The 57,671-nt window shown below is 41.3% G+C and carries 50 protein-coding genes, 1 pseudogene and 1 CRISPR repeat array; of the genes and pseudogenes, 42 read left to right on the top strand and 9 right to left on the bottom strand.

Features of this window, described 5'->3' with window-relative positions; all coding sequences use genetic code 11:
* The first annotated feature begins 125 nt into the window (after window positions 1-125).
* The 19 genes and pseudogenes from NT010_16185 to yihA all read left to right on the top strand — a co-directional run bounded on the left by NT010_16185 (window position 126) and on the right by yihA (window position 21,735).
* Window positions 126-1,943, top strand: a complete 1,818-nt coding sequence (locus NT010_16185) for an ABC transporter ATP-binding protein (GenBank protein MCX5807579.1) — start codon at window positions 126-128, stop codon at window positions 1,941-1,943.
* Between the two features lie 72 nt (window positions 1,944-2,015).
* A complete protein-coding gene (locus NT010_16180; protein MCX5807578.1) occupies window positions 2,016-3,743 on the top strand; it encodes an aldolase catalytic domain-containing protein in 1,728 nt (575 codons plus the stop codon).
* 10 nt (window positions 3,744-3,753) lie between these two features.
* Window positions 3,754-4,758 carry a 4Fe-4S ferredoxin gene (locus tag NT010_16175; protein MCX5807577.1) on the top strand — a complete coding sequence of 335 codons (1,005 nt, stop codon included), beginning with the start codon at window positions 3,754-3,756 and terminating at the stop codon, window positions 4,756-4,758.
* Complete coding sequence (locus tag NT010_16170) at window positions 4,751-5,527, top strand: HAD family hydrolase (protein ID MCX5807576.1); 777 nt, start codon at window positions 4,751-4,753, stop codon at window positions 5,525-5,527. The genes NT010_16175 and NT010_16170 overlap by 8 nt, the downstream gene beginning before the upstream one ends.
* Complete coding sequence (locus NT010_16165; protein MCX5807575.1) at window positions 5,524-6,303, top strand: aldolase/citrate lyase family protein; 780 nt, start codon at window positions 5,524-5,526, stop codon at window positions 6,301-6,303. Before NT010_16170 ends, NT010_16165 begins: the two co-directional genes overlap by 4 nt.
* A 14-nt stretch (window positions 6,304-6,317) precedes the next feature.
* Complete coding sequence (locus NT010_16160; protein ID MCX5807574.1) at window positions 6,318-7,859, top strand: radical SAM protein; 1,542 nt, start codon at window positions 6,318-6,320, stop codon at window positions 7,857-7,859.
* 14 nt (window positions 7,860-7,873) lie between these two features.
* Window positions 7,874-8,611, top strand: coding sequence for a 3-deoxy-manno-octulosonate cytidylyltransferase (gene kdsB / locus NT010_16155; GenBank protein MCX5807573.1), 738 nt, complete (start codon window positions 7,874-7,876; stop codon window positions 8,609-8,611).
* A gap of 11 nt (window positions 8,612-8,622) precedes the next feature.
* A complete protein-coding gene (locus tag NT010_16150) occupies window positions 8,623-10,446 on the top strand; it encodes a hypothetical protein (protein MCX5807572.1) in 1,824 nt (607 codons plus the stop codon).
* A gap of 48 nt (window positions 10,447-10,494) precedes the next feature.
* The gene (locus NT010_16145; GenBank protein MCX5807571.1) at window positions 10,495-11,607 is read left to right on the top strand and encodes a DegT/DnrJ/EryC1/StrS family aminotransferase; all 1,113 of its coding nucleotides are present in this window, start codon (window positions 10,495-10,497) and stop codon (window positions 11,605-11,607) included.
* A gap of 9 nt (window positions 11,608-11,616) precedes the next feature.
* Window positions 11,617-12,546 (top strand): glycosyltransferase family A protein, encoded by a 930-nt coding sequence (locus tag NT010_16140; GenBank protein ID MCX5807570.1) that lies wholly within the window; start codon window positions 11,617-11,619, stop codon window positions 12,544-12,546.
* 43 nt (window positions 12,547-12,589) lie between these two features.
* Window positions 12,590-13,798: a glycosyltransferase family 4 protein gene (locus NT010_16135; GenBank protein MCX5807569.1), complete on the top strand. Its 1,209-nt coding sequence runs from the start codon at window positions 12,590-12,592 to the stop codon at window positions 13,796-13,798.
* Window positions 13,731-14,381 carry a sugar transferase gene (locus NT010_16130; GenBank protein MCX5807568.1) on the top strand — a complete coding sequence of 217 codons (651 nt, stop codon included), beginning with the start codon at window positions 13,731-13,733 and terminating at the stop codon, window positions 14,379-14,381. Before NT010_16135 ends, NT010_16130 begins: the two co-directional genes overlap by 68 nt.
* 5 nt (window positions 14,382-14,386) lie before the next feature.
* Complete coding sequence (locus tag NT010_16125) at window positions 14,387-15,955, top strand: glycosyltransferase family 39 protein (GenBank protein MCX5807567.1); 1,569 nt, start codon at window positions 14,387-14,389, stop codon at window positions 15,953-15,955.
* Window positions 15,952-16,917: an NAD-dependent epimerase/dehydratase family protein gene (locus NT010_16120; protein ID MCX5807566.1), complete on the top strand. Its 966-nt coding sequence runs from the start codon at window positions 15,952-15,954 to the stop codon at window positions 16,915-16,917. The genes NT010_16125 and NT010_16120 overlap by 4 nt, the downstream gene beginning before the upstream one ends.
* Before the next feature lie 286 nt (window positions 16,918-17,203).
* Window positions 17,204-17,746 (top strand): annotated as a pseudogene (locus NT010_16115) (hypothetical protein).
* 27 nt (window positions 17,747-17,773) lie between these two features.
* Window positions 17,774-18,931, top strand: coding sequence for a DegT/DnrJ/EryC1/StrS family aminotransferase (locus tag NT010_16110; GenBank protein MCX5807565.1), 1,158 nt, complete (start codon window positions 17,774-17,776; stop codon window positions 18,929-18,931).
* A 113-nt stretch (window positions 18,932-19,044) separates the two neighbouring features.
* Entirely contained in the window at window positions 19,045-20,025 is a 981-nt protein-coding gene (locus tag NT010_16105) for a polysaccharide deacetylase family protein (GenBank protein MCX5807564.1), read from the top strand.
* On the top strand, window positions 20,026-21,075 hold the full coding sequence (locus NT010_16100; GenBank protein ID MCX5807563.1) for a GNAT family N-acetyltransferase: 1,050 nt from the start codon (window positions 20,026-20,028) through the stop codon (window positions 21,073-21,075).
* A 60-nt stretch (window positions 21,076-21,135) separates the two neighbouring features.
* Window positions 21,136-21,735 carry a ribosome biogenesis GTP-binding protein YihA/YsxC gene (gene yihA, locus NT010_16095; GenBank protein ID MCX5807562.1) on the top strand — a complete coding sequence of 200 codons (600 nt, stop codon included), beginning with the start codon at window positions 21,136-21,138 and terminating at the stop codon, window positions 21,733-21,735.
* Window positions 21,736-21,857: 122 nt separating this feature from the next.
* On the opposite strand, the gene pyrE is transcribed toward yihA, so the two are convergent.
* From pyrE to NT010_16080, 3 genes are all read right to left on the bottom strand, one after another.
* A complete protein-coding gene (pyrE, locus tag NT010_16090) occupies window positions 21,858-22,403 on the bottom strand; it encodes an orotate phosphoribosyltransferase (GenBank protein MCX5807561.1) in 546 nt (181 codons plus the stop codon).
* Window positions 22,404-22,468: 65 nt separating this feature from the next.
* Window positions 22,469-23,866 (bottom strand): amidophosphoribosyltransferase, encoded by a 1,398-nt coding sequence (gene purF / locus NT010_16085; protein ID MCX5807560.1) that lies wholly within the window; start codon window positions 23,864-23,866, stop codon window positions 22,469-22,471.
* Between the two features lie 5 nt (window positions 23,867-23,871).
* On the bottom strand, window positions 23,872-24,417 hold the full coding sequence (locus NT010_16080; protein ID MCX5807559.1) for a macro domain-containing protein: 546 nt from the start codon (window positions 24,415-24,417) through the stop codon (window positions 23,872-23,874).
* Window positions 24,418-24,496: 79 nt separating this feature from the next.
* Between NT010_16080 and recG the strand changes: the two genes are divergently transcribed.
* Window positions 24,497-26,677: an ATP-dependent DNA helicase RecG gene (gene recG / locus NT010_16075; GenBank protein ID MCX5807558.1), complete on the top strand. Its 2,181-nt coding sequence runs from the start codon at window positions 24,497-24,499 to the stop codon at window positions 26,675-26,677.
* 9 nt (window positions 26,678-26,686) lie between these two features.
* On the opposite strand, the gene tsaA is transcribed toward recG, so the two are convergent.
* Window positions 26,687-27,148, bottom strand: a complete 462-nt coding sequence (gene tsaA, locus NT010_16070) for a tRNA (N6-threonylcarbamoyladenosine(37)-N6)-methyltransferase TrmO (protein MCX5807557.1) — start codon at window positions 27,146-27,148, stop codon at window positions 26,687-26,689.
* Window positions 27,149-27,523: 375 nt separating this feature from the next.
* Here tsaA and NT010_16065 point away from each other — a divergent pair, with 375 nt between their 5' ends.
* From NT010_16065 to NT010_16020, 10 genes are all read left to right on the top strand, one after another.
* Window positions 27,524-28,450 (top strand): ParB/RepB/Spo0J family partition protein, encoded by a 927-nt coding sequence (locus NT010_16065; GenBank protein ID MCX5807556.1) that lies wholly within the window; start codon window positions 27,524-27,526, stop codon window positions 28,448-28,450.
* Between the two features lie 517 nt (window positions 28,451-28,967).
* Window positions 28,968-29,624 carry a hypothetical protein gene (locus tag NT010_16060; GenBank protein ID MCX5807555.1) on the top strand — a complete coding sequence of 219 codons (657 nt, stop codon included), beginning with the start codon at window positions 28,968-28,970 and terminating at the stop codon, window positions 29,622-29,624.
* Window positions 29,625-29,845: 221 nt separating this feature from the next.
* Window positions 29,846-30,733, top strand: coding sequence for a NotI family restriction endonuclease (locus tag NT010_16055; protein MCX5807554.1), 888 nt, complete (start codon window positions 29,846-29,848; stop codon window positions 30,731-30,733).
* Between the two features lie 7 nt (window positions 30,734-30,740).
* On the top strand, window positions 30,741-31,718 hold the full coding sequence (locus NT010_16050; GenBank protein ID MCX5807553.1) for a DNA adenine methylase: 978 nt from the start codon (window positions 30,741-30,743) through the stop codon (window positions 31,716-31,718).
* 211 nt (window positions 31,719-31,929) lie between these two features.
* Window positions 31,930-32,211 (top strand): antitoxin, encoded by a 282-nt coding sequence (locus tag NT010_16045; GenBank protein MCX5807552.1) that lies wholly within the window; start codon window positions 31,930-31,932, stop codon window positions 32,209-32,211.
* A gap of 75 nt (window positions 32,212-32,286) precedes the next feature.
* A complete protein-coding gene (locus NT010_16040) occupies window positions 32,287-33,060 on the top strand; it encodes a class I SAM-dependent methyltransferase (GenBank protein MCX5807551.1) in 774 nt (257 codons plus the stop codon).
* Window positions 33,061-33,091: 31 nt separating this feature from the next.
* Window positions 33,092-33,472 (top strand): hypothetical protein, encoded by a 381-nt coding sequence (locus NT010_16035; protein ID MCX5807550.1) that lies wholly within the window; start codon window positions 33,092-33,094, stop codon window positions 33,470-33,472.
* Window positions 33,473-33,546: 74 nt separating this feature from the next.
* Complete coding sequence (locus tag NT010_16030; GenBank protein MCX5807549.1) at window positions 33,547-33,870, top strand: hypothetical protein; 324 nt, start codon at window positions 33,547-33,549, stop codon at window positions 33,868-33,870.
* A complete protein-coding gene (gene pyk, locus NT010_16025; GenBank protein MCX5807548.1) occupies window positions 33,857-35,284 on the top strand; it encodes a pyruvate kinase in 1,428 nt (475 codons plus the stop codon). Before NT010_16030 ends, pyk begins: the two co-directional genes overlap by 14 nt.
* 170 nt (window positions 35,285-35,454) lie before the next feature.
* A complete protein-coding gene (locus NT010_16020) occupies window positions 35,455-36,672 on the top strand; it encodes an IS110 family transposase (protein ID MCX5807547.1) in 1,218 nt (405 codons plus the stop codon).
* A 366-nt stretch (window positions 36,673-37,038) separates the two neighbouring features.
* On the opposite strand, the gene NT010_16015 is transcribed toward NT010_16020, so the two are convergent.
* Window positions 37,039-38,421: a UDPGP type 1 family protein gene (locus tag NT010_16015; GenBank protein MCX5807546.1), complete on the bottom strand. Its 1,383-nt coding sequence runs from the start codon at window positions 38,419-38,421 to the stop codon at window positions 37,039-37,041.
* 230 nt (window positions 38,422-38,651) lie between these two features.
* Here NT010_16015 and NT010_16010 point away from each other — a divergent pair, with 230 nt between their 5' ends.
* Window positions 38,652-39,290, top strand: a complete 639-nt coding sequence (locus NT010_16010) for a thermonuclease family protein (GenBank protein ID MCX5807545.1) — start codon at window positions 38,652-38,654, stop codon at window positions 39,288-39,290.
* 6 nt (window positions 39,291-39,296) lie between these two features.
* Here the strand turns inward: NT010_16010 and NT010_16005 are convergent, their stop codons facing one another.
* The gene (locus NT010_16005; GenBank protein ID MCX5807544.1) at window positions 39,297-40,613 is read right to left on the bottom strand and encodes a replication-associated recombination protein A; all 1,317 of its coding nucleotides are present in this window, start codon (window positions 40,611-40,613) and stop codon (window positions 39,297-39,299) included.
* A 345-nt stretch (window positions 40,614-40,958) separates the two neighbouring features.
* Here NT010_16005 and NT010_16000 point away from each other — a divergent pair, with 345 nt between their 5' ends.
* The 8 genes from NT010_16000 to NT010_15965 all read left to right on the top strand — a co-directional run bounded on the left by NT010_16000 (window position 40,959) and on the right by NT010_15965 (window position 52,156).
* Window positions 40,959-43,592 carry a hypothetical protein gene (locus tag NT010_16000; protein ID MCX5807543.1) on the top strand — a complete coding sequence of 878 codons (2,634 nt, stop codon included), beginning with the start codon at window positions 40,959-40,961 and terminating at the stop codon, window positions 43,590-43,592.
* A gap of 52 nt (window positions 43,593-43,644) precedes the next feature.
* Window positions 43,645-44,238 carry a DUF1318 domain-containing protein gene (locus NT010_15995; protein MCX5807542.1) on the top strand — a complete coding sequence of 198 codons (594 nt, stop codon included), beginning with the start codon at window positions 43,645-43,647 and terminating at the stop codon, window positions 44,236-44,238.
* A gap of 321 nt (window positions 44,239-44,559) precedes the next feature.
* Window positions 44,560-45,762, top strand: a complete 1,203-nt coding sequence (locus NT010_15990) for a Xaa-Pro peptidase family protein (protein MCX5807541.1) — start codon at window positions 44,560-44,562, stop codon at window positions 45,760-45,762.
* Between the two features lie 526 nt (window positions 45,763-46,288).
* Complete coding sequence (locus NT010_15985; GenBank protein MCX5807540.1) at window positions 46,289-47,605, top strand: 2-hydroxyacyl-CoA dehydratase family protein; 1,317 nt, start codon at window positions 46,289-46,291, stop codon at window positions 47,603-47,605.
* Window positions 47,606-47,608: 3 nt separating this feature from the next.
* Entirely contained in the window at window positions 47,609-48,775 is a 1,167-nt protein-coding gene (locus tag NT010_15980) for a 2-hydroxyacyl-CoA dehydratase family protein (protein MCX5807539.1), read from the top strand.
* Entirely contained in the window at window positions 48,772-49,566 is a 795-nt protein-coding gene (locus NT010_15975; protein MCX5807538.1) for an acyl-CoA dehydratase activase, read from the top strand. The genes NT010_15980 and NT010_15975 overlap by 4 nt, the downstream gene beginning before the upstream one ends.
* The gene (locus tag NT010_15970; protein MCX5807537.1) at window positions 49,563-50,444 is read left to right on the top strand and encodes an acyl-CoA dehydratase activase; all 882 of its coding nucleotides are present in this window, start codon (window positions 49,563-49,565) and stop codon (window positions 50,442-50,444) included. Before NT010_15975 ends, NT010_15970 begins: the two co-directional genes overlap by 4 nt.
* Before the next feature lie 83 nt (window positions 50,445-50,527).
* Window positions 50,528-52,156, top strand: coding sequence for a class I adenylate-forming enzyme family protein (locus NT010_15965; GenBank protein MCX5807536.1), 1,629 nt, complete (start codon window positions 50,528-50,530; stop codon window positions 52,154-52,156).
* 52 nt (window positions 52,157-52,208) lie between these two features.
* Here the strand turns inward: NT010_15965 and NT010_15960 are convergent, their stop codons facing one another.
* A complete protein-coding gene (locus NT010_15960) occupies window positions 52,209-52,565 on the bottom strand; it encodes a hypothetical protein (GenBank protein MCX5807535.1) in 357 nt (118 codons plus the stop codon).
* On the opposite strand from NT010_15960, the gene NT010_15955 reads away from it, so the two are divergent.
* From NT010_15955 to NT010_15945, 3 genes are all read left to right on the top strand, one after another.
* Window positions 52,458-54,233, top strand: coding sequence for a PEP-utilizing enzyme (locus NT010_15955; GenBank protein MCX5807534.1), 1,776 nt, complete (start codon window positions 52,458-52,460; stop codon window positions 54,231-54,233). The genes NT010_15960 and NT010_15955 overlap by 108 nt on opposite strands.
* Before the next feature lie 89 nt (window positions 54,234-54,322).
* Window positions 54,323-55,450 carry a PEP/pyruvate-binding domain-containing protein gene (locus tag NT010_15950; GenBank protein MCX5807533.1) on the top strand — a complete coding sequence of 376 codons (1,128 nt, stop codon included), beginning with the start codon at window positions 54,323-54,325 and terminating at the stop codon, window positions 55,448-55,450.
* 173 nt (window positions 55,451-55,623) lie between these two features.
* A complete protein-coding gene (locus NT010_15945) occupies window positions 55,624-56,238 on the top strand; it encodes a TetR/AcrR family transcriptional regulator (protein MCX5807532.1) in 615 nt (204 codons plus the stop codon).
* A gap of 43 nt (window positions 56,239-56,281) precedes the next feature.
* On the opposite strand, the gene NT010_15940 is transcribed toward NT010_15945, so the two are convergent.
* Window positions 56,282-56,848, bottom strand: a complete 567-nt coding sequence (locus tag NT010_15940) for a DUF4126 domain-containing protein (protein MCX5807531.1) — start codon at window positions 56,846-56,848, stop codon at window positions 56,282-56,284.
* Between the two features lie 32 nt (window positions 56,849-56,880).
* A complete protein-coding gene (locus NT010_15935) occupies window positions 56,881-57,336 on the bottom strand; it encodes a ferritin family protein (GenBank protein ID MCX5807530.1) in 456 nt (151 codons plus the stop codon).
* Between the two features lie 171 nt (window positions 57,337-57,507).
* A CRISPR array of direct repeats spans window positions 57,508-57,670; the repeat unit is 32 nt; unit sequence GTTTCAATCCACGCCCCCGCGCGGGGGGCGAC.
* Window position 57,671 lies beyond the last annotated feature (1 nt).

Below are 57,671 nucleotides of genomic sequence, written 5' to 3'. Positions count from 1 at the left end.
AATTACAATAGTGATGTTTGAAAGATGTGCTGGTTTAATAAAATCTCATTGATTCAATATTTTTTTTAATATTTTTTAAGAATATTTATAAAAAATTCCAGAAACAATTATCACTAAAGATTGCAATGCAGATAAATAATATTAGCGATTTAAGAATAATGGTGTGGTTTCTAAGACCTTACTGGCTCCAGGCTCTCTTTGTGTTTTCCTTGCTTTTTGCGTATGCATTTCTGGAAATGCTCAGTGTCGGTGCGTTATACCCATTTGTCAGCAGAATTCTTTCAAAAACGGAAACTACAGCTCAATACGGTGGTAAAATACTTGAATATCTTGATTTAGTATCGGCGCTGTTGCCCGTGGATGATAAGCTTGTTTCAGCAAGCTTGCTGCTTCTTATATTGATTATTATTAGCCGGATTCTCGGAATTATATCTGAAAGCACTTCTCTTCGGTATCATTTAAGACTTCACTCAGATCTGCAAAACAGGATATTCCAAAAAATACTTCTTAATCAATATGGTTATTTCCATACCAGGAAACACGGTGAAATTATGTATGTGGGCAGAGAGGCATCACAGTCCGTAGGAGAAATGTTCTTTTACTTCCCTAAGGCAGGTGTCGAATTTTTCAGAATTTTGATTATAACAGTTCTTTTACTCACTATTTCAATAAAATTTACTTTTTTTATGTACTTAGTCATCGCCGGATTCAGCATTATTGTTTATGTGCTTTCAAATAAAATAATCAATCCGGCTGCAAAAAGAGCGCAGGTAGCATATACGAATATTACAGCACTTTTCTCGGAATCTATTTCCGGTATAAGACAGATAAAGCTTTTCGATAATTATAAATACTGGTTTGAAAAACTTAAAAAAGAGACTGTTGTTGCACGGAAAGAACAATTCAAATATACAGCGCCATCCTATTTTTCTTCACATTTGATTTTATCAGTCGGTTCTTTAAGCACTGTCCTTGCTATTATCTATGCAAAACTTTATATGCCGGATAGTTTCAATATTATTTTCCCTATAATCATTGTTTATTTAGGTGCATTAATGAGACTCATGCCTTCTGTTAAGGAAATAGCTCATCAATGGATGGGGCTTAAAGGATTGGCGCCTCGTATTCGTATCACCTATGAAACTCTAGCCGATAGCCGGTACGAGATGGACGATAGTGGTGAGGATTTCCCAGGTCTGACAAGCGAAATAAGGTTGAGTAATACTTCCTTTTCCTATCCCACAAGAAATGATGTTCTGAAAAATATCAATATTACTATACCGAGAAACAATACGGTTGCTATTGTCGGGGAATCAGGATCAGGGAAATCAACTCTGGCTGATATTCTGCTTCGTCTTTATGTACCAACTGAAGGTAAGATTTTTATTGACGGAATCGATTACTTGGATTATTCACGCTCTTCATGTTTAAGACATTTAGGGGTGGTCAGCCAGGACCCTTTTATATTCCACGCCTCTGTTAAAGACAATATAAAGATAGGAAAACTTGATGCTACTGAAGATGAGATTATGGATGCGGCAAAAATTGCCAATGCTCATCAGTTTATTATGGAACTGCCTGAAAGATACGATACGATTGTGGGTGACCGCGGTATGACATTATCAGGGGGGCAGTGTCAAAGAGTAGCCATTGCAAGGGCTTTAATTAAAAATCCGGAAATACTCATCCTTGATGAAGCCACAAGTTCTCTGGATAATATTTCTGAAAAAACGATACAGGATGCTCTCAGGGAGGTAGCAAGGACAAGAACAACGGTTGTCATAGCTCATAGACTTTCAACGATTGAACATGCCGATAAAATATTTGTAATGAGGCAGGGTGAAATTGTCGAAGAAGGGACGCATGAAGAGTTGATTGAAAAACATAGTTATTATCACTCTCTTTATCAAAGAGAAAAAGAAGGGAAATCAGAGACTTTTTAATATGGATGCTTTCATAATTACTCAGGCATAGTGGTCTGCCTATTTGTCATTAAAAAATAAAGAGGATTAAAAATGGATTCCGATAAACTCCCGCATTTTCATATTTTAGATTGTACAATAAGGGATGGTGGTTATCTCAACAACTGGCGATTTGATAAAAAACTAGTGAGAGAAGTTTACCGTGCTCTCTCAAAGGCCGGTGTTGATATTGTAGAAATAGGTTTCAGGGGTACGGATAAATATTTTCAAAGAAATGAATTCGGCCCCTGGAGGTTTACGGATATAAAAGATTTGAGAGAAGCAGTAGGAGGAATCAAGGGCGCCAGACTTGCAATTATGGGGGACTATGGAAAGCTCGATGTTGAAGATTTTACCGATGATTACAGGGAATTTGTTGATTTTATAAGGATTGCTGTTCATAAAGACGGGACACCAGGCGCGATAATGCAGCTTGAAGAGATTAAAAAGAAAGGATTTGAGGTTTCTTTGAATGCAATGGGTATTACGAGCTATACAGAAGAAGAAACAAAGGAACTGGTCAAAATGCTAGCAGATTCCGATATCGATTATATGTATATTGCAGACAGTTATGGTTCAATCCTGCCGGATCAGATGCGACAACTCATCGAGCCTTTTTTGGGGCTCAAACATATAAAGATCGGTTTTCATCCCCACAACAGTTTACAGATGGCTTTTGCGAATACTCTTGAAGCAATAAAATGCGGTGTCGATATAATTGACGGCACAATATACGGTATGGGCCGGGGTGCTGGAAACCTTCCCACAGAAGTAATGCTTTCGTATCTACAGCTTTCGACAACGGATAAGTACAATGTAATCCCAATACTGCACTGTATTGACAGGTTTTTTACAAACATTCAAACAGATGAGCCCTGGGGATATCAGCTTCCGTATATGCTCTCAGGCATATTTCAGTGTCATCCTTATTATCCTAAAACACTTGTAGATTACCGAGAATTTTCCATGGAAGATATCTGGAATGCTCTTGAGGTTTTGCGCAAAATAAACCCCGTTGGTTTTTCAAAGGATATTCTTGATGATATTATAAAAAGCGGAATGATAGGGGGTCTTAAAAAGGGCAGGGTGGTTGAAGGGAAATCTGTTGACACAAATAAGCTGAAGGGGAGGGGCATTGATGTCCCCTATAAAGATTTATATAAAGGAAGGGATTTTCTCATACTGGCGAACGGACCTACTCTTAAGGAATATGAACCGAAGATAGTGGAATTCATTAAAAAGTATGACCCCATGATTCTCGGTGCCAATTATCTTTCCGGTTTATTCAAGCCCCATTATCACGCCTTCAATAACAAAAATAGATTTGTCGATTATGTTGATACTGTTGACAATAATGCGGTTTTATTACTTGGTGAAAATTTTCCGGAAGATATGATCAGAGAATATACGTCCCGGAATTACGAAACCCTTTATTTTAATGATGAACTGAATGATTTTGATATAATCGACGGAGTAATCCAGTCCAATTGCAGAACAATAGCAGTTTTGCTTATGGGTGTAGCCATTGTTATGGGCGCGAACAGAATTTTTGCCGTAGGAATGGATGGTTATGCAGGCACAGAAGTAAAGAAGGATTTCCATTTTTATAATGAAAAGGTTGAACCTGAAGAAAAAGATCTTGTTATTGAGCGTCACCGATATAACCAGCATTTTATTGAACAGATAGATGAATATCTGAACGGCATAGGCAAGGAGGGTATACATATACTTACTCCTACAAGTTATAAAGCATTTTATAAAGGAATAGAAAATTACCTCTGAGAACCGGACTATGAATCGTTACCAGCAATTGAGAAAACTTTTTCAGGAACGGAAACTCTTTAAACTCGTCTGTGGTGCAGGTAATGAAGATCTACTTGAGGTGAGAAGGCTTGCAACAATATATACTCTTGCCGGTGCGGCCATGCACGATCTTTCGGCTAATGTGAATGTTGTTGAGGCGGCAAAGGAAGGGATAAAAATTGCTTACGAACTTGCGCCTGCAATAAACAGAAAAATTAATATTAGGCCTTTCCTCAATGTAAGTATCGGTATAAAAGGAGACCCCCATGTAAGGAAGGTGCAGATTGACAAGAAAACCTGTGCATGCTGCGGTAAGTGTATCGATGTCTGCAGACAGGAGGCGATAGAAGAAGACTTTGTAATTCATGAGTTTCGATGTATTGGTTGCGGAGACTGTGAAAAAGTATGTGCTTTTGAGGCAATTAACTTTATCCATAGAAAAGCTGATTTCGAGAAAATACTGCCTGAATGTGCCGGAGCAGGAGTTGAAACTATGGAACTCCATGCCGTAACAGAAGATGATGATGCAGCAATGAGGGATTGGGGGCTTCTTAATGGGATTATAAATAATAATTTTGTCAGCGTATGTCTTGACAGATCATTATTGTCAAACAAACATATTATAGAACGAATTAAAATGATGTATGAAATTACCGGCGAGCGCATGATAGTGCAGGCAGATGGAGTTCCCATGAGCGGCGAAGGAGATGATTTCAATACCACTTTGCAGGCAGTGGCCTGTGCGGATGTTGTATTGAAGAGCAAAGTCCCTGTTATGGTTCTGCTTTCTGGTGGAACAAACAGCAAAACAGGTGTCCTTGCCAGGCAATGCGGAGTTTTTGCACATGGTGTGGCTGTTGGAAGCTTTGCCAGAAAGATTGTAAGACCTCTTTTGATGCATGATAATTTTGATGTTGATTTCGATATTATAAATGAGGCTGTTTCTTTAGCGGAAAACCTCGTCCAATCAAACATAGAAGGTCTTCATGGTTAATCTGCGCGTAGGAGAAACCATCATTGAGAATATCCGTGCCATGATTTTTGATAAGGACGGTACACTCATAGAGCTTTATCATTACTGGTCCAGGATGGTGGGGCTCAGGGCGAAGATGATTTGTGAAAGGTTATCCCTCAATGATTTGCATATAAAAAATATTTCCTATGAAATGGGCGTAGATAATGATACCGGCAGGCTCAGGCCCAATGGTCCGGTAGGTCTTAAAAAACGTGAGATAGTTATGCAGGCTGCCATAGATTATCTTGCAAGCCTGGGACTTAAAGAAACGTACAGCCTCTGTTTTGATGTTTTTAAAGAGGTGGACGAACTAACTTCCATCAATTTGCATGGATTCATAAAGCCGATAACCGGTGCTGCAGAGCTTGCGAGGAAAGCCTCTTTAAATGGATGTAAAATAGCTGTTGCTACAACCGATAGAAAGGAAAGAGCCGGCCTGGCATTGGATTTTATCGGAATCGGTAATGTTGTCGATATGATTGTTGGCGCAGATGATGTGTCAAGGCAGAAACCTGATCCTGAACAGATATATATAATACTTAATACCCTCGGGATAGACCGGACGCATGCTGTCATGGTTGGTGATGCCTTAACTGATGTTGAAATGGGGATAAATGCCGGCCTGAAAGCCTCAATAGGTCTTCTGACAGGCTTTGCAACATATGGTCAACTTATAAAAATCACACCCTATGTTGCTGACGATATTTCAAAAATTGAAATTATTGCACGGGATGGTGAAAAAACATGAATAACAGACTCAAAATATCATTGAAAGAAGGTAAGGTAGTATATGGCCCCTGGTGTACGATTCCTTCTGCAGCGGTTATTAATGTTATTGCTGCCACAGGTGTTGATTTTGTTATTATTGATATGGAACACGGCCCACTTTCCTTTGAAACCGTTGAGGATATGATACGTGCTGCTGAAGTCGAGGGCTGTTCTGCTGTTGTGAGGGTGGCCAAAAATGATGAGGCTTTGATATTAAGTGCCCTTGATGCCGGCGCCTGTGGAGTAATCGTACCGCATATTGAGACCAGAGATGATGTTGAGCTGGCAATTTCTTTTACAAAATATTACCCTCTGGGAACAAGAGGGTTCTCGCCCTTTACAAGAGCAGGCGGATATTCGTTGTACAATGCGAAAGATCATGCAAAAAAGCAAAATGAGAAAACGTTGCTGATACTTCTTCTTGAAGGAAAGGCCGGTATCGAAAACCTCGAAGAAATCCTTTCCATCGACAATATGGAAACAAAAGTAGATGCCATATACATTGGTGCATATGATCTTTCACAGGCACTTGGTTCCCCCGGGCAGGTAGACCATCCTGATGTGAGGAGCACTATGGAGAGCTGTATAGCAAGAATCAATAAAAGTGGAATTGCCGCAGGCGGATATGTGGCAAAGGATGAGAATGATATAAAATGGATGCGCGATATGGGTATGCAGTTTATTACCCTAATGCCTGACTGTACGATGCTGTTTCATGCCTTTGAAAATACGTATCACAATTTCTTAAAAAAATAACAGACTAATTAAAGATGTCAAGAGACCGCAATATAATAGTTCTGATAAATTATCCTCCTGCTAAGGATTTCTCTTATTCTCATAAAGGTTTTACTTATCCGAGTACTTCCATATTATTGATAGGAACTTATCTGAAGCAAAACGGTTATGAAGTAAGGATTCTGGATGGAGCCTATCACAGTGATTATATTGAAAGAATAAAAGTTTTATTAAATAAAGAAGCAGATCATATTCTGTATATCGGAATGTCTGTTATGGTTACCCAGATACCTTTTGCCCTGGAAGCTTCAAAAGCTATAAAAAGCATTCAAAAAGAAGTTCCCATTGTTTGGGGTGGTCCTCATGCAACGCTCTATCCGGAGCAGACACTAAAGGATAGGAACGTAGATATTGTAGTGATAAATGAGGGAATGCAAACTGCTTTAAATATTGCCGGGTGCCTTAAATCAGGAACGGGATTGGAAGCAGTCAGGGGAATCGGTTTTAAAGATAATGAAAACCAATTATATTTTACAGAGCCCGGCGATCCGGATGATATAAAAGCTTTACCGTTTTTCGATTTCACGCTTATTGACGTGGAAAATTATCTGAATCCGCCCAATAATTCGGTATATAAGAGAGAGTTTCCCTATTTTGCCAGCCCGCTCCGTATTATGCCCATACTTACCGGCCTTGGCTGTCCATATAGATGCCAGTTTTGTATAAATGTTATTTTGAAAAGACACTACAGACACCGTTCGGCAAGATCTATTGTTGATGAAATAAAACATATGCAGAAAAAATACGGTGCAAATACATTTTTATTTCTCGATGAAGATTTTTTTATAAATAAAAATAGAGTTCTTGAATTGATATCGATTTGTGAAGATGAAAATGTCCATTTTAATTTTAGAACATGGTGCAGAGTAGACCATTTTAAAGATAATTATATGAATGAAGATCTGATGAAAAGGTTATGCAATATCGGACATGTTTCGATTGCTATGGGCGGTGAAAGTGCAAACCTTGAGATGCTCAAAAGCATGAAAAAAGGGATTACTCCTGAACAAATAATGCATTCATTGAGAGTTATCACCGATACAAGCAAAACAATCTTCCCGCGTTATTCATTCATGGTTGGGCTTGAAAATGAGAGTTTTGAGCAGATAAAAAATACATATAAATTTTGCATGGAAATGAAGAAGGTAAATCCACTGGTTGATATTGCGGGACCTTTTATATTCAGACTCTACCCCGGTTCACCAATTTTTAACAGATTGGTCGATAAATATGCAATTAAAATTCCTGATTCACTTGAAGAGTGGTCAAAACAGATGACTTATTCAGGCAGTTCTGATGAAATGCCCTGGACACCTGAAAAATTCCGTACAAAAAAGGATATTATTTCCTTCTATTCCATGTATGCCTTGAGTTTTCAAAGTAAAAAAATACAAAACCTGAAACAAGCATTGCGATTGCTGATATCAATATTTTGTCGGGTCAGACTTAGATTTTTCTTTTTTTATATGCCCTTCGAATATCAGATTTATTCTTTTATTAAAATGAAATTAAAATAGGGAGGGATCAATTTATGCGGATAGTTGGTATGGTCCCTGCAAGGCTCCAATCAAGCAGGTTGCCTGAGAAAGCTCTTGTTGATATTGAAGGGCTGCCCATGGTTATACATACATGTAAAAGAGCCGAGCTTGCAGGGAAACTTGACGAAGTTTATCTTGTAACGGATAGCGATAAGATAAAGGAAGCAGGGAAGTCTCGCGGCATTAAGGTTATTATGACAGGAACACATCACAGGAGTGGTTCGGACAGGCTTGCTGAGGCATGTACTTATGTCGACTGTGATATTGTGGTAAATATCCAGGGCGATGAACCCCTTGTTGATCCTGAACATATTGATGCTATCGTTGATCCTTTGATTACTAACCCTGATATTCTGATTGCTGTCGGGGTTACACCTTATAAAAAAAGAAACAGTACCTCGGATATTAAGGCAGTTTTGGACCTCGAAGGCAATATAATGTATTGCTCCCGCAACGATCTGCCAAGTGATGCCCGAAGTGTTGTAAATGAAATGCTTAAAATGTGTTTTATAGTTCCTTTCAGGAAAAATTTTCTTCTTAAATACACCTTGTGGGAGCCTACACCTCTTGAAGCCATTGAGTTCAATGAATATCTCAGAGTATTGGAACATGGTGTGAAAATGCGGGCAGTTATGATAGATAATGCCAAAATCAGTGTTGATACCCCAGAAGACCTTGCCATAGTATGCGAGATAATGAAACATGACACAATCAAGCATAAATATATGTGATATTCTTTTAGATGAATAAACTTGCAATTGTTCATAGCAGTCTGTCCAATGAAAAAATCAGCTCTTTTTTAAGTGCTTCAGGTTTTACTAAGTTTTTGCTGCTGGTGAGTGATTATGAGAGGGTACGAGAGCTGGGAGAGGTTCTTAAAGATACAGGAGAAATTTATGATATAAGCAGTGATATCCAAAACACGGCAGACTTGCTTAGAAGGCCTTTCTATGAAGTAACGGCACAACTTGGAGTCAAATATAACTCTCGTGAGTGGTGGGCCGGCAACATATCAGAGCGAAATACCATGATTTGCAATCTTTTTCTACATTGCTGCTATTGTTATATTTTTTCACGCAAAATGAAGGAGGAGGATAATTTCTGTGTTATATCGGACAGCAGTGCTGTTATAAAAAACATCACAGGTATTGCTGGAAAAAACAGGATAGATGTAGTAAGTAAAACCCTTTTTGTAATTAAGGACGGGTGTTCGGGGGTTTTTTTTGAAGGTTTTTACAAACTGATTCTCCACCTTGGAATTTTTACTTTAACAAGACTTAACAGGCTATATCACAGGTTAACAGCCGGAAAATGGAAGCCTTTGAAAAATCCTGATGTAGTGCTCCATACATGGGTAGATGAGAAATGCTTCGGTCCGAATGGGCAGTTCAAGGACCGCTATTTTACAGTCCTGCCGGATTATTATCGTAAAAAAGGTGTGAGCAAGGCGACATTTGTTACCTTTTCTTACCGCAATATTACCCGTTCCCTCTGGAGCGCAGTATCTTTTCTTCGTGTCAATCAGGAGGATTTTATTATTCCTGAGGATTATTATCATATCGGGGATTATATCTTTCCTTTCCTGTTACGTTTTAAGATGGGTCGGTTTGTTTTCACACAGATTATACTAAAAGATCTGGACTGTTCTATACTTTTTAACGAATATCACAGGAACGAACCTGTCCGTTTTGAGGCAATGTACTACCTGCTTTTTAAAAGGCTGTTGAATAAAGGAATAAAGCCAAAATTGCTCATAGAAGGATTTGAAAATATGGCAACCGATAAGATGATCCTGCTCGGGATAAGGGATTTTATGCCTGGGACAGCGGTATACGGTTTTTTTCATGTTGCTCAATCCCCCCATGTGCTTTGCTTTTTTACGGATGTTATCGAAGGCGATGTTGCTCCTCTACCGGACAGGATTATATGCAATGGACTTAAATATATGGAGATTCTTATAAAGGAACATTATCCGAAGGAACGGATTGTTGTTGGCGCAGCGCTTCGATACCTTTATCTCCATAACATTAAAAAGGCTTCCAGTGACAGGCATGATGACTTCAGGATTCTTCTTGTGCTGCCCATTGAAAAAGAGACTGTTGTAGAACTTTTTTATAAGCTTAAGACTGCAATCGATGGGATAAACCATTACCGCATGATCCTTAAACCGCATCCTATGGAGACTAAAATAATTGAAAAAATCAAAGGCGATTTCCTACCCGGAACAGAAGTTTTTACCGGAGGGATGGAAGATGCCCTTAATATGTGTGATATTGTGGTCAGCGCTGCTACAGGTGCAGTTCTTGACTGTATTATGGCGGATAAGGAAGTAATCAGGATTGGCAGAGGCACTCAGATTGATTTTGATCCTCTGGCGTGGTTTGAAGAATTGGGCAGACCATGCAGCAGCATAGAGGAATTAAGAAAAAGACTTGTTGATACTGAGAAAAAAATAAGGAGTCAATCCTATGAAAAGCCACAATACTCTGCAATGCTGCCTGAGCTCTTTTCTCCGATGACAGAAGAAACTATGAAGCCCTTTCTTCCACCTGACAGAGGCCGGTAAGTTGTTAAGAAATTTTATTTTAGGACAAATTTTTTTGGAGGTTTAAAGATGTTGCAAGCACACAGACCCTCTATTGGTAGCGAAGAGCTTGAAGAAGTCAGAAAAGTATTCGAGACAGGATGGCTTGGTATGGGCTCGCAGGTAATGGAGTTTGAAAATATGATAAAGGACTATCTGGGTGCACGCAATGTAGTAGCTGTCAGCACAGGTACTACAGCGCTCCATATTACGCTTGATGCCTACGGCATTGGCCCTGGAGATGAGGTTGTAACGCCTTCATTGACTTTTTGTGCAGCAATACAGAGTATTATTTCTCTTGGGGCAACTCCTGTGTTTTGTGATATTGATCCGAAAACGCTTAACCTTGATCCGGTTGATGTGGAAAAACGGATAACGCCGAGAACAAAGGCAATTATGCCTGTCCATTATTGTGGTTATGCCTGCGATATGGACAGGATCCTTGATATTGCCGGAAGCAGAAAAATTGTTGTGATTGAAGATGCTGCTCATGCATTCGGTTCATCATATAAGGGGAAAAAGATCGGAAGCATCGGTGATGCAGCATGTTTTAGCTTTGATCCGATAAAAAATATTACATGCGGTGAGGGAGGAGCAATAGCTGTAAATGATGACGGCATTGCAGAAAAGATACGGAAAAAAAGGGTTCTTGGAATATCGAAGGACTCCTGGCAAAGACAGGAAAATACACAAAGCTGGTTCTATGAAGTGGTGACACCTGGATACCGCTATCACATGAGTAATATCAATGCCGCTATAGGGATCGTTCAACTGCAAAAGATTCAAAAATTCATCGAGCGCAGGAGATTTATAGTAGAAAAATATAACGCTGCCTTTAAAAATGTTAATCATCTCAAAATGTTCAAATGGGATTTAAGTGAAATGGCTCCTTTTATGTACATACTTCGTGTTGCCGAGGGCAGAAGGGACGAGATGATGAATTTCCTCGCAACAAAAGGGGTGGCAAGCGGTGTTCATTACATACCCAATCATATACAGCCGTTATTTAAGAATTACGCGACAGAACTTCCTGTTACAGAAATGATATGGAAGGAGATTATTACGCTTCCTCTCTTTTATGACATGACAGAAGAGGATGTGAATCTTGTAATAAGTTCTGTAATAGAATTTTGCAGTCAGTGACCGTTTTTTATGCCTCCAAAAGTTAGTATAAATCTATGTTGCTATAACTCCGAAAAATATCTGGCCGAGACGCTGCAAAGCATTGAAAACCAGACATTCAGAGACTGGGAGCTTATTGTTATCAATGACGGCTCCTCTGATTCTACGGAGTCGATGATAATGGAATTTAAAGACCGTGGATTTCCTGTAACATATCATTACCAGGAAAACAGAGGGCTTGGTTATTCGCGTAACCGGGCCCTAGAATTTTCTCAGGGCGAATATATTACCTTTATTGACCATGATGATTTGTGGCTCCCCGAAAAACTTGCAATGCAGGTGGCAGCATTTGAAAAGAGAAACGATATTGATTTCATATATACAAACTATTTTGTGCTGAAGGATGGACAAAAAAAATTGGCATTTAGAAAACCCAACCCTGATGGCGATGTTTTTGGCCGCTTCCTGAGACAATATTCTGCAGGTTATGTGACTGTTGCAATCAGAATGAGCGCAATTCGCAGGCTGGGCGAATATTTTGACACTAATTTCAGGCTTTGCGAGGAATATGATTTTTTTATGCGGATTCTGTTTCAATCTAAAGCAATTTATATCAGGGACCCTCTGGCTGTTTACAGGATTCACTCAGAAAGAGCCAGCACAAGATATATAGATGAATGGCCCCGTGAGATGGAAGACATTATGGAAAAATACAAAAAAACTCTAAAAGGATTTAAGGAAAAATATGCTGCAACATTAAGATACGTTTATGGAAAGATTGGTTATTACCGTGCGCGTGCAGAAATGTCGAAACAAAATTGCGAAAAGGCAAGGGAATACTTGCGGCCTTATCTTGGGATAGATTTTCGTTTCCTTTTACTTTATCTGATGACTTTTTTGCCTGCCTTTGTTTGGCGCCGAGCTGTCTCTATGGAAAGCAAGGGTTACTTCGATACATAATGCGGAGTCTGTTCATAGAAACTATATTTTCAGAGATTTCGGAATGATTGCATCGGATAGTGCAAGCATAAATGAGAAAGGCAGAAATATTTGTTTTATTGCTGCGATAGAACTTACTATTCGTGCTTTTATGGTTGAGCACATAAGAAAACTCAGTAAAGAAAATAGGGTAACAGTGATAGTGAATACTGATAATGTTGATTTTCTTAAAACCTATGGACTTGATGTGAATGTTATTCCTGCAAAAATAAAAAGAAGGCCATCACCGTTTTCCGACTTAGTAGCATTGTTCAGACTTTATATAATTTTCTGTAAAAACGGTTTTTACTCAGTCCATTCAATTACACCAAAGGCAGGTCTCATATCAATGCTCGCGGCATTTTTGGCCAATGTTCCGGTAAGGATACATACCTTTACCGGCCAGGTTTGGGCCAGCAAAAAAGGTATAAAACGGGAAGTTTTGAAGAATATAGACAGATTGCTTGCCTTATGCGCTACACATATCCTTACAGACAGTAAGTCTCAACAAGACTTTATCGTGAAAGAAGGCATTGTTCTGCCTGGAAAATCCTTTGTCATCGGGAATGGTTCTATTTGCGGAGTGGACAGCATTCGCTTCCGACCTGATCAAAAGGCAAGGAGGGTGTTGAGAGAACAATTACTTATACCTGAAAGTGATGTTCTCTTTCTATTTCTTGGCAGGCTTACTTTTGACAAAGGTCTCCTTGATCTTGCCCTGTCTTTTTCGAAGCTCAGCGATTCTGCAAAAAATACAAGCCTTCTTATTGTGGGACCGGATGAAGAGGGAATTAAAGACAGGGTTATTACAGTATGCAGTAACTGTATTGATAAAGTACACTTTTATGATTTTACCGATACACCGGAAAAATTTATGGCTGCAGCGGATGTCTTCTGTCTTCCGAGTTATCGTGAAGGATTCGGTATCGTTGTCATTGAAGCAGGGTCTGGAGGCATTCCTTCAATTGGGACAAGAATATATGGAGTTACTGATTCAATCGAAGAAAATGTGACCGGATACCTTTACAATGCCGGAAATGTTGAAGAGCTTACCGGAAAGATGCGGAAAATGATTGATGAGCCCGAAATAAGGGTGAAGATGGGCATAAGAGCGCGTGATAGGGCAATACAGCTTTTTTCACGGGAATATGTTACAGATGCTTTTTATGCTTTTTACAAATCTATTTTTACTAAAAATAAAGATAAAAGAGATATCTGTGAAACGTGCATTTGATTTTTTCCTTTCAATAACTCTTATTATATTTTTATCTCCTGTTGTTTTTTTGATCGGCATAACGATTTTTGCAACAATGGGAAGTCCGGTCTTATTTGCACAAATCCGGCCGGGATATAAGGGAAGACCTTTCAGGATATATAAATTCAGAACTATGAATAATCTTGTCGATGAATCAGGGAATATGTTTCCTGACGCGATGCGTCTTACCAGGATTGGACGTTTTATGAGACGGTTAAGCCTTGATGAATTGCCGCAGCTTTTTAACGTGATCAAGGGCGATCTTAGTTTTGTGGGACCACGGCCTCTCCTGATGGAATATCTGCCGTTGTATAACCCTGAACAGGCGCGACGCCACGATGTCAGACCGGGGATTACAGGGTGGGCACAAATAAACGGACGAAATGCTATTACCTGGGAAGAGCGTTTTGAACTGGATATATGGTATGTAGACCACAGGAGTCTGTGGTTGGATATGGAGATACTTCTTCGTACTGTTCTTAGGGTTATAAAAGGTACAGACATCAGTGCCGAAGGCTATGTGACTATGCCAAAGTTTACCGGTACCAGGATGGAAGGATAGAATTTATGACTATACGGCAAACAATAACGTCCGGGAAAAATATCTGGCTGCTTCCAATCCTTGTTTTTACAGGCGCCTTTGCTGTGAGATTTTATCTGGCATTTTTCTCAAACATTATAACTCCTGACGGGATTTTATATATAAGAACAGCAAAACTGATAGAACTTGGGGAATCCAAAAAGCTTATGGAATTTACTTTTATCCATTTGTATCCTTTTCTTGTTATACTTGCACACAAAATTATCCCTGATTGGGAACTTGCGGGAAGAATGACCTCAGTACTGATGGGGTCGCTGGCGGTGATCCCATTCTTTCTTTTGATAAAAGGGATGTTTAATATACGTATAGCATTAGTATCATCGCTCTTTTATGTTATAAGCCCCAGACTTGCAGATTATTCATCGGATGTACTCAGGGAGCCCACCTTTTGGTTTTTTTCTATGATGGCATTGTGGCTTGCCTGGGAAGGACTGTCTCGCGGCAGCCTTTTGTGTATGGCCTTTGCCGGTATATTTTCCGGGCTGTCTTCTTTTGCACGCATTGAGGGAATCGCCGTATTTGTGATCATTTCTCTTTGGATCATATGGTATTTCTGGAAAATAAAACCTGATTTAAGAAAGCTTTTTTTATGTCTTTTTGTTTTTATTTTTACTCTGCCCATTGTTCTTTTGCCTTTTACGTTTCTTTTCAGAGAAAGACTGGGTAAATGGGACTTCGGATTTACTCTGTTGAAGATATGGCTTCTTATAATAAGCAAAAGCAAAGAATCGCTTGAGCTGACGACCGATCTTATCCAGGCAATGCCGCCGGAACTTCCTACATTCATTGAACTTGCAAAAGACCATAAATATGTAATCTTTTTTTCTGATATTATTCTTAAGCTAATAAAATCAATCAACATTGTCTTTGCTGTTTTTGCAATTGCAGGCATATTCAGAAGAAAAAATACATTATACAATAAAAAAGAAGCATTAATTATTATCTGGTTTGGTGTTTTTTTTCTTACTGTATTTTTATATATTTCGAAAGTTTATTACTTCAGCACACGTCATGGTCTTTTGATGGGGATTCCCGTAATTATTTGGGCAGGAATCGGCTTTTTTGAGCTGAAGGAATGGATTTATTTATGGTTGAAAAAAGTATGTTCTCATAGTTTTCTTGCTAAAAATATTACAGCTATTTTCATTCTGGTAATTCTTATAGCTATTCTGCCAAAAACATTGTCTCCAGGGGGTTATGAAAAAAGGGAATTGAAGAAGGCAGGCATATATCTCAAAGGTATGGGATATTCCGGCATCAGATTTGCCGGCGAGCCATCTCTTTACAGGGTTGCCTTTTATGCTGATTCTGAATATGACACCATCCTTTCCGGAAAAACAAATGATGAACTGGTTGGCTTTATGAAAGAAAACAAAACGAACCTGCTTATTTTTGATGAAAAATCAAATAATATCTTTTATATGAATCTTCAGAACAACATTGATTTTTCAGTATTTGAGAAGATAAACCTGCCTGAATTTGAAAAATATCGTGAATATAAAATATCGGTGTACCGGTTAAAAAATATATTATGAAAAAGGAAGCTGTCCTTGTTACCGGGGCAACCGGATTTATAGGTAAATACGTTGTAGAGAATCTGCTTGATGAAGATTTTATAGTTTACGCATTGACAAGAACCAACAATCCTGTTTTAAACAAAAATGTAGAAATTATAAAAGGTGATATTACAGAAAGTTTTATAGTTCCTGATGAAGTTGGTAAAATCTACCATTGTGCCGGTGTTATTTCTGAAAAAATGAGAATGTGGCCTGTTAATGTTCAGGGAACCAAAAATATTGTTGATGCTGCAATTGAGCATAATTGCAAATTGATTCATCTTTCCAGTGCAGGTGTAATAGGAAAAGCTTCAAATAAGAATATTAATGAAGAAACCCCCTGTAATCCGCGCAGTCTTTATGAGAAGACAAAATTTGAGGCAGAAGAAGTTGTAAGAGAAGGGATTAAGAGAGGATTAAGGGCTCAGATGCTACGCCCGACAATTGTTTTCGGGGAAGGCCGGGAGCCTGAAAAAGACAGTTTACTTCAGCTCTTACGAACTATTGTTTCAGGAAGATACAGACATATCAGCAAGGGACGTGGTGTTTATAATATTGTCTATGCTGGTGAAGTTGCCCGTGCAATGCATGTGCTTGGTAATGACAGTATAACAAACGGCAGAGTGTTCTTTATTAATACTCCGCTGAGTTTCTCTGAATTTGCATCAATTGTGTACAGATCAGTAAAAAAGAACGAAAAGAATATAGGCAACATACCATATGTTTTAGCATTTGGAGCTGCATTTGCATTTTCTTTTTTGCAATTAATTACAGGGAAGAAAAGAGGATTAACGTTTTCACGTCTGAAAGCATTGACAGATGCGAGTATAATTTCCCAGGAACGCATGCTTAACGAAACTGGCTACAAGCCGTTATACGGGGTTGATGAGTACCTGAAACAACTATGTGCTGAATATCTGAAAAAAGGTTTTTTGGCTTAATTTTTTATTTAAGAAACAATATGATTTTGAATGCCGCTGCAGTTTTGTATTAAATTTTTTAAAAATGCTATATTTTAATTGATTCCATAAATTTGAGGTGAAAATGACTTGCTGGTACATGATGATCGCAGATGCGCTTTTAACGCTGACTTCAATTGTATTCAGTCTTATGCTCCGTTTAGAGATTTCCAATCCCGGTTATTTGTTCAGCCGCTATTTTCAGTCAATCTGGCCGTTTACAATCCTTGCTGTTTTTATAAGACCTGCTATGTTTTATGCAACAGGTATGTACCGGCGCATATGGAGATATGCAACGCCCAGGGATTTTATGATTTTAGTTGGTGCTGTTTTCGCCGGATCCATGATCCTTTTCATTGCAACGATCTTTGTTTTTACTCCAAATCTGATTGTTGTTTTTCCTAAATCAATATTTGTCCTTGAAGCAATTCTCAGTATTTTGCTTCTTGGCGGTATCAGAGTGCTCATAAAGGTATCAGAACGTTACTCCGATGATATTGATTGGAAAAAAAGTGATATTGTGAACCATAAGAGGGTTCTGATAGTCGGTGCAGGGAGCGATGGCATCAATACGGTAAGAGAGTTGAGAGGAAACCCGCAGATGGGCATGACACCTTGTGCTTTCATCGATGACGATCCAAAAAAAATCGGTATGAAAACTCAGAGTATTCCTGTGTTCGGACCTCTAATAAAGCTGTCGGATGTTGTTAAAAAGCAGAATGTTGATGAGGTCATAATTGCTATTCCGAATGCGCCGGAACAGACTATCAAGAATGTTCAGTATATGTGCCAGAGTATCCCCATTGCCTTTATGACTATGCCTTCTTTAAGCAGTTTTATGGAAAACGCCGATGAATGGGGGGATATACCTTCTTCTTCACTAAAAATTCCTATGTCAATGCCTGATATTACCGCAGAGGAAATAAAGGCTGTTGTTCGTGTAATGCAATCAAGGAATCTCAGTATAGGTTCCCAAACTGTTGAATTTGAACGGCTGGTCGCGTTGCAGGCAAACGCTAAGTACGCTGTGGCAGTGACTAATGGTACCTCTGCCCTTCATATGTGCACGATAGCTGCCAATATAAAACAAGATGATGAAGTAATAACATCGCCATTCAGCTTCATTTCATCTGCAAACTGCATACTCTATGAAAAAGCTAAACCGGTATTTGTCGATATTGATCCTGTAAGTTACAACATAAATCCGAAACTGATTGAAGCTGCAATTACCAGTCGAACAAAGGCCATTCTTGTAGTCCATATTTTTGGTCAGCCTGCAGACATGGATGCCATTCTTGAAATAGCCGACAGACATAGCCTTGTTGTTATTGAAGACGCCTGTGAGGCAGTCGGAGCAGAATATATGGGTAAACGAACAGGAGCTATAGCAAAAGCCGGCGCTTTTGCTTTTTACCCGAACAAACAAATGACAACCGGAGAAGGAGCCTGTCTCGTCACTAATGATGAGGAATGGGCTGCATTATTCAGGAGCCTCAGAAACCAGGGCAGGGATAAATTCGACGGTTGGCTCAACCATTCGAGACTTGGTTATAATTACCGTATGTCAGAGATGAATGCAACACTTGGAGTTGTTCAACTAAAAAGACTTGATGAATTTCTCAGGAAAAGAGATGCTGTGGCAAGAGAGTACGACAAGGCGCTTTCTTCGTTTGTAAATTTGAGTCCGCTAAAAGTAGTTCCAACGACAACAAGGATGAGCTGGTTTGTCTATGTTGTACGTTTTTCGCCTGGTATTGACAGGAACTATGTTATCAAAGAAATGGAAAAAAACGGTATTCCCACAAGGCCTTATTTTACCCCTATTCATCTTCAGCCCTTTTATATGGATATGTTTGGTTTTAAGGAAGGAGATTTCCCCGAAGCTGAGGCAGCGGGAAAATCGATCATTGCTTTGCCTTTTCACACAAACATGAAAACAGAAGAAATAAATGTTGTTTGCCATGCACTGGAAGATGTTTTGTCAGGGTTAAAATAAAAAATTCAGATTTCCGGGTTCATTTTTTAACGTATTGTCTTTAATCAACAATTACAAATAATTACTGAGCATTATATGAGTTTGTACAAAATAAGTATGATGGGATAAATCAGTTGTTCGGAAAATTTGTTATTTCACTTGATTACGAGCTCGCCTGGGGGTTTCACGGGACAAACCTGAAAGATAAACCTTATTTGGAAAATGTTAAAGGTGAAAACAAAGCAGTAATTGAAACGCTTAAACTTTTTGAAAAATATGGTATACACGCAACGTGGGCAATAGTCGGAGCATTATTTTGTAAAAATAAAAAAGAATTAAAAGATATTATAAATATTGAGCTTGAGTATACTAAAAATGGTTATACGATAGAACAATATCTTGACCGGGAAGTCGGGGAAAATGATGATGCCGATTCATTGCATTATGCCGGCAGGATAATTGAAATCATAAAAAAATATCCCTACCAGGAAATAGCAAGTCATACTTTCAGTCATCTTTACTGTTTTCATGAAGTCAACGATCACAATGCTTTTGAAAAAGAACTGACAGCATTCAATAAAGTTGCAAAGGACACAAAATCGCTCGTATTCCCTTCAAATCAATTAAATGAGGATGCATTGAACCTGCTGAAAAAATATAACTATAAAGCATACAGGGGAGTTCAGAAGAATGGTTCTTCTTTTGCATTATATCCGCAAATGGCTGATAAAGAGGATTTTATAGTATACAAGTTATTAAGAATGATTGATACATATTGCAATATTTTAGGTGAATACAGTTATTCCCAGGAAAATATAATTGAAGACAATATATGTAACATACGTGCTTCTGCTTTTTTCAGAGGATACAACGATAGATTGTCATTTCTTGAGAGTCTTAAAATTGGAAGAATAAAAAAAGGTCTGAGATGGGCTGCGCAGAAGAATGAAATATATCACCTTTGGTGGCACCCCCACAATTTTGGGATTAATATACAGAAAAATATGGAACAGCTTGAAGAAATACTTCGTTATTTTAAAAACCTGGAATCAGAATACGGCATGGAAACCAGGAATATGGGCGAGATAGCCGATGAAGTTTTACCGGAGAAGTAAATGTATGTATACAGGGAAATATACAATAATGATGAAGATTTAATAAAACAGATTACGGATCTTTATAACAGGGTGTATGGCGGAGAATACCATGTCAGCACTCAAATGCTTATCGATAAACACCTGAAGAATCCCTTTGGTGAAAAAGTCTGTGGTGCAGTTGCAGTTGATGGAAAAAAAGTCATTGCTGCAACTTTTTTTTTAAGCGGTCAATATTTATACAACCGAATGAAGTATAAAGCTGCTTTAGGCTGTGATTATCTTGTTGACCCTGATTATCAGAGAAAAGGTTTGGGCACCGGCCTGACATCTTTTATGGAGAGTTATTTCATTAGTGCGAATTATGATTTTTTGTGCACATTTCCAAATATTAAATCAAAAGCAAGTTTTTTACGCAATGCCTGGAAGGAGGTCTTCGTTTTTGATTATTTTATAATGCCGTGCATGGGGCCTGCTTTCATGAATGATTTGTTTTTATGGCAGAAGATAAAAGGTTTTTCAAATAAATTGAGATCTTTGTCGGATATTAAGATAGAGAAAGGTGATATTAATATCATAACGCCTGATGATTATGCCCTTATCAACAACATGACTGATAAAGTTACCCGCATGAGATCAAAGGATGTTTATAATTACAAGTTTAATGATAATTATTATAAGCACTACTATATAAAAATAACTAAAAAAAATGAAACGAAATTTATTTGTACAATTCGTATTGATATAAGAAAAATTAAGGGAATTAACCTTAGATTTCTCGATATTGTAGACTGGCATAGTCTTTGTGATAACAAAGAAGATAGCGCAAAATATTTTGCCAGGGTGTTATGCGAAGCGAGAAACTTAGGAGATGCAATAGTTCTCTGGCAGTCAACTGATAGGGTAGAACAGGAAATAATTTCAAATGATTTTGGTTTTTTTAATATGAGCAGTTTAAAGGTCAATAAATCAGAGCACTACTTTTTAACAAAAAAGTTGAATGCATCAATGTCTGATAATATTGAAAAAGCTGAAAACTGGAAACTTAGGTGGATTGAAACCGATTTATAAGTTTTGTTTATGTTATACTGAGTTTTCAAAATAAATTATGGTGATGGTGAAATTATAAATATGAGAATATTAAGTGCACAATATATTAAAAGTGTTAACGGATTTGAGGATAGAGCACAATTGGAGCATCCGGAAATATGTTTTATCGGAAGGTCCAATGTTGGCAAATCCTCCATGATAAATAAACTCCTTATGCAAAAGATTGCCAGGACAAGCTCCACTCCTGGTGCGACTAAATTGATAAACATTTATAAAATACACTGTGAGTTAGATAAAAAAAGGATATTATTAATTTTTTCTGATTTCCCCGGCTTTGGTTATTCAAAGGTATCAAAAAAAACATACCAGGGATGGCAGAGTATGATAGATGGGTATATCAGTAAGAACAGATTCATAAAGAGATTGATATGGGTTTACGATGTAAGAAGGGACCTGGATGAAACAGACAGCAATGTAATAGAGTGGATTAGCCGGACAGGCTTGGATTTCACTATGGTAATCACCAAGATTGATAAAGTGAGTAAAAATGATGTGCTGATAAAAAAGAGGTTATTTGAACAGAATTTTGGTAATGACAAAGTTTTTGTATTCTCATCTAAGGATGGATACGGACGGAATGAATTGCTGCACCATATCTCAGATGTTGTGGAAAATATATAAAATGTTTTGCGGTTTTAGCTTTTAGAGTAAACTGCTTTCTGTTAGTTGTGAAGACGATTTTCTTTAATACCCTGTCAGTTGCGGCAGGGTATTTTATTATTATAACCTTAATTTACAAGATGTTATCTTAGATCGTTAAGGTTATATATTGAATTAAACATATAACCTTTTGATTCTATAACATCTTTTCCACCTTCCAATCTGTCAAGGAGTGCTATTATACCCTTTACGTTATAGCCCTCACTTTCGGTTATTTCTACTGCCTTCAAAGAAGACCCGCCCGTAGTTACTACATCTTCAAGAATAATTACGTCCATTCCCTTTTTCAGGTTTTTTGCGCCTTCGATCCATAGATTTTTCCCGTGGCCTTTAGGCTCTTTTCTTATGAAAAATCCGGCGAGGTTGTCTTTCAAGCTGTAAGAGGCCAGTACTACAGCGCATACCAGCGGATCAGCTCCGACGCTTACACCACCTACTGCACCTATTCCCGGTATGTTACGTACCATTCCATGCATTATCCTGCCAATGAGGTACATGCCTTCAGGGTTCAGGGCGGTTTCTCTCGCATCAATGTAATAGGTGCTTTTTTTACCGCTTTTTAGAATAAATTCTCCTTCTTCATAAGACAGTTTCTTTAAAATTTCCAGTAACCTCTGTTTTTCATCCATAATCGCTTGTCTCCCTTATTATATTCAAAATCTGTAAACAGGCAAAATGCTTGCCATGAAATCGTTTAAACGCTTTTTTGAAACAGTTCCATTTGTTCCAATCCCATCCCCCATGGGAACCTTGACGGATAGGAGCCTGAAAAGCAGGCATCACAAAAATCATAATCAAATTCGTCTTCTTTATCTCCGATTGCTTTCTTGATACCGTCAATACTCAGATAACCGAGGCTATCTGAGCCCATCAATGCATTGATCTCATCTGTAGAATGAGAAGATGCAATAAGCTGTGTTCTTGAAGGCGTGTCTATACCGTAAAAACAGGGAAAAGCAGTCGGAGGAGAGCTAACCCTGAAATGTATTTCTTTTGCCCCTTGCTGCTGCAACATCTTTACAATCTTCCCTCCTGTTGTTGAGCGCACTATTGAATCGTCTACAACAATAATTTTTTTATCTTTTACTACGTCATGTACGGCATTCAATTTCAGTTTTACACCAAAATGTCTTATAGAATCACGCGGCTCTATAAATGTTCTGCCCACATAATGGTTCCTGATAAGCCCGAGTTCAAAAGGCAAACCTGTCTCTTGTGCGTATCCGATAGCAGCGCCGATACCTGAATCAGGGATGGGGATTACCATGTCTGCATCTACATGCGTTTCTCTTGCCAGCTCTCTTCCGAGGGCTTTCCTGACTGTATATACGTTTCTGCCGAACATATAACTGTCAGGCCTGGCAAAATAAATATATTCAAATACGCAATATTTTGGTTTTACCTTTTTGAAAGGCATATATGATTTCATTCCTTCATTTGTTATATGGAGCACTTCGCCTGGTTCAACCTCTCTAACATATTCTGCCTGCATGAGGTCAAAGGCGCACGTTTCACTTGAAATTACACATGAACCGCCGATTTTTCCGATCACGAGAGGCCTGAATCCATAGGGGTCTCGTGCGGCGATAAGTTCTTTGTCCGTTAAGATCAGAAGCGAATATGAGCCTTCTACCCTGTGAAGAGCGCTGATTAACCTCTCAACAGTAGAATTTTCATTGGAAAGCGCCATGAGATGGACAATAACCTCTGTATCCATTGTGGATTGAAATATGGAGCCGTAATTTTGCAGCTCATCCCGTATGACCTTTGCATTTGTAAGATTTCCATTGTGGGCAATGGCAAGACGGCCTTTTGCATACTCAACGGAAAAGGGCTGAGCGTTTTGAATGTACGAGGCGCCTGTTGTTGAATACCTTACATGCCCAATTGTCATGTCTCCTTTCAATCCTTTCAATACATCTTCATTGAAGATATCGGAGACGAGTCCCATTTCCTTATGGGAATAAAAAGCCGAATGGTCGGAACTTACGATGCCGGCACTTTCCTGTCCCCGGTGCTGTAAAGCATGGAGACCAAGATAAGTTATATTTGCTGCTTCACTGTGATCGTATACTCCAAATATGCCGCACATAACTATTAACCTTCTTCAAGCCTTTCCAGCTCGGTTTCAAAAAATTTGATAATCTCATCATCCATCAGACAGATGTCTATTTCTTCCAATGATGTTTCTTTATACTTCACAAATTCTGTTACTTCATTTATTATAATTCGTGCACAGCGCTCTTTCGGAAAACCGAATATTCCGGCGCTTATAGCCGGCATTGAAATGGTTTTAAACCCTTTTTCAGAAGCAAGTGTGAGTGTGTTTTTAACGGCATTCTTTAGCTTATTCTCTTCATCCCCTTCACCCCATCTTGGACCTACGGTATGGATTACATATTTTGCCTTAAGACTGCCTCCTGTAGTGAGCGCGCATTTGCCAACCGGGACATAACCTATCTTATCGCTTTCTTCCTGGATGACCTGTCCGCCTTTTCTTACGATGGCCCCTGCCACACCGCCTCCGTGCTGAAGATGTGAGTTCGCTGCATTAACGATGGCGTCAACATCGCTTTGAGTTAAATCACCATTGATAATCCTGACTTTGGTATCTTTAATGAACGATTCTTTTATAATTTTCATCGCTTATGAGGGGTCAGCCCTTAATTTATATAACTGCCTTCAAAAAGAAACATAAATATTGTAATATAAAAACTCACAAATGGAAAAGAAAAAAGACCAACTATTAACTCCTATTATTGAATTGAAAGGTGTGGGCCCGAAAATTGCGGTGATGCTGGAAGGGAAGGGCATTAAAACCATTGAAGATTTGTTCTGGTTTTTACCGGTCAGGTATATGGACAGGAGCGTTATAAAGACCATAGGCGAACTGACGGTAGGTGAAAGAGCTTCAATCGTTGCAAAGGTTGCGGCATCAAGGTCGTTATTTTTTCGTCATTCCCGCAAGAAGGCGTACGAAGCGATTGTAGAGGATGAAACCGGCAGTATTTCCATCAAGTGGTTTCAATGGGTAGGAGAATATCTGAAACAGATCTGTAAAAAAGGAAATTTGCTCCTTTTATCCGGCGAGATAACGAAGTTCGGTGACAGGTTCCAGATGGTACACCCGGAAATTCACATCCTTGGAGATGAAAACGAAGCAGAGGACCGTAAAACAATAGCCCCCATATATTCAGAAATAGATGGATTGAAGCAGGGTACTCTGAGAACACTCATGAAAAAGGCTTTTGAAGACTATGGAATATGTATTGAAAGCGTTGTTCCTGAAAGTATTGAAGAACATCACAAACTTGCCCCCCTTTATAACGCCTTTCTGAAGATCCATTTTCCGGAGAAAGATGATTTAAAGTACACGAATATTGAAGGTTCAGGGATACAAGGATATCTCCACCGTCTTATATTTGAAGAATATTTCCTTTTTCAGCTTGCGCTTTTAATAAAGAAGGAGGAGGTAAAAAAGAACAGGGGAATAAGGTTTAAACCTGCCGATGCATACTATCGGAGATTTAAAGCCAATTTGCCCTTTAAATTGACGTATGCGCAGGAGAGGGTGATAAAAGAAATCGAGAATGATATGGGTCAGGGTGTGCCCATGAACAGGCTCCTGCAAGGTGATGTGGGCAGCGGAAAGACTATTTGTGCTGTTATGGCTTCATTGGTTGCCGTTGATAACAATTATCAGGTGGCGCTTATGGCGCCTACTGAAATCCTTGCCGAACAACATTACCTCACAATGCATAAATATTTTGATGAGATGGGAATATCTCTCGTCTTTTTAAGGGGTAATATGGGCAGCGATAGAAAACATATTCTGGAAGGAATAAAAAACGGAAAAACCAGGGTGATAATAGGAACCCATGCCATTATTCAAAAAGATGTTGTTTTTAAAAAACTTGGATTGGTCATAATAGATGAACAGCATAGATTCGGAGTTATTCAGAGGAAACTATTGAAGGAAAAGGGGTCAGAGATCAGGAGCCAGGAGTCGGAGGAGGAAGATTTTCAACTCAATATCCAACATTCAACATTAAAAACTGATTCTACCCCTGATGCACTTGTTATGACGGCAACACCGATTCCGAGAACGCTTTCCATGGTTATATATGGGGATCTTGACGTCTCCATTATTGATGAAATGCCGAAAGACAGGCAGAAAATAAGTACGAAGGCGCTTCAGGATAAAGATAAGGCTGCTGTTTATAAGATGGTGGAAGATGAACTGAAGAAGGGCCGCCAGGCATATGTTGTATGCCCTCTGATTGAGGAATCGGACAAGATTGACCTTTTGAATGCAAAGGAGATGGCAGCTTATCTGCAAACATCGGTTTTTCCTTCATACCGTGTAGGACTTCTCCATGGCAGGATGAAACCTGAAGAAAAAGAAGGGATAATGGCGAGGTTCAAAGACAGAGAGACTGATGTGCTGGTTTGCACAACGGTTATAGAAGTCGGCATAGATGTGCCTAATGCAACAATAATTATCATAGAAAACGCTGAACGATTCGGCCTTTCCCAGCTCCATCAATTGAGGGGCAGGGTAGGCAGGGGGAAATATCCGTCAAAATGCATTTTAATCACATCTGCAAAAAGGACAGCACCGGCTGCGAAAAGACTAAGGGCCATGGAAGAGACAACGGATGGATTTATAATTGCAGAAGAAGATATGAAACTCCGGGGACCCGGTGACATGCTTGGCGTGAGACAGGCCGGTCTGCCGGATTTCAGGGTAGGGGATATTGTACGCGATGTTAATATCATGTTACAAGCAAGGAAAATTGCAGGCGAAGCAATGCTTGAAATGACTGACGACGATTTGGACAGAGTTCAGGAAAAGGCAAGGAAGCGCTGGAAGGGCATTGCCTGTCTCAGTGATGTAGCGTAACCCCCTTAGTCATTCACTGCCTTCAGGTTTGGGCCGCCATTTTTTGCCGGCCATCCATCCTTCGGATGCAGTGCTTATAGCATCAAATCTTGGAGCATAAGGTTTTATGTCCAGAAGAGGTGTTTTATCCAGCATGTCAGCGCCTTCAATTATAAGGACATTCCCTTCGCGCCGGACCAGTTTTACGATTGATAACCCTATACTATTCGGCCTGCAAGGATGCCGTGATGCATAGATGCCGTGCGGTTCATCGTCCAGAAAGGTGGGACGCACCATCTCAATCCTGCCGGATCGGTCAAAAAAGTAGATCAGATACACGTGAGAGAATCCTTCAATGTCCTTCAAACCTTGCTCATATTCTCCGAATACCTCAACCTGTCCAGGGGAGTCAGGGGCGTAAAGCGGTTGAATAGGGCATTCTTCCTTCGTCTTGTATGGTGTATGTATGATGCCAATCGCTTCTATTATCATATCGTGTTATCTCTCAAGGTTAACTCGGGATCATCCGGAATAGCAAATAATCAGCAATTTTTCCTAATTCACAATTATCTGAATTTGCCATTAAATCGGCTCTCTTTGCTTAATAACAGTATCAGATCGTTTTGTTTTCTGTCAATGGATTTATTGACACAAGAAGTACAGGATTGCCCATGTGCTCCGTAGAAAAAATGGAAACATATTGACACGTTTTTTCCAAATGTTTAAAATAAGGAACAACATCACGGAGGATTAAAGGCAGTGAATAGTGAATAGTAGATAGTGAATAGTAAAGAAGGAAAGACACAGGGTATGACTATTCACTATTCACTAACGACTATTCACTGAATTTCAAAAAGGGGGAATATTATGGCAACAAAGAAAACAGTAGAAAGTCCGGAATTTATGTACCTGCCTCTGGAAAGCATTATAGTGGAAGAACAGGTTCGTTCAGGGATCGATACGGAGAGTGATTCCTTCAAGGCACTCATGGAATCTATCAAAGACCGGGGTGTTCTGGAGCCTGTCCTTGTAACACCAAAAGATGGTAAATATCTCCTTCTCTGCGGAGAACGCCGTTACCTTGCCGCTCAGAAACTGGAAATCCCATCTATTCCTGTTCGGGTTGTGGATGCAATAACTCAAAGAGAGGAGATACTTGCCTTGCAATTGACAGAAAATCTCCAGAGGGAAGATCTCAATCCAATAGATCAGGCAAAAGGGATATTGGCGTATATCCAAGCAAAATTTCCCGATAAAAATTATGACGTGGATGGGGTGATGAATGATTTGGTCAGCGTAATGAGATCGTCCGACTATATTACAGAGGGGTTCTCAGCAAATGTTGCTGAGATATTAGAAATCTCCGGAAAGTCAACAAAGACGCTGTTCAACGGACTATCTCTTTTAAAACTTTCTCCTGAAATTCAGGCCGAAATCAGATCAGGAAATCTCCCTGTTTCCCAGGGGTATCTCTTCGCCGCAAACCTTGAATGTCCTGATCTTATGAAGATATTTAACGACATTATGAAGACACCAGTGACTTATATTACTTTAGAGAGCAAGCTCACCGCATACAAAAAAGTCAAACCTGAACCGACTAAAACAAAACCAATACCTGTAATGAAACAGGTTAAAAGTATTGCATCAATAAAAACAGATTTTGAAAAGGGTATTGGAACCTATATACGGGAAGATGTTGAAAAATATCTCTATGAACTACAGGTTTTCTGTAATTTTGTGCAACAACAGATGTTTATAACCCCATACGGCAAGAAAAGACCACCACAAGTGTGAAGACAGTGCAAGTTTTAATCCCGCTTAATGCGGGACATAGTGAACAGTAGATAGTGAACAGTAGAAAAGATAAAAGGACTTGTGAAACGGGTCAAGCCATGAAGTAAGAAAAAGGCAGTGAATGACGCATGGGTTTTTCAACTATTCACTATTCACTAACGACTATTCACTGCATTACAATTATTTCCTTGAAAAGCAAATAGATTTTGGTAATAATATCAAAAGGCTGGGATGGGGGATCAACACCATGTAAACACATTATCATTTCAGTTAAAGGGTTTACATGAGACAGCGGATCAATAAAATTCAAACGGTATATTATGAATTGCTTTGGTCATTTGTAGAAATACCTATATTATACCAACCTGGCAAATATCAGGTAATATCAGCAAATACTATTAATCAATTTGTCAATCTATCTTCAAAACAGCAACATTTTGAGGGTTTTTTGTCTTAAGCATGTTATTAGATTTAAGGAAAAAGTATATTGGTATTTTAAATGTTCGGCAGAGAAAAGATGAAGCAGCTAATTGAATTCTCGTATAATGGTCAGGAAGCATTGAAGACTGTAATTGAAGAGTCGTCATATCGCACTCTTGAGCAAGCCATTGCCTGCTTGACAATGTTTGCACATCCAGACGTGGTACATGCCACCAATACACGCCACCTGTTTTGTGTCGTGCGCACACAGAACAACGCTGCACGTGGTCAAATTGTTGACCTTGGTGGGGGTGTCAGAGCGTTGCAGGACGATAACTTGACCCCAACCAATGCCTTCATTTGGGCACATGGCATTCGCCGTAGCCAATACAAGGATATTCAGTTTAATCATGTGTGGGGGCAATCCGCAAATATCACAGCGTATACCAATCTGGCAAATATCTTCTTGTTACCGTCATTTCTCTCCAAGCTCACAGACACCCACCCAGAGGTGAAAGCCCTTCTCCGCTACCGATGTTACGAGTTATTTCAGTATCACCCGGAAGGAACAATAGTGCCGGAAATGCCAAGAGCATATAACGAATTGCAGTGGGCTGCACCGCATCCTTGTGTTTCTAACCTTGAGGTTTGCTTACGAAGGGCAATGACTTCAAGTCCTAGGAGTCGTACTACAATCTCCGCGCGAGAAATAGGTTGGTATTTCAGTGGTTATGAACCGGATACGGAGATATAGAGGAATGAAATCAAAACACTATCGAATCGTCGCAGTCAATCGGCCACAAAAGACGTTGCCTCTGGCTCAACTTTTTGTTGGACCCGAAAAATATATAGGTATTTTGAATATTTCCGGCACCAGGTATTTATTCCGCTCACGAATTTAGATGCAAAAAATGCCCGGTTTGTCTATAATTAGAACAAGAATATAATGAGAATTTACATAGGGGGATCGTAAACGTGGCAAACACAGAACACCCATTGGCAGAGGTATTTGGCCATTTAACAACTGACCACACAGAAAAAGCCAATAGATACCGTTCCCACAGGCTCTGCCCTTTTAATAACAAGGTTCCTAATTGTACCAAGGATAAGGCAAAAGACCCCTTGGGGGTTTGCAGTATTTACCATGAAAGTAAGCCTGTAATCACTTGCCCAATCAGATTTCGAGAAGAATGGATCATAGCAGATGACGCTGCTTCGTTCTTTTTTAAAGAAGGCACAACGTGGAGTTCTCTAACAGAGGTTCGTTTAAACGATTCCTTTGGAAAATCAGCCGGAAACATCGACGTTGTGCTTGTTGCCTATGATGATAAAGGAAGGGTGTACGATTTTGGCTCCCTTGAAATACAGGCTGTCTATATCTCGGGCAATGTCCGCGAACCATTTAAACACTTCATGGAGGACCCTGAGAGCCGATCTTCTATGGATTGGTCTAAAGAGCCAAATTACCCCCGTCCCGACTATCTTTCATCTTCCAGAAAAAGACTTGCTCCGCAGCTTCTTTTTAAAGGAGGTATTCTTCATACCTGGCAGAAGAAGATGGCTGTTGCGTTAAACAAGAGTTTCTTCAACACTTTGCCCAACCTAAAGACAGTATCGAAATCAAAAGCAGATATTGCATGGTTTATCTACGATCTGGAACTGATTGAAGAAAAAAGTAATGAATCTGGCCAGTATTCGCTAAAGAAAGTAGACGAGGTCTTCACCGAGTTTGAGCCTGCCCTTATCTCTATTACACAACCATCGCCTGGAAGAATTGACGACTTTATAAAACTACTCCAAGAAAAACTTGATGACCAGATTAAGACTCCACCAACAAACAACACGATTGAAAAACCATTCTGATATGGCTATGCAAAGACAATCATCGTTATTCCCTGAGTTGGTCGAGAGAGTGGAAGCGCTGAAAGCGGTGAACGTAGCCTCTGTTCCTCAACGCAGTCCCTTTCGTTATCCCGGCGGAAAAACCTGGTTTGTGCCTACATTCAGAAATTGGATTGCAGGCATGTGCCAGAAACCAAGAATCCTAATTGAGCCTTTCACGGGTGGTGGAATTATCAGCCTCACCGCTCTTTTTGAGAACTTGGTTCAACGCGTTGTTATGGCTGAACTTGACGATGAGATTGCGGCGGTCTGGGAATCTATTACCCAAGGAAGTGCCACATGGCTTGCGGAACGTATTATCACCTTCGATCTAACAAAAGATGCCGTGGTAAATGAAATTAATAAGGTTCCCAATTCACAAAAAGAACGGGCTTTCCAGACTATTTTGAAAAACCGAACTTTTCACGGAGGGATTCTTGCGGAAGGAGCTGGCCTCCTTAAACATGGAGAAAACGGAAAGGGAATTCATTCACGGTGGTACCCCGGAACCATTGCCAAACGCCTTTTGAACATAGGCAACATCGTCAGTAAGATAGAATTCCGGCACGATGATGGTTTGAAGGTAATGAAGGAATATTACGACCGCGATGATTCCGTCTTTTTTATAGACCCACCGTATACTGCTGGAGGAAAAAAAGCGGGGAAGAGGCTATATAACCATTACGATCTTGACCACCAACTGTTGTTTAAAACGTGCAAATCACTTAAAGGCGATTTTCTCATGACTTATGATAACGCCGATGAAGTCAAAAAAATGGCTCGGGATCATGGATTTCAAATGCGCCTTATACCAATGACCAATACCCACCATACAGCGATGGAGGAACTTGTGATAGGAAAAGATTTATCTTGGATGGACACCTATCCTGCCGTGCATGAACCTCAAATAGAATACTCAGTCAGTGAAACAATCAAAAGACGGTCCAAAGAATCCCGGGGGGGTTAAAGTGACGTTCCCTAAAAACTAAGTAACTTTTGTTAACAGAGGTTTTCGTTTACATGGAAAAAACAACAGAAAAACTTGCCCAACGAAGCAATACCTTTAGGCAAATAAAGTCAAGCTTCTCCTTTTGGTTCTAAGATAATGACGTTTATGAAAACACCAAATCATATTATCCCGAGCAGGAAGGCTACGCTGCTATATTTTGTAGAAAAACATGAAAACTAAACCAACAAAAGAAGAGAAGGAAATACTGGACAGCTTTGAGAAAGGTGAGTGGGTTCCTGTTACTGACCTTTCAAAAAGAAAAAAAGAGTTGGCAGAGTATACTCGCAGTACTTTGAGAAAGGACAAAAGACTGAATATACGCATTTCTGAACGAGACCTTATAGAGCTCCAAAGAAAGGCTGTAAAAGAAGGCTTGCCGTATCAGACATATGTATCAAGCATTATTCATAAGTTCATTAATGGAACACTTGTTGAAGGAACAACAAAATAAGGGCCAACAAGCCGTTGAAGCTAATCGGCCATGAAGTGGCCTCTGGTTGACCTCTTTATTGAATGAGTAATAGGAATGAATGATCAGCATAGCAAATGGCAAACAAAGGAGCTTGCACAGACCTTTTTAGAGGGAGTTCGAGGGGCTATCCCAGCGGCAAATTTCCAATTAGAAGTGCTCAGCAAGATTGTAAGCATGTGGTGTCCACTGCCATCCAAGATTTTGGACCTTGGGTGTGGGGATGGTGCGCTCGGTCGTATGCTACTCGATGCACACCCCACAGCGCATATGATTTTTGCTGATTTTTCGGAACCTATGCTGGAAGCGTTACGGAGACAGATCGTTGGCAATCAACAGACAACCGTCATCAAGGCAGATTTCGCAAACCCTGCCTGGACAAAAAGCTTTAAGGCCGAAAAGCCTTTTGATATCATTGTATCGGGTTTTGCCATACACCACCAACCAGATGATCGAAAGAAGGAGCTATATGCCGAAATTTACGGGCTTCTGAGCAAAGGTGGTGTTTTCTTAAACCTCGAACACGTCAGTTCAGCAACACTTTCAGTAGGTGCGCTTTTTGACAACTTCTTCGTTGACCATTTATTGTGTTTCCATAGAGACACTGTTCCGGATAAAATAAGGCAGGAGATCGAAGAAGCCTATTATCAGCGACCCGACAAGACGGAAAACATTCTTGCCCCGGTTGAAACACAATGCCAATGGCTTCGCGATATAGGCTTTCAGGATGTGGATTGTTTTTTCAAGGTTTTTGAGTTGGCTCTGTTTGGAGGAAGGAAAGCATCAAATGAGCCAATGCAGCCAATCGACGAAAAATCCGGCTTGGGCTGATCTCGATATTATATGAAGGAGGACTATAGATATGGATCCTTACACCGTGATCAAGATCGGCGGGTTCTACAACATGGGATTTCTGGTTTTTCATGCTATGTTCTGGAAACTCTTCAATTGGAAGAATGAATTACCCAGGTTGACACATATCAATGCCGCTGTCATGCAAGTGCTGAATCTGTGTCTGATGTTCTGCTTCCTGTTATTCGCCTACATTTCACTATTTCACACATCAGAACTGGGTACATCCAGCATGGGACGGGTACTGCTATTATCCATCGCACTATTCTGGTTGATAAGGGCGATCGAGCAGCTCGTGTTTTTCAGCTTCAGACGTCCCTTATCCATAGCTATGACCATACTGTTTTTACTGGGATTCTGTCTTTATGCCTATCCGTTGATTCGGATATGAACCACTTGACAATGCCATTCAACCAATCGGCCATAAGTCGGTCTCTCGCCCATGGTTATGACAGGGAGTTAAGAATGAAGACATTCTGCTTATTTTATTCCGGAATAGCATCTGCACCTGAAAAGCTGATGCTAATCCGGTTTGAGTGGGCGACGGCATGGAAGAAATGCTTCAGATGTGGATGGGCTGTAAGCCTTGCAGACCGAAAACTATACATGCGTATGTTGGAGGGCGCAAGGCGCCGCAGAGCGCCGCAGATGGACATTTCGATCACGCCGTTGACCGTCAAAGAAAAAACCTGGAAGCAACCAATGTTCATAAAACAACAGTACAATTTGGATAATAAACTTTTGACAAAACCAGGAACGCTAAAAGGGAGTATATATGAGAAGAGCTAAAATAGTATGCACCATTGGGCCGGTGACAAGCAGCGAGAAACAGTTGGAAGCGCTGATTGAAAACGGTATGGATGTGGCGAGGCTGAACTTTTCACATGGCGATCATGCATTTCACGGCGATATTATTGATAAAATAAGAAAAATCTCACAAAAACTTAAAAAGAATGTTGCCATCCTTCAGGATTTGCAGGGCATAAAGATAAGGGTGGGGGGGTTGAAAGGCGGAAAGATACACCTGAATAAAGGGGAGCAGGTATACATTATGACAGGTGATGATACAGGCGACGAAAAGCACATATTCGTTTCTTATCCATGGCTGGTAAATGATGCCAGGCCGGGGGATACAATACTTCTTGACGATGGACTTATGAAGCTCCAGGTATTGAAAAAAGAAAAGGATTTTTTAACAGCAGAAGTTATTGAAGGCGGGGTATTGAAAGAGCACAAAGGGGTTAATCTTCCCCATATGAAGATAAAGCCCGGATCGTTTATGGACAAGGATAAAAAAGACCTTGAGTTCGGCATCCAAAAGGGTGTTGATTTTGTGGCTTTGTCGTTCGTGAGAACCGCAACTGATGTTACGACAGTGAGGAAGTGGCTTTCAAAAAAGGGTGCCAATATACCCATTATAGCGAAAATCGAGAAAGAAGAGGCAATACACAACATTGACAGCATTCTGAACGAAGTGGACGGCATAATGGTTGCCAGAGGAGATTTGGGTGTCGAGATGCCCCTGGAAGAAGTCCCCATGTATCAGAAGATGCTCATAGAGAAGGCCAATAAAAGTGGACGCCTTGTAATAACTGCCACGCAGATGCTTGAATCCATGACTCAACATTCAAGACCGACAAGGGCGGAAACGACTGATGTAGCAAACGCCGTCATAGACGGGACAGATGCTTTGATGCTGTCCGGTGAGACATCGGCAGGAAAATATCCCATCGAGGCTCTCAAGGTTATGAACAGAATAATTGTGTATACCGAGAACGCAGAGGCAGATTTAACCAAAGCTCATGCATCCACATTTATTCATAGCGGGCTTTATGAGTTCCCTGAAGCGATTGCTCATGCCGTATCGCACGTAGCAGAGGATGTGGGCGCCGGTTGGATTGTGGCTTTTACGCGATCGGGATTCACTGCACGCCTGATATCGAAATTTAAACCACACGCTTCTTTAATTGCCTTTTCGCCTGAAGAGGAGGTTGTCAGGCAAATGGCTCTATACTGGGGAGTAAGCCCGTATTATGTAAAGCATATAGAAAGCACGGATGAAATGATCAATGAAGTGGATTCTTTATTGGTAAAATTGGGATATGCAAAGAAAGGGGATAGGATAATCATTGTGGCGAGTCATCCACCGTCAATTTCTTCCGGCAAAACTAATTTTATGAAAATGCATGTAGTTGGGGGATGAAATCCCGGTTTTAAATTTGAAGTTCGAAGATGGGAAAGACTGTGTTATTCCAATTCTAAATCAAACACACATGCCGACTTGTCGGCACAAAAAGGAATGAAAATGTCGCCAGATATCTCCTTTCTATAGTAAGAATATCCATAGTAGTCATTCCAATAAGGAGGGATCACATGGACATAATCGTTGAAAGAGGAGCGGGCCTTGATGTGCACAAGGACACAGTGGTGGCATGCATCATGGGGACAGGGTTAAAAAAGGAGATACGGACCTTCAGCACCATGACCAACGATCTTCTGCGGCTCAAGATCTGGCTCAAGGAAAACCGGATTACCCACATAGCCATGGAAAGTACCGGGGTCTACTGGAAGCCCATATTCAACATACTGGAAGATACCTTTAAGGTAATATTGGCGAATGCACGGCACGTCAGGAATGTACCGGGAAGAAAAACTGATGTGAAGGACAGCGAGTGGCTCTGTAAACTCTTAAGAAGCGGGCTGATCAGGGGAAGCTTCATCCCTCCCAAAGAAATAAGGGAATTGAGAGACCTCACCAGGTACAAGAGGAAGCTCATTCAGTCTGTTGCCTCCGAAAAGCAGAGAATCGAAAAGATTCTTGAAGATGCAAATATAAAGCTCTCCTGTGTTGCCTCGGATATATTCGGGGTAAGCGGAACGAGGATTATCGAAGAGCTGATGAAAGGTGACCTTAAGGCAGAGGAAATGGCTGAATTGAGCAAAGGCAAATTAAGGAGAAAAAAAGAGGACCTCAAGGAAGCACTCGCGGGGCATATGGACACTCATCATGCATTCATGATAAAGGCATCTCTGAAACATATAAAGGCAATGGAAGAGATACTCTCAAACCTGGAACAAAAGATTGAGGAAATGATTGATCTTCACTATAAGGAAGAATATGAACTTCTTCAGACCATACCGCCCGTGAAAGACAGTGCTTCCGTCATCATCGCAGAGATGGGTGTAAACATGAACCTATTCCCCAGCGAAATGCACCTTTCATCATGGGCTGGAATGAGTCCCGGCAACAACGAAAGCGCGGGTAAGAAAAAGCCAGGGACCACGACAAACGGCAATAAGTGCTTGAAGAGTATCCTTACAGAGCTCGCATGGGTGGCATCGAGGATGAAGGGAACGTATCTCAGGGCCAAATATCAGAGTCTCGCAGGAAGAAGGGGAAAGAAAAAGGCGCTCATTGCAGTAGGGCATAAGATACTTATAATGGGCTATCACATACTCAAATACAAAGTGCCCTACAAGGAACTGGGTGCTAATTACCTTGATACCCGCAAGAAAGACCGTATTGTGAAGAGCTATTTAAAGAGACTTACCAGCCTTGGATTTACGGTAACATTGAAGGAAGCGGCATAAATATATAAAAACGATATAACACAATGTGGAAAAAAGGTCGACGCCTACTGGTGGTGAAAACCCCGTAAATCAAACTGACCTCAGCCGGTCATATGGACAAAACAGTGTTGCCAAAGAGCACGCAGGGGAAATTATTATAACCCGGACCGGCTACCACACATGTGAGAAAAAGAAACAAAGTCAAACAAACATATATAGGGAGATTTATTTTCTGGGGAAGGCGCTATCATCGTTGGCTTCTTCATCGGCTCCTCCGACGTACTGTTATAGTACGCCTACGTCGCCTCTTCCTTGCCGCCTTGATTGCCCCGCAAGCTGCAGGCGGGGTACTTCATTTCATCCTTGATTTAGAAATGGAATTAGAACCTACCCAAGATAAATATTTTTACTTATTTGCAGTTCTTTTCCTTTTATCTTTTCTTTCAACTCTTCATTATCCAGCGCGAAAAGCGGACTTATCTCCACCTGAGCCGCAGGAGGTACTTTAACCCCTGCATTTTCCAGCCAGCTCCTGTGAAGATTGTTCATAGCAATGGACGCTGTGTATGGAGAATCAGCTCCATCATTGTTCTTGATAGGGGAAAATTCTTTTTCTCGAGCTACTTCCATGCAGCATGTTTTTTCTGCAAGAGGGATTGCATCAAATACAAAAGTTTCAAATTTCCACGTATCCCTCTGTATTGATAAATTGTTATTATCTGTGATCTCAATAGTCTTACGGGCGCAATGATAGGGAACGGCATATCCATGATGGTTTATGTGTTTAATGAATGCGAGCGAGAATGCGTGAATGGCAGTGTTCCCTGCCCAATATTGTATATTTCCGTTTACATCAAGGGCGGCCATAAATTCAGGAGGCAAGTCACTGTACTCGGCAATAGCATCCTTTCCATTTATTGATAAATAGATGCCTACTTTTTCATCTATATTTGTTCGTCTGACAACCTTTGTCGATACCTGGGCTTTTGATAATGCGTGGTAGCCCAGAAAAACAGGGTCAGCCATCCTGACAAGAGGGTTGTCTACCTGACAGTAAAATAGTTCAGTAAAACCTTTTTTCATCAAATCACGGAGCAGCCCCGAATCGTGAAGTGCTTTGAGAGAACCACCATGTCCGTCAGGATTTGTGAATAAATGGGTTTCGTCTTTGAGAATTAGTTGTCCTTCAGGTGTAATACTCGGGATCATTCCTTGTCTGAAAAAACTGATAGTATCTTTTTCGAGGCCGAAATAATCATGCAGCTTAAAAAAGTCAATTGTATCCTCATGGTTTTCCTGGCTTGTCATGATTAAGAGAGGTATGGAAGTGTTGTATTTTTTGGTAATGGCTTTTATTGATTCGGCAAAGATCTGAAATAACGATTTTTTCTTTATCAATGTAGTCGGAAATGTGCCTTTTGGTCCTTCAAAGCCAAGCCTTGATCCCTGGCCGCCTGCAACAATCAAAACAGCGACTTTGCCTTCCCGGATCAGTGATTCTCCGAAGGCCCGCGCTTTTTTGTAAAGAGCTTTTTCCTCGGATGTTTTTGGAATTTTAATAATATCAGCCTGTTTAATAGCATTAGCATGATATGAAAAATCTTTTTTCTGCGAAAAGGAATTGTATAAGGAAAATATGAGATTAATATCCAATCCTTCGAGATTTTTCAAAAACAGGTTTTGTTTTTCAGCAGGCAATGAATGATAGTATTCAAGTACATGATACTGTTCGTATGTCTTTAGTAGATTCAAGAATGCTTTGTCTGTCATGGTTGCTTATATTATTTTATACAGAAAACGGCAGTATACTCAAAAGATAAATTCAGCGGCGCTTAATTTTTATCTTTTTTAAATAGTTTTGCCTGTCATGCTGATCTCACTTATCTCTGTATTGTGTCGAATTGTTTTGCTATAATATTGTCGTAATTTGGCATAACCATGTTCGAGATATAGTGTGGTTATGCATGGCATTTAAGCAAAATAGAATAAGGTGGTTATAAATGAAACAGATGGTATTAATTAGTTGTTGCATTATCTTTTTTACTTTTCCTGTCTTGATGAACTTGTCCCTTCAGGCTGAAAATGTTGACGTCAAGGTACAGGATAATACAATCCGGAATGAAGATATAGATGTCAAGGTACAGGATAATACAATCCAGGCAGAGGATTATACTCAGCCGCCGGATACCTGCCTTAAGGCGCAGAACACTGCTACCATTATTCGCGTAGTTGATGGCGACACTCTTAAGGTCAATTATGATGGTAAAACTGAACTTGTAAAGCTCATTGGCATAGATGCCCCTGAAAACAAACTCAGTAGAAAAGCAAAAAGCGAAGCCGTAGCAAGTAAAGAAAATTTGGTGACAATTGTTTCTATGGGAATTGATGCTGAAAAGTTTATGAAAAACCTCGTAAAAAAGGGAGATATCGTAACTATAGAATTCGATGATGAAACCAGGGATATAACCGGGAATCTCCTTGGGTATGTCTTTATGGTTAGCGGAAAGATGTTGAATGAAGAAATTGTAAGAGCCGGACATGCTCATGTAGTCACAACTTCACGCAACGCAAAGTATCACGATAGGCTATTGAAGGCATATGCAGAAGCAAAAGCGCACAAAAGGGGGTTTTGGGAGTAGGGTATACTACCCCTTGCTTTTGCTGTAAACCTGTTTCACTTTTTCCAAAAATGTTTTCAGTTTCTTTTCGTAGCCCCTGTCTGTTGGAGAATAGTATCTTTTGTTTTTCATTTCATCAGGAAAATATGACTGCTTGACGATTGCATCATCGAAATTGTGAGGATACAGATAGCCGTCACCGTAGCCTAACTCTCCCATAAGCTTTGTGGGTGCATTTCTTATGTGCAGAGGGACAGGGTATTCAGGCAGGTTTTTCACATCCTTGCTCACCCTGCTGTAAGCCGTGTAGACAGCGTTGCTCTTTTCACACAGGGAAAGATATATACATGCTTGTGCAATGGCGAGATAGCCCTCCGGCGGCCCGATGAATTTGAATGCTTCAGTTGCCGAAATTACAAGCATCAATGCATCAGGATCGGCATTGCCTATATCTTCCGATGCGAACCGCACCATTCTCCTTAGTATATATAACGGATCTTCGCCGCCTTCGATCATGCGGGCAAGCCAGTATAGCGCAGCATCCGGGTCAGAGCCTCTCATGCTTTTGTGAAATGCGCTGATAAGGTCATAATGCATCTCGCCTTTTTTGTCATATACGGCGATATTTTTCTGATAGGCCTCCTTCAGCACATTGTGTTCAATAACCAATTCACCTTTTCCCGACTTTTTCACCATTTTAAAGCATACTTCCAGGAGATTAAGCGCCTTTCTCGCATCACCATTTGCCAGAAGGGCAAGCTCTTCTATGATGTGTTCATCAATCTGCAGGGAAAATGCCTTTAATTCAATATCTTCCTTCAACGCCCTTTTTATAATAATAACCATCTCGTCGACAGTGAGCGGATTTAATGTTAATACCTTCATCCGCGACAGGAGGGGTGAGATAATTTCAAAAGAGGGGTTTTCCGTTGTTGCGCCGATGAGGATTATGTCGCCGTTTTCAACGTAGGGGAGGAATGTGTCCTGCTGGAGTTTGTTAAACCTGTGAAACTCATCAATAAATAGAATGATTTTGCGCAGTTTTGATTTCTGTATAGCTTCTTTGACTTCTTTAATGCCGATATTTACTGCGCTTAGTGATATAAAGGGAAGATCCAGTTCTTTGCCGATAATCCAGCCGATCGTTGTTTTTCCGACGCCGCTTGGTCCCCACAAAATTAGAGATGGTACATCTTTTTTTTCAAGGAGAACCTTGAGGAGCTTCCCTTCCCCGAGTATGTGCCACTGGCCGACAAAGGCATCGAGATTCCTTGGCCTCATCCTGTCTGCAAGAGGTTTACGGGAATCTTTTTCCTGAAAGTCAGAGTCTTTGAATAATTCCATAACTTAATATATTCTCATGGGTTTTTCCTGTAACATTTCCCGGGTCCGTTATGCCTGCACAATCCTGTTTTTCCCCTGTTTCTTTGCCTGATACCTCGCAGCTTTACTGTGGGGAGTTTCATAAAAAGTATTATAGCTTACTTTAACCTATTCGGCTATATTGTTTATTAATGCAAAGGGTAAAATGCTGTAACCCATCAACCCTGAAGAAAGTATAACTTATGCACCCGGACCTGAAGATTTTTGAACAGAGGATTATTATTACAAGCTCTGAATGGTGTGTTTAAAAGCAGAATTCAGACTTTGTTAATTAATTTCTTCATGCTATAATACGGAATGCCGATCTTGAGAAGAAAAACTTTACTTCTTATCATACCGGCAATACTACTGTTTATTGCCGGAGCAGCCCTTTACCTTCGTACGCCTTTGTTTTTTCGTCACCTTACCTATCTTCTTGAATATAAATACGGATTTTCAGGCCATGCTGATAATGTAGCCTATACGCCTTTTATGAAGGCAAAAATATCTAATTTGCAGGTAGCAAATACAGGAAAAGACGGATTTCAATTTGTGAGCAAAGATGTCAATGTTGAAAGCAAGTTCTCTGCTGCGATAAAAGGTGAAGTCGAAAAAATCATTTTGAATGAACCAAAAATACAGATACGGATCGGTAAGAAGAAAGAGACAGAAACAGACCTGTCTTTCATTAAAAAAATACCACCCGTTCATTTGCTTAATATTAGGAAAGGTGAATTTAAGCTAATTTTTGGAGCTGCTGATTACGAATTAAAATTTAAAGAAATCAACCTCGATGTTACGAAATTTTCTCCTGAAACCGGGGGCAATGTTACTTTTCAGGGGCTGATTGAAATAACCGGCAAGGAAACATCCGACATGACAGGGCATGGCCAGTGTAAGGGTTCTATGAACCTTACCGGTTTATTTCCAAATACTATCGGAACAGGGCTGCTTGAAATCTCATTAAATTCAGGAGTTTTTAAAACAACATCTCTGGAGAATGCAAAACTGTATCTTGCCGTAAAATTTGAACAAGAACGTATCGCTGTTACCCGTATTGATATATCGGCAGACTCGCTGATATTAAAGAATACGGCTGCCGGCAATTCAAAAATCAAGAACTCTTTATTGAAAACAAGTATGATCTATGAATTAAAACCAAAAACACTCATTATTGACCGTTTTCTGTGTGAAATGCCTTCGCTTGGTACATTGAGCGGCTATTACAGAGGCGCCATGAAAGATGCTTTCCCGTGGAAGGCCGGTATTGATGCAACAGGCATAGATTTTAAAACTCTCTTCGCATACTTAAAGCCATTCATCGAAAAATCAGGTGACGATAAGTGGTCAATCCAGGGGAAGGGTGTGCTTAAGAGTGAAATGGAAGGTACCTTCAAAGGCAGGGACCCGGCGCTTTCAGGTAAAGCTGTTCTTCAGTTCCAGAAGGGAGGATTTAGCTCGGCAGACGGCACAAAAGCAGCACAGGGCATGGAAGGCTCAATGGTACTGAAATTCAGCATCCCCCTGGAGAGTCAAAAAACGAGTATAAATATGCACACCGAGCTTTTTCCGGGCGAATACCTCTTTGGCACATATTATAAAGACTTTACAAAAGACCGCATTAAAATCTCATCTGATATGGATATCTCCTTCAGCAGCAAACAACATTGTGATTTCAAGGGTACATTAAATTTCTTCGATACAGGCCAGTACACGTATACAGGCTCCATCGGCACAAACAAATGGGATTTCTCTTTTATCGGAAAAGATATTTCCAACCGGAGATTCCTGTCCGTTCTTTTCTACGATTACTTGCAGGAGAATTATCCGTTATTAAAAAACATGGATATAACAGGTAAGTTAAATACAGCACTCAGGGTTGAAGCTGAAGGTGAAAAGTATTCTTTTAACGGCAATATACGCGCAGATACTACATCTATAAGCATACCCGAAAAATCATTAAAGGTCTCCAATATCTCAATTGACCTTCCGTTCAAACTTAGTAACCCCTCCGTGGTGCCCCACTCAGAAGGACAGAGCGTCCCCGGTAAAATATTCATTGAAAGACTTGAAAGGGGTATCCTGGAAATAACAGGCATTAATATTCCCATCACTTCGTCGGACAATGGTTTTGCCGTCTCAGAGAATTTTGAGATACCCTTATATGGCGGGAAGCTGAGGATTCTTCAATGTGCAACCCTTGACATACTTTCTCCTTTAAGGAAATTTTATTTTGCTGCAAAAATAGAGAATTTAGATTTTGGCGCAATGCTTAACGACCTGACAGGCATGCAGTTGCCGGGCAGTATGGAAGCACAATTCCCCATGATTGCCCATGAAGACGGCAAATGGGTTACAAAGGGTGTAACAGAGTTTAAGGTCTTTGGCGGCACCATAGAGGCAAATAACGTTCATGCAAAAAATATTTTTTCGTCCTCAAGAACCATTGGGGGTGATATTATATTCAGTGATATTGATCTTGGAAAAATCACCGACACAATTAAGATTGGAAAAATAAAAGGGGTCATCCATGGCTCGATAAAGGGACTGGAAATTGAATACGGGCAGCCTTCATATTTTATTCTCGATATTGACTCTGTTAAGAAAAAAGGGGTTGAACAAATGATCAGTGTTGATGCTATAGAAAATATATCAATAATCGGTACAGGTTCCGGTGCTGTGGGAGCAATTCTGAGAAGCGGCATAAACCGTTTTTTCAAAGAATATCCCTATAGCCGCATCGGGATAAAGTGTACTCTTGAAAACGACAATTTCCGTTTAAATGGTAAAATTCATGAAGGCGGTAATGAATATTTCATTCGAAAGAGCTTCTTGCGCGGACTTGATGTTATTAACAGAGATCCGGACAATACAGTAAGCTTTGGTGATATGCAGGAGAGAGTGGGCAGGATTTTTAAGAAAGATGGAAACAAGCCAACATTTACAACGAGCATGAATTAGCTTTACGTATGTAAACGGGTGCTATGTGCCAAGTATAATAAAGGAGGAGTTTATGTTGAAAAGATTCAGGCATCTTAGTTTCTTTGTATTTCTTTTTGTAGCCGCATGTGTAACAATCAACGTCTATTTTCCAGCTGCTGCGATTCAGAAAGCAGCCGACCAGATTGTAGACGATGTCACAGGAACAAAAGATCAGCAAAAACAAGAAAAGAAATCGGATACACAAGGCTGGCTCCTGGACAAACTGAAAAACATTGATTTTGCACCAGGGGAAGCATATGCTCAGGTGGCAGACATAACTGTATCAACGCCTGCCATACGCAGCATCAGGCAATCAATGAAGGAAACCTATCAGCAGTTAAAACCGTTCTATATTCGTGGGAGCGTTGGTGAAAACAATAAAGGTTTCATAGAAGTACGTAATAATTCAGACCTCAACCTGAAAGAAAAAGCGGATGTGACAAGACTCGTGGATCAGCAGAATAAAAATCGTACAGCCCTCTATACCGAGATTGTTAAAGCAAATAAGCTTGAAGCCAATTCGCAGCCGCAGGTTCAGAAGATATTTGCAAACAGCTGGCGGAACAAATCGCAGACCAACTGGTGGATTCAAAACGATAGCGGAGAATGGGAGAAGAAACAATAGATAGGCTTATTCCAATTCTAAATCAAGGATGAAATCAAGGCGGCAAGGAAGAGGCGACGTAGGCGTACGGTAATAGTACGTCGGAGGAGCAGATGACGAAGCCAACGATGGTAGCGCCTTGATTTAGAATTGGAATTATACCATATTTTCCATTAAGATAAGTATCGGTATCAGGATGTCCTAAGGCAAACATTGCGCAATGTACTTTGAGGCAGAGCCACACTGTCTCAAGTGTTCTTGATGCGAAGTATTGATACCCAAAAAATATATAGCCCGGAAAAACATTATTTTGCTACGATATATTCAGGAGGATAAACAACTATGATAGTACAGACAGGAATATTCGACATGATCCCGGAACAGGATTTACTGAAGAGAACCGGAGATCTTAAAAGCCTCATGTCAGAAAATCATATTGATTTTGCCATCATTCTTCAGAATGTGGATATGTTCTATTTCAGCGGTACAATGCAGAAAGGTATCCTTGTAATACCCGCAGAAGGAGAGCCCCTGGTTTTCATTGAAAAGGGCTTTGACAGGGCAAGATCAGAGACGCCGTTTGCCATCATACCTATCAGAAGTTACAAGGAAATTAAAGAGACTCTCGTCAATAAAGGAATTCTGCCGGGTACTGCAGGTCTGGAACTTGATGTCCTGCCGGTATCTCTATTTGAAAGGCTGAAAAGAGTTATAGGCTTCAGCCGCTATACCGACATAACACCCGCTGTCAAGAAATTGAGGGCAGTGAAAAGTCCCTTTGAGATTGAGCAGATGAAAAAATCTGGTCAGATAATGTCACAGGTCTTTGCGAAGGGGAAAGATATTGTCCGTGAGGGCACCACCGAACTCGATATTGAGGCGGCCATGGCTGCTGAGGGCAGGAGACTCGGACATCAGGGATTTCTTCGGATGCGTGGAATAAACCAGGAAATGATGAACATGACAGTTCAGTCGGGATATACCGGCACGATAACCACCTGTCTGGATGGACCTATCACAGGAGTGGGGGTGACGCCTGCAGTTCCACAGGGATCATCATTTAAAAAAGTGGAAAAGGGGATTCCTGTCACAGTCGATTATGGTGGAGGATATAACGGTTATATTACCGATGAAACAAGAGTATTTGTGGCAGGGAAGCTCGATGAGCGATTTAAAAAGCCCTATAATGCAGCACGTGAAATAATAGAAGACTTAATTGCCTATGCACGGCAGGGAATTGATTGCTCGGAGATATTTGTGAGAGCGGAAAAGATTGTAAAGCAAGCACACCTTCAGGATTATTTCATGGGGCACGGCGAAGGGCAGGTCGCTTTCATCGGTCACGGCATTGGTCTTGAAATCAACGAACTGCCGGTTATTACCGCCAGACATAAGATGATTTTGAAAGAAGGGATGATATTTGCCTTTGAGCCTAAATTCGTGCTCCATCCTTACGGTGCAATAGGTATAGAGGTTGATTTTATTGTAAGACCAAATGGCCTTGAACGGATCACAGGAGATTCGCTTGATATTGTATATGTGTAGTGTACATAGGGAACAGGCTTCATCACCATCCTCGGCAATGAACAATGTTGTATTTAAAACAGGTCATATTGTGAATAATATTCATAACAATAAGTTCCGGTGCCGCATTGAGGGCACATATTTGTTAACACAAATAATATTAGTATGATACGGTCATAATCAGCGACCTATAAAAAAAATGTAAAAAAATGCTTGACAGCTTTATAGCAATATTATAGTGTAGAAAGTGAATCATATTCACAATCGTTACCATGGCAGTTAGTAAAATCAGCAGGTGGCTGGTCAAGCAGGGGGTATATAAACTGAGCGTACTCTGTACAAACCATAAATATTTGGAGAGTTAATTGAATCAGACAAAAAAGCTGTATTCCTGCCGCGGGCGGTCCATTATGAGTTATATCAAGGCGTACAAACAACAAAATAGTTTATTGTTACAGGAGTACAATATTATTGGAATAAATCGCACGGTATTAAGTGCTGTAAATAAGATTATAATAATGAATGATGTTCATTACAGGAGGTTTTAATGGCATACGACATAACAACTTGGAGTGACTTCAAGAATTACCAGAGTGCCTGCTACAGGAACTATGTAAATGGTTCTGAAGGCCTTCGCTGCATGGGTTCTACCTGGAGCCCGCTGGCTCCTCTGAAGGGGCTGGGCGATGATATATTGATGATAGGCGGCGAGCCGCACGCCGCGTCAACTGCCGGTACATTCCCTGAAGAGGCCCGTGAGGATATTTCAGCTTCTGAAGTCGCAGGGATAGGCCTTCACTCTTGCAGTTACCTGAAACTCTTTGTAGGAGAAGTGGTACGCGATAGAATAGGCATTACAGATGGAACAATCAAAGAAGGATATCCCAAACCGGATTTGATCTGGACTACACATTTGTGCAATCTGCATGCAAAATGGTATCAGGAAGTTTCAAGACGTTTAGGCGGCATACCTATGTACGCAATTGACATGATCGGCGGGGGAAATGCGGAGAAAGATCCTAAAATTGTAAAGTATGTGTGCGACCAGATGGAGCTGGGGATACAATGGCTTGAGAAAATAACAGGCAGGGATTTTTCGGATGAATTGTTCATCAAGGCAACAAGAAACGAGATCAAGGTCCTCGTTTTATGGGGCAATATATGTGCGTTAAACAGGCACAGCCCCGCGCCTTTGGATGAGCGCCGTCTTATAGCTCTGTTCCCGCCGGCCATGGTAGACAGGACAACTGATGAATGCGTGCGGTTATATGAGGCATTGCTTAAGGAAGTGAGATACATGGTTGAGACCGGACAAAGCGTGGCTCCGGATCAACGGTACAGAATAGTCTATTTTGGACTGGCACACACTTACGGTCATCCGGAAATGGCAAGAATCCTTAGAGACGCCGGGGCCGAGATTGTAGCCTCAGTCTATACCTTTGGTACGGCGGGTAATTTCAAGGGAATTGTAAATGGAAGCTGGACATTTGATCCCATTGACCCTGCATGGGTCGATGAACTGGATTTGTCTACCAGAAAAAAGGCGATAACCGAGCTTGCCAAAATAGTTCTGGGCTGGCCAACCTGGCAAGGGGTAAGGTCCTACTGGGCGCTGGAATCAATGGCTCAGGCAATGATAACAGAATATAAAGCAGACGGGCTTTTGCTGGCGCCTTCCCGTAGTTGCGAAACTGATTTCAGGAACGGTTATGTGGGGATGCAGCGCATTTTTAAAAGTAAAATTCCGACCATAGAATACGACAGCGACCAGGTAGATGTTCGAAAAATGGATTTACCAGGCGCCCAACGGAAAACAGAGTTGTTTGTGCATCTCATGGAAGCGCATAAAAAAGGAGGTGTATGATAAATGATGAACAATGGCTCTGACACAATAATAGAACGTTTTCGTTCAATAACTGAAAATACTCATGAATACGCCAAATCTTTACAGGAGAAAGGGAAACTGCTTGCAGGATATATGTGCACCCATGTTCCTGAAGAAATTCTTTACGCAGCCGGGATTATACCGGTGAGAGTTTTAAGTTCACATGTTTCGCAAGCAATGACAAGGAGCTATATTCATGAAACATACTGCTCTTTTTCACATGATTGCGCATACCAGGGACTCCAGCACAATTATGATTACCTGGACTTGATTGTAACGAGCAGCAGTTGCATACACATGGGTGAAGCCTTTAATGTCTGGGTCAGGTTTGCAGGATTCCAGGAAAAAAGCTATCTCATATCGTTCCCTCATATCATACATTCTAAACCTGCCGGCGGGTTTATGAAGGAGTCTTTCGAAGAGTTCAGACAATTCATTGAGAAGTTTTCTAAAAAAACTATAACAGATGATGATATTGAGAGGGCGATTAAAGTTTACAACCACACCAGAAGACTCCTTCAACAACTTTGGGAGTTCTTGAGACGCGACAACTCGCCTATAACGGGACCGGAAGTAGCTGCTGTGACTCTGGCTTCTCAGCTTATGGATAAGGAAGAATACAATCAAATGCTGGAGCAACTTATCAAGAGATTGGAAAACAATCCAGGGAAAGTTCCCTCACGGGTAAGGCTGATGGTAACGGGAGGCGCATGTGACGACCTGAGAATTTTCGATTTAATTGAAAGCCTGAATTATCCGGCGAGCCTGATATTTATTGATTCATGCACGGCAGCAAGGTACTTCTGGTTTGAAGTGCCCGAGGACAGATCGGACAAGCTTGAAGCAATTGCTGAGGGATACATCAGCAGAATCCCTTGTCCTTCAAAAGACACTGTTCCCGGTACAGGGGAGAAAAAAAGGTTCAGATTCATTCAACAGTTTATCCAGGATTTCAAGCCCGATGGAATAGTATTCCTATATCAGAGATTTTGCAGCCCTCAATCGATGGATATTGTGGCACTGAAGCCCATCCTGGATAAATTAGGCATTCCCTGGACTGAACTTGAACTTGATACAACCGTACCAGTAACTTTATTCGGGACTCAGTTGGAAGCTTTTGTAGAAACCATAACGGGGGTGGCGCCATGAATAATGGAAAACTTCTGACTGGAATTGATGCGGGACATGTTGCTACGAAGGCTGTAATTATGAGGGGTCAGGAAATCCTTGGGTATTGCACAATACCCACAGGATTTGATGTAGTGGATGCTGCTCAAGCAGCACTAAATTCGGCTTTGAAGAATGCCGGAATTTCAGGGAACGAATTGGGAGGAATCGTAGCTACCGGGATATTTAAGGAAATAATTAAGGTTCCGTCTTTGAATGTAACTAAAACTGTGCCCGAATACGTAGCGGATGCTATGGGGGCATTATTCCTTAATAAGAATTCCAGAACGGTTATTGACATAGGCGGAAATATTCATAAAGCTGTTAGCTATGACCAGGACGGTACTCTCCTGGACGTGATTCAAAATGATAAATGTGCAGATGGTCTTGGCATTTTTTACACCAGCATGGCCAATGCCTTAGGACTAAGTGAACAGGAAATGTCCGAATTGTCACTTAGATCCACCAAAAATCTATCAATCGCTATTCAATGTTCCCTATCTGCTGAATCAGACGCTATTGATTTAATGTGTCAGGGTGCGGATATCGCTGATGTTGCAGGTGCTGTATCAAGATTCATAGTGGAACGCGTTGCCGATATGTGCACGTATATGCCCCTTACTGAAGATATTGTGGTAGTCGGAGGATTAGCAAAATCTAAAGCAATTGTTAAACACCTTCCTGATTTAATAAAAAAAGAGGTAAGTGTATTAGACCTACCGGAATATGTGGGTGCAATAGGCGCGGCGATTAGTGACGGAGGTGGAAAATGAGCGAGCACACTTTAATCAATGAACACCCGGATTTTACAAAGGCTAAGGCCATAGTGGCCGGCGTAGATGTTGGAGCAGTGAGTTCCAAAGCTTTGATACTGCTCGATGGACAGCCCTGTGCAGTTTCTCAGGTAAAAACCCGAATGCCTGAAGAATCTGCTTTCAGGGCCATAAACGAGGCTTTAGCTAAAACTAATTTTAAGTTAGAAAATATCCATTATATAGTAGGAACCGGTTGCGGGAGGACGCAAGTGCCTTTTGCACATAAAACTATAACTGAAATTCCCTGCAGCGCTGCAGGCGCAGTACATATTTGGGGACCGTCTGTGCGTACGGTGCTGGACCTTGGAGGTCAAAGCTGCAGGGTCATTCACTGCACAGGAAAAGGCAGAGCAACTGCTTTCCTTTGGAACGACAAATGTGCTGCCGGTATTGGACGCTCCATGGAAGCATTTGCAAATCTGGTTAAGAAAGAAGTAACGGAGATGGGGGACATCGCTCTTCAATTTGATCAGTTCCCCAAACTGAGCGACTTTTGTTCGGTCTATGCACAGTCCGAGATTTTGGATTTGATTCGGAGTAAAGCGTCTAAGGAACAGGCAATAGCAGCTTACCACTACGCTATGGCCAAGAGAATCAGCACATTGGCAGCCAGATCAGGTGTGAAAAAGGATTTTGTTATTATTGGAGGTTTGGCCAGGAATCCGGGAATAACTGATTGGGTGGAAAAGATCCTTAAAGTAAGCAGGCTGGCTCCAAAACCTGAATGGGATCCTGCGCTGATAACAGCTCTGGGCGCAGCTCTATTTGCTGATACTTTCTATAGGCGGCAACAATCCGATGTATCAAACAAGTCAGAGGAAAGCCAGTGCGCATAGAAAGTTATCACATGGTCTGAACAAACTAAGTGAGGGTTTGAAACCTGACTTAAAGGGTTGAACTGAATAAGGGAGAAAAAATTATGACAAAACTCGGCATTACAAGCACTTATAAAGATGTGGAAAATCTGACGGTTGGAGAAGCGCTCGAAAGAAGCGCAGAAATTGTTCCCAACAAGGTATGTGTTTTCTTTAAAGATGATAGTCTTACCTATAAGGGGCTTAATGAGCAATCGAATGCCCTTGCCGGTGCTCTTCAGGAGATGAAGATCAAAAAAGGGGACAGGGTTGCTGTTTACATGTCCAATTGTCCCGAATTATATATTGCTTTTTATGCCATTCAAAAGATCGGAGCAATAGTTACCTGGGTGAATGCAGCTTACAGGACCCAGGAATTGATGTTTATACTCAGCAATTCTCAGGCAAAGGCTGTGTTTGTGCAGAAGGGGAAAGACGATTCGGATAATTTTGCCCTTGTCCAGAGTTTGCGAGGTAGTCTCCCTGATTTATCATGTGTAATATCCCTGAATGGAGGGCAGGGCGACGGAGTGACGGTATTTGAGGATGCTCTCTCAAGCGGAAGAAAAAAAGGATATAAGAAGCCTTCCATTAATATTTATCAAGACCTTTCAATGCTGATTTACACTTCCGGGACAACAGGCATTCCGAAAGGTTCGATGATTACCCAGTATCAGGCTGTAAGGGGTGGATATTCCCATGTTCGCGGTGTTAAGGCAACGTCGGACGATGTTCTTCTTGGCATACTTCCTCTGGCCCATTCATTTGGTTGCGGCACCACTCTTATTAAACCGGTTCTGATTCAGGCATCCGTCATTCTGATGGAAGCTTTCAAGGCAGAAGAGGCGTTAAAGCTTATAGATTCCCGGAGGCCGACGCTGCAGCATGGTTCTCCTGCACATTACATTATGGAAATGAATTATCCGAACATTGACAGATATGACCTTTCAAGTTTAAGGGCCGGTTATCTTGCAGGGCAGATATGTCCTGAAGAATTAATCCAATGGGGAGAAGACAGGAATATATACTTATCTTCTTCCTGGGGGAATTCAGAAATAGGTCCCGGAGCAGGCACAATGTGTCCCTACAGGACGCCGCTCGAAGTGCGCAAAAAAACTGTCGGCAAGGCTATTCCAGGGACAAGGATAAAAGTTATTGACCCGCAAACCGGTAAGCAGGTTGGCGCAGGTGAGGTCGGCGAGATGATGGTTAAGGGACCTAATGTTCTGAAAGGGTATTGGCAGAACCAGCAGGAGACAGATAAACAACTGGAAAAGGATGGATGGCTGCATACCGGAGACCTGGTATCAAAAGATGAAAAGGGTTTTATCACTATGTACGGAAGAAGCAAGGATTTGATAAACCGGGGCGGACTGAAGATATACCCTGCCGAAATTGAATCGCTGATTCTACAGCATCCGAAGATAATACAGGCCTGTGTTGTTGGAACGCCTAATCCTGTTCTCGGAGAAAGCATATGTGCAGTTATCATACCTAAGGGTAATGCCAGTGTTTCTCTTAATGAGATTCGTGATTTCCTCAAAAATAAAGTTGCCAGACACAAACTTCCCGATGAGTTGTCCATTGTTTCTGATTTTCCAAAACTTGCAGGGGGCGTAAAAATAAAGAAATTCGGTGAGGGTGGAGTTCAGGAACTGGCATTGCTGGATGAGAATCGGGAAAAGGTTCGATGAGGATGAGAAGCAGATTTATTGCTGTTACAACAGTTCTTATAGAAAACATAACTCATTCTAACAAACGTTGAGCCGGAAAGAAGAATGTATCCGGGCGGCGAAGGTCGATCCAGCCGGATAAGGAGGTGCTGAAAGTTCGAGTCTCGTAACTGGTAAGTTGCGCCTGGAGCACTGAATTGCCTCCGGGAAGTCTCATCTTCAAGTAAACCTTAAAAAGGAGGGTAATGTAATGGCTAAACAAAGAAGCTTTATGGATCCACATGAAGTGCCGATTATCCCTGGCACCGAAGGGTGGGAGGATATGTATCCTTACTATTACGTATTCGGCAAAGGCAAGACAGAGAGGGAGAAGTACGAGAGCAGTCAGTTCTGGTTTTATGACGGCGTCCATTACCCGTTTCCGATGCATCCTCTGGACCTCATATGGGACGACATGTGGCACTTGACGCTATCCGGATTTGTCAGCAAGGTATTTGTAATACCCAATTCGAATGGAATCGACCACAAAATACTTAACGGTTACATTTACCTGGCCGGGACGTTTCCACCTAAGGAAGAGGAAGAGAAAAGGGTCCCCTACGTTATGGCAAGGACCGGCCACTACTATGAACGCTACGAGGAGTTGTACAAGCTCTGGATAACAAAAATGATGGCTGTCATCGACGAGATGAAGTCGATCCATTTTCCAGGTACACTGCCATGGGTATCAGATGATTCCTATGTTTTTGAACACAAGGGGTACTTCGAAGGTGACGAAATCCTTCGCGGCTACGACAGAATGATCGAACTTGCCCAGAGGGCCTGGCAGCTTCACATGGAAATGGATGGCCTGGCATACGGTGGCTATGTGAACTTCATCTACACCATGAGGGACCTCTTCCCGGGCATCACAGATAAGGCCATCGGCCAGATGCTCACCGGTTTTTCCGGCGAAATGTTCCGGCCGCCGGAAGAGCTGCAGAAGCTGGCAAAATCTGCCATTGATCTTGGAGTAGCTCAAACCATACAGGGTTACGACAAGTGGACGGACATGGCTGCAAAACTGCAGCAGACGGAAACGGGCAAGGAATGGCTGGCTAAGGTGGAAGCAGTGCGTGAGCCATGGTTTGAGATGAGCATCGGCGGCGGCTGGCATCACATGGATGTTGCCTGGAATGACAACCTTGAAGTGCCTCTGGCTCACATAAAGAACTATATCAGGATGCTTGAGAAGGGAGAACGCATCGACCGGCCCAGTGAAGAAGTGGAAAAGGAAAGCAAGCGTGTTGCATCTGAATACCGCAGCCTCATCACCAACGATAAGGATAGAGAGATTTTTGATCAGCGACTCGGACTAGCGAAAACAGTCTCCATCTTTCCTGAAAGTCACCAATTTTACATCGAGAACTGGTTCCACGCGCTGTTTTACAGGAGAGCCAGAGAACTTGGACAGATGTTCGTTTCGCGTGGTGTATTGAACGATAAAGACGACATCTTCTATTTGAACCGCTTCGAGATATACCCTGTGCTCTATGATGTCCTGGCGTCCTGGTGTACCTGCGTGCCGGCAATAGCTACTTACGAGATCCCGCCGAAGATTGAGCGGCGAAAAGAAATTTACAACAAGTTCAAGGAATGGAGCCCTCCACCGGCACTTGGTCCTGCACCCGATGTAGTTACAGAGCCCAATTCGATCGTTTTATGGGGCGTTACCACAGAAAAGATAGACATGTGGCTTCAGGCAGCAGACATTAAACCTGAAGACGTTACTGAGTTAAAAGGTTTTGCCGGTTCATCAGGCATTGTCGAGGGAACTGCCCGTGTATGCATGGAATTGGAAGATATTGCGAAGTTAAAAGCGGGCGATGTACTGGTCGGCAGGATGACGGCTGCAAGCTGGGCGCCTGCATTCAACGTCATAGCAGGATGTGTAACCGATATCGGCGGAACGTTCTGTCATGCTGCCATCGTTGCAAGAGAATACAAGATGCCCGCAGTCGTCGGGGTCGGCAACGGCACGGTAATTATCAAGACCGGCGACAAGCTGAGGGTCGACGGTGATACAGGGGTTGTAACAATACTTGAGAGAGCGAAATAACTGAGTTCAGAAGGGGGTATGCAGACTCTGGCATGCCCCTTACATCGCTTACAGAAGATCCATAAGGCATATAAAAAAATCAAAGATGCATGAGCCTGAAACAGCCGGAACATCTGATGCATTGCAGGAGAGGTGAGGCGATGTCAACAAATATTACAGGCAAGTGGATATACTGGCTCGAAGAAGTAACCAAAAATCAGAACGACCTGGTTGGCAAGAAATGCGCATATCTGGGAGAGATGACCCGGGCCGGTTTCAAGGTTCCGTACGGGTTTGCCTTGAGCCTTGAGGCTTACGACAGATTCATGAACAACAGCGGGGCTCTGAACGAAATCAATGATCACCTGAGTCTCTTCAAGGCTGATGCCCACGACCCGGCGCACCTGGGTAAATGGGGAGAAGTGTCGGAGATAGTCCGCAGCATTGCTGAAACGAAGCTAATGCCCCGGGATATGCAGGAAACCATAACTGTATATTACGAGGAGTTGTGCCGGAGGACCGGGATAGCCAATTGCCCGGTTGCAACCAGATCAGCCGGACCTTCCAGCCATCCGGGACAGTACGAGACCTTCCTCCATGTAAAAGGCATTTCCGAGGTGCTTCAGCACATTATAAAAGTGTGGGCAAGCACGTTCAACCAGCGCTCGCTTGTTGCCCGCGCCCGTGGCGGTTACAGGCTCGACTACGATCCTATCGGTGTTGCGGTACTACAGATGGTCAACGCCAAGGCAGCCGGTGTCATGTTTACAATCAATCCGGCCAACGGCGACAGATCCAAGATCATGATTGATGGAAACTGGGGGCTGGGAGAGAGCGTTGTCAGCGGTTCAGTTACCCCTGATGAGTGGGTGGTGGATAAGGTGGTGCTCGAGATCATTACGCATATTATATCACCAAAAGGCCTTGAGTATATAGTCGACCCTTCAGGAAAAGTAATAGTTTCCGACATACCACCTGAGAGGCAGAATGTCCCTTGCCTGACCGACAAAGAGGTGATAGAGCTGGCAAGAATGGGCAAGCAAATAGAACAGCACTATGGTCTGCCCCAGGACATCGAATGGGTTATAGACAAGGACCTGCCCTTTCCTGAAAATATTTTCTTCGTGCAGACAAGACCGGAAACGATCTGGTCAAAAAAGGAGGCAGAGTCAAAATTGAAGACATCGGGCAGCGTGACGGCAGACGTGGTAAGCTTTTGGCGGAACGTCAAGGCATAGAGGATATCTATCCGAACATATATCAATTGTAAGACAGAACATTTTAGAATATATTGAAGCCATTTATGATATGACCTGGATAGATCGCACATAAATTACATATTTCATTATAGAATACGATGGGAAATATATGGTAACTTCTAAGTGTATATCTGTGAAAACTGGAGTAAATAATGTCTAAGAAGATTACCAGCAGAGAAACCATCATTCAGGCAGCCATTGAAGTTTTCGGCGATAAAGATTTCCGGGATGCAAGTATCTCCGAAATAGCTCAAAAAGTAGGGATTGCCGATGGAACGATCTACAAGTATTTCAAAAGCAAAGAAGATTTGTTCTTTTCAATCCCCATAGAAAAAACAAAAGAATTCTGCAGTCAGCTCGAATTGCATCTGGAAGGCATCTCAGGCGCTTTTAACAAAATCAGGAAATTCGTGTGGTACTTTCTCTATTTTTTTCAAATCAACCCCGGTTATGGACGAATACTGCTGCTCGAGATGCGGGTAAGTAAGGCTTTTGTCCAGACTGAAACGTACGATTTTTTGAAGCAATCTGTCAGCCAGGTGGTGAATATCATAACAGAAGGACAGGATGAAGGAACAATTCGGCGGGATACCGACATTTTTATTCTGCGACATTTAATTCTGGGTATTCTAGAACATATGGTATGCCGCTGGCTTCTTAAGGGAGAAAAATACGATCTTGTCGAACACCATCATGAAGTGAGTCGGATACTGATTGACGGTTTGAGAGCAAAGCCCCCTGACAGGCCAGATGGTGCTGTGTTATAAAGATGATTGTATAAACTGCCAATAGTAGTACAATTTTATCCGGCTAATTTTCTGATTTTCTGAAAAAGTGATAGCCCACTTTATGAATGATGAAGGCGCAGAGGGCTACTACGATGATAAAGCAGATGGCCGGAATAATGATTGCCAATACCGCAGTAATCAGAGAGCCTGCAAGTTCAATGCTGGCAACAACGACATTGCCGATGCCCCCGGTAGCCAGAGAAGATTTTACCCTGAGTACTGTCGTTATTCCCTGCATTATACCTGCCGTACCTCCACCGGCGATGATTGCCAGTATCCACCGGAATGATGGTGATAGATCGGTTACTACGGACGCGGCAGCAATCGTCCCAGCAATGATCGAGACCGGTGAGGCGATTGTGTCAAGCAGATTATCAAGCCAGGGGGTATAGTAGGCGATGATTTCAAGGGCAGTGGCAATAGAAAATGCTATTGTTGCAACTTCACTCCCTATCCATTCAAAACCTGGTGCAATATGAAGAAATCCGTTTCTTATTGCAAGGTTCATCACAAGAAGAGGAACGAAAATCCTGAAACCGCAGGCGGCACTCAGCCCTATACCTGTGATAACTCCAAGAAACGCTTCCATGCCGTCAATAATATTAAACGGTTAAAGTGATGCTACCAGGATTCAGGAAATGCCATATTTGTATATATATCTTCGAGTTTGCTCTTGTGTCCACGCTCCATAGATGCAAGTTCCAGGAAGATGTTTTTCTGAGCCTCGTCTGTACTGGTATTTGCAAGCTGGGTATACATTTGCATTGCTTCGAGCTCTTTTTTTATGGCGATTACCAAACCATCAAGGGGTTTAAGATCCGCAGTCAGTGGGGGTGTAGGAAGCGAATCCACAACCTTATAATCCTGTTTTTCTGAAAAATGCATCTTTTCAGGAGATCGGGCAAGGAATGCCTCTAATCCAATTTGATGTTTTTTCTCATCTTCAGCAAGTTCATTAAACAGATTCTTAAGCTTTTTATCATTTGTTTTTTCAGACACTGTGCTGTAATACGCATATGCCTCTTTTTCGCAGTCAATTGCAAAAGAAATTATCTTTTTAAATTCATCCTGATTCATTGTCTCTTTCTCCTTGGCAAAGTTGCCGTTTTATTTACTCAAAATCGTGACTACTCAATGCATTGCATGAGCCCGAATCATTCGACATAATGATAAATCGCTATTCATTTTTGATGTATAACATGGCAGGTTTTCTATGTCAATCAACTTTGAAATAAGGCAAACAAAGACAGTTTCAATCCACGCCCCCGCGCGGGGGGCGACCGCAACATTTGACATATAAAGCCTGTATTCTCCGTTTCAATCCACGCCCCCGCGCGGGGGGCGACTTTCTTGCTATTGAAACCGTTCTTGACTTTGAAGTTTCAATCCACGCCCCCGCGCGGGGGGCGACG

The organism is Pseudomonadota bacterium (assembly GCA_026388275.1).
Lineage (GTDB): Bacteria > Desulfobacterota > Syntrophorhabdia > Syntrophorhabdales > Syntrophorhabdaceae > JAPLKB01.
The sequence above is the reverse complement of the archived record's forward strand: the minus strand, read 5'-3'. Positions and strand labels throughout refer to the sequence as shown.

What these genes read in the sequence shown, in the direction of transcription:
- NT010_16185 (MCX5807579.1), top strand. Translation starts at nt 126, where the DNA reads ATGCAGATAAATAATATTAGCGATTTAAGAATAATGGTGTGGTTTCTA.
- NT010_16180 (MCX5807578.1), top strand. Translation starts at nt 2,016, where the DNA reads ATGGATTCCGATAAACTCCCGCATTTTCATATTTTAGATTGTACAATA.
- NT010_16175 (MCX5807577.1), top strand. Translation starts at nt 3,754, where the DNA reads ATGAATCGTTACCAGCAATTGAGAAAACTTTTTCAGGAACGGAAACTC.
- NT010_16170 (MCX5807576.1), top strand. Translation starts at nt 4,751, where the DNA reads ATGGTTAATCTGCGCGTAGGAGAAACCATCATTGAGAATATCCGTGCC.
- NT010_16165 (MCX5807575.1), top strand. Translation starts at nt 5,524, where the DNA reads ATGAATAACAGACTCAAAATATCATTGAAAGAAGGTAAGGTAGTATAT.
- NT010_16160 (MCX5807574.1), top strand. Translation starts at nt 6,318, where the DNA reads ATGTCAAGAGACCGCAATATAATAGTTCTGATAAATTATCCTCCTGCT.
- kdsB (MCX5807573.1), top strand. Translation starts at nt 7,874, where the DNA reads ATGCGGATAGTTGGTATGGTCCCTGCAAGGCTCCAATCAAGCAGGTTG.
- NT010_16150 (MCX5807572.1), top strand. Translation starts at nt 8,623, where the DNA reads ATGAATAAACTTGCAATTGTTCATAGCAGTCTGTCCAATGAAAAAATC.
- NT010_16145 (MCX5807571.1), top strand. Translation starts at nt 10,495, where the DNA reads ATGTTGCAAGCACACAGACCCTCTATTGGTAGCGAAGAGCTTGAAGAA.
- NT010_16140 (MCX5807570.1), top strand. Translation starts at nt 11,617, where the DNA reads ATGCCTCCAAAAGTTAGTATAAATCTATGTTGCTATAACTCCGAAAAA.
- NT010_16135 (MCX5807569.1), top strand. Translation starts at nt 12,590, where the DNA reads ATGATTGCATCGGATAGTGCAAGCATAAATGAGAAAGGCAGAAATATT.
- NT010_16130 (MCX5807568.1), top strand. Translation starts at nt 13,731, where the DNA reads ATGCTTTTTACAAATCTATTTTTACTAAAAATAAAGATAAAAGAGATA.
- NT010_16125 (MCX5807567.1), top strand. Translation starts at nt 14,387, where the DNA reads ATGACTATACGGCAAACAATAACGTCCGGGAAAAATATCTGGCTGCTT.
- NT010_16120 (MCX5807566.1), top strand. Translation starts at nt 15,952, where the DNA reads ATGAAAAAGGAAGCTGTCCTTGTTACCGGGGCAACCGGATTTATAGGT.
- NT010_16110 (MCX5807565.1), top strand. Translation starts at nt 17,774, where the DNA reads ATGGAAAACGCCGATGAATGGGGGGATATACCTTCTTCTTCACTAAAA.
- NT010_16100 (MCX5807563.1), top strand. Translation starts at nt 20,026, where the DNA reads ATGTATGTATACAGGGAAATATACAATAATGATGAAGATTTAATAAAA.
- yihA (MCX5807562.1), top strand. Translation starts at nt 21,136, where the DNA reads ATGAGAATATTAAGTGCACAATATATTAAAAGTGTTAACGGATTTGAG.
- pyrE (MCX5807561.1), bottom strand. Translation starts at nt 22,403, where the DNA reads ATGGATGAAAAACAGAGGTTACTGGAAATTTTAAAGAAACTGTCTTAT.
- purF (MCX5807560.1), bottom strand. Translation starts at nt 23,866, where the DNA reads ATGTGCGGCATATTTGGAGTATACGATCACAGTGAAGCAGCAAATATA.
- NT010_16080 (MCX5807559.1), bottom strand. Translation starts at nt 24,417, where the DNA reads ATGAAAATTATAAAAGAATCGTTCATTAAAGATACCAAAGTCAGGATT.
- recG (MCX5807558.1), top strand. Translation starts at nt 24,497, where the DNA reads ATGGAAAAGAAAAAAGACCAACTATTAACTCCTATTATTGAATTGAAA.
- tsaA (MCX5807557.1), bottom strand. Translation starts at nt 27,148, where the DNA reads ATGATAATAGAAGCGATTGGCATCATACATACACCATACAAGACGAAG.
- NT010_16065 (MCX5807556.1), top strand. Translation starts at nt 27,524, where the DNA reads ATGGCAACAAAGAAAACAGTAGAAAGTCCGGAATTTATGTACCTGCCT.
- NT010_16060 (MCX5807555.1), top strand. Translation starts at nt 28,968, where the DNA reads ATGAAGCAGCTAATTGAATTCTCGTATAATGGTCAGGAAGCATTGAAG.
- NT010_16050 (MCX5807553.1), top strand. Translation starts at nt 30,741, where the DNA reads ATGCAAAGACAATCATCGTTATTCCCTGAGTTGGTCGAGAGAGTGGAA.
- NT010_16045 (MCX5807552.1), top strand. Translation starts at nt 31,930, where the DNA reads ATGAAAACTAAACCAACAAAAGAAGAGAAGGAAATACTGGACAGCTTT.
- NT010_16040 (MCX5807551.1), top strand. Translation starts at nt 32,287, where the DNA reads ATGAATGATCAGCATAGCAAATGGCAAACAAAGGAGCTTGCACAGACC.
- NT010_16035 (MCX5807550.1), top strand. Translation starts at nt 33,092, where the DNA reads ATGGATCCTTACACCGTGATCAAGATCGGCGGGTTCTACAACATGGGA.
- NT010_16030 (MCX5807549.1), top strand. Translation starts at nt 33,547, where the DNA reads ATGAAGACATTCTGCTTATTTTATTCCGGAATAGCATCTGCACCTGAA.
- pyk (MCX5807548.1), top strand. Translation starts at nt 33,857, where the DNA reads ATGAGAAGAGCTAAAATAGTATGCACCATTGGGCCGGTGACAAGCAGC.
- NT010_16020 (MCX5807547.1), top strand. Translation starts at nt 35,455, where the DNA reads ATGGACATAATCGTTGAAAGAGGAGCGGGCCTTGATGTGCACAAGGAC.
- NT010_16015 (MCX5807546.1), bottom strand. Translation starts at nt 38,421, where the DNA reads ATGACAGACAAAGCATTCTTGAATCTACTAAAGACATACGAACAGTAT.
- NT010_16010 (MCX5807545.1), top strand. Translation starts at nt 38,652, where the DNA reads ATGAAACAGATGGTATTAATTAGTTGTTGCATTATCTTTTTTACTTTT.
- NT010_16005 (MCX5807544.1), bottom strand. Translation starts at nt 40,613, where the DNA reads ATGGAATTATTCAAAGACTCTGACTTTCAGGAAAAAGATTCCCGTAAA.
- NT010_15995 (MCX5807542.1), top strand. Translation starts at nt 43,645, where the DNA reads ATGTTGAAAAGATTCAGGCATCTTAGTTTCTTTGTATTTCTTTTTGTA.
- NT010_15990 (MCX5807541.1), top strand. Translation starts at nt 44,560, where the DNA reads ATGATAGTACAGACAGGAATATTCGACATGATCCCGGAACAGGATTTA.
- NT010_15985 (MCX5807540.1), top strand. Translation starts at nt 46,289, where the DNA reads ATGGCATACGACATAACAACTTGGAGTGACTTCAAGAATTACCAGAGT.
- NT010_15980 (MCX5807539.1), top strand. Translation starts at nt 47,609, where the DNA reads ATGATGAACAATGGCTCTGACACAATAATAGAACGTTTTCGTTCAATA.
- NT010_15975 (MCX5807538.1), top strand. Translation starts at nt 48,772, where the DNA reads ATGAATAATGGAAAACTTCTGACTGGAATTGATGCGGGACATGTTGCT.
- NT010_15970 (MCX5807537.1), top strand. Translation starts at nt 49,563, where the DNA reads ATGAGCGAGCACACTTTAATCAATGAACACCCGGATTTTACAAAGGCT.
- NT010_15965 (MCX5807536.1), top strand. Translation starts at nt 50,528, where the DNA reads ATGACAAAACTCGGCATTACAAGCACTTATAAAGATGTGGAAAATCTG.
- NT010_15955 (MCX5807534.1), top strand. Translation starts at nt 52,458, where the DNA reads ATGTATCCTTACTATTACGTATTCGGCAAAGGCAAGACAGAGAGGGAG.
- NT010_15960 (MCX5807535.1), bottom strand. Translation starts at nt 52,565, where the DNA reads ATGCATCGGAAACGGGTAATGGACGCCGTCATAAAACCAGAACTGACT.
- NT010_15950 (MCX5807533.1), top strand. Translation starts at nt 54,323, where the DNA reads ATGAGCCTGAAACAGCCGGAACATCTGATGCATTGCAGGAGAGGTGAG.
- NT010_15945 (MCX5807532.1), top strand. Translation starts at nt 55,624, where the DNA reads ATGTCTAAGAAGATTACCAGCAGAGAAACCATCATTCAGGCAGCCATT.
- NT010_15940 (MCX5807531.1), bottom strand. Translation starts at nt 56,848, where the DNA reads ATGGAAGCGTTTCTTGGAGTTATCACAGGTATAGGGCTGAGTGCCGCC.
- NT010_15935 (MCX5807530.1), bottom strand. Translation starts at nt 57,336, where the DNA reads ATGAATCAGGATGAATTTAAAAAGATAATTTCTTTTGCAATTGACTGC.